Annotated in this window: 53 protein-coding genes (2 of these 53 cut by a window edge); 14 read left to right on the forward strand and 39 right to left on the reverse strand. The window is 66.6% G+C overall.

Translation table 11 applies throughout. The features are described 5' to 3' along the window. Nucleotides 1-1048, reverse strand: the 5' portion of a protein-coding gene (locus tag FB478_RS14165) for an ABC transporter substrate-binding protein (RefSeq protein WP_134165247.1). It extends 251 nt beyond the left edge of the window; only the first 1048 of its 1299 coding nucleotides appear in the window; the start codon lies at nt 1046-1048; the stop codon falls past the left edge of the window. Nucleotides 1049-1185: 137 nt separating this feature from the next. On the opposite strand from FB478_RS14165, the gene FB478_RS14170 reads away from it, so the two are divergent. Then, nucleotides 1186-1941, forward strand: coding sequence for a FadR/GntR family transcriptional regulator (locus tag FB478_RS14170; protein WP_018770863.1), 756 nt, complete (start codon nt 1186-1188; stop codon nt 1939-1941). A 36-nt stretch (nt 1942-1977) separates the two neighbouring features. On the opposite strand, the gene FB478_RS14175 is transcribed toward FB478_RS14170, so the two are convergent. The 3 genes from FB478_RS14175 to FB478_RS14185 are packed head-to-tail and all read right to left on the reverse strand — an operon-like array spanning nt 1978 to nt 6694. Next, on the reverse strand, nt 1978-2922 hold the full coding sequence (locus FB478_RS14175; protein ID WP_261377413.1) for an alpha/beta hydrolase: 945 nt from the start codon (nt 2920-2922) through the stop codon (nt 1978-1980). Nucleotides 2923-2942: 20 nt separating this feature from the next. After that, on the reverse strand, nt 2943-3965 hold the full coding sequence (locus tag FB478_RS14180) for an alpha/beta hydrolase (protein WP_056388276.1): 1023 nt from the start codon (nt 3963-3965) through the stop codon (nt 2943-2945). Further along, nucleotides 3962-6694: an alpha-L-rhamnosidase gene (locus FB478_RS14185; RefSeq protein ID WP_144600939.1), complete on the reverse strand. Its 2733-nt coding sequence runs from the start codon at nt 6692-6694 to the stop codon at nt 3962-3964. The genes FB478_RS14180 and FB478_RS14185 overlap by 4 nt, the downstream gene beginning before the upstream one ends. A 137-nt stretch (nt 6695-6831) precedes the next feature. On the opposite strand from FB478_RS14185, the gene FB478_RS14190 reads away from it, so the two are divergent. Both FB478_RS14190 and FB478_RS14195 read left to right on the forward strand, forming a co-directional pair. Further along, nucleotides 6832-7662 (forward strand): IclR family transcriptional regulator, encoded by an 831-nt coding sequence (locus tag FB478_RS14190; RefSeq protein WP_018770867.1) that lies wholly within the window; start codon nt 6832-6834, stop codon nt 7660-7662. A gap of 101 nt (nt 7663-7763) precedes the next feature. After that, the gene (locus FB478_RS14195) at nt 7764-8693 is read left to right on the forward strand and encodes an intradiol ring-cleavage dioxygenase (RefSeq protein WP_144600940.1); all 930 of its coding nucleotides are present in this window, start codon (nt 7764-7766) and stop codon (nt 8691-8693) included. Here FB478_RS14195 and FB478_RS14200 read toward each other — a convergent pair. The 7 genes from FB478_RS14200 to FB478_RS14230 form a co-directional block, all read right to left on the reverse strand. Next, a complete protein-coding gene (locus FB478_RS14200; RefSeq protein ID WP_018770868.1) occupies nt 8690-9157 on the reverse strand; it encodes a hypothetical protein in 468 nt (155 codons plus the stop codon). The genes FB478_RS14195 and FB478_RS14200 overlap by 4 nt on opposite strands. Nucleotides 9158-9217: 60 nt before the next feature. Continuing rightward, nucleotides 9218-10174 carry a glycoside hydrolase family 43 protein gene (locus FB478_RS14205; RefSeq protein ID WP_261377415.1) on the reverse strand — a complete coding sequence of 319 codons (957 nt, stop codon included), beginning with the start codon at nt 10172-10174 and terminating at the stop codon, nt 9218-9220. Further along, entirely contained in the window at nt 10174-12468 is a 2295-nt protein-coding gene (locus FB478_RS14210; protein ID WP_144600941.1) for a family 78 glycoside hydrolase catalytic domain, read from the reverse strand. Before FB478_RS14210 ends, FB478_RS14205 begins: the two co-directional genes overlap by 1 nt. A 57-nt stretch (nt 12469-12525) precedes the next feature. After that, a complete protein-coding gene (locus FB478_RS14215; protein WP_144600942.1) occupies nt 12526-13533 on the reverse strand; it encodes an ABC transporter ATP-binding protein in 1008 nt (335 codons plus the stop codon). Continuing rightward, nucleotides 13530-15644 (reverse strand): dipeptide/oligopeptide/nickel ABC transporter permease/ATP-binding protein, encoded by a 2115-nt coding sequence (locus FB478_RS14220; RefSeq protein WP_144600943.1) that lies wholly within the window; start codon nt 15642-15644, stop codon nt 13530-13532. Before FB478_RS14220 ends, FB478_RS14215 begins: the two co-directional genes overlap by 4 nt. Further along, on the reverse strand, nt 15641-16594 hold the full coding sequence (locus FB478_RS14225) for an ABC transporter permease (protein ID WP_144600944.1): 954 nt from the start codon (nt 16592-16594) through the stop codon (nt 15641-15643). The genes FB478_RS14220 and FB478_RS14225 overlap by 4 nt, the downstream gene beginning before the upstream one ends. A gap of 63 nt (nt 16595-16657) precedes the next feature. Further along, the gene (locus FB478_RS14230) at nt 16658-18214 is read right to left on the reverse strand and encodes an ABC transporter substrate-binding protein (protein WP_018770874.1); all 1557 of its coding nucleotides are present in this window, start codon (nt 18212-18214) and stop codon (nt 16658-16660) included. Nucleotides 18215-18432: 218 nt separating this feature from the next. Here FB478_RS14230 and FB478_RS14235 point away from each other — a divergent pair, with 218 nt between their 5' ends. Then, nucleotides 18433-19692, forward strand: coding sequence for a glycoside hydrolase family 1 protein (locus tag FB478_RS14235; protein ID WP_144600945.1), 1260 nt, complete (start codon nt 18433-18435; stop codon nt 19690-19692). 73 nt (nt 19693-19765) lie between these two features. On the opposite strand, the gene FB478_RS14240 is transcribed toward FB478_RS14235, so the two are convergent. From FB478_RS14240 to FB478_RS14250, 3 genes are all read right to left on the reverse strand, one after another. Beyond that, nucleotides 19766-20599, reverse strand: coding sequence for a nucleoside hydrolase (locus FB478_RS14240; RefSeq protein ID WP_261377417.1), 834 nt, complete (start codon nt 20597-20599; stop codon nt 19766-19768). Between the two features lie 78 nt (nt 20600-20677). After that, nucleotides 20678-21115 (reverse strand): universal stress protein, encoded by a 438-nt coding sequence (locus FB478_RS14245; RefSeq protein ID WP_018770877.1) that lies wholly within the window; start codon nt 21113-21115, stop codon nt 20678-20680. 36 nt (nt 21116-21151) lie between these two features. Then, entirely contained in the window at nt 21152-21436 is a 285-nt protein-coding gene (locus FB478_RS14250) for a hypothetical protein (protein ID WP_144600947.1), read from the reverse strand. A gap of 212 nt (nt 21437-21648) precedes the next feature. Here FB478_RS14250 and FB478_RS14255 point away from each other — a divergent pair, with 212 nt between their 5' ends. Next, a complete protein-coding gene (locus tag FB478_RS14255) occupies nt 21649-21954 on the forward strand; it encodes a hypothetical protein (protein ID WP_018770879.1) in 306 nt (101 codons plus the stop codon). Here the strand turns inward: FB478_RS14255 and FB478_RS14260 are convergent. After that, nucleotides 21939-22676, reverse strand: a complete 738-nt coding sequence (locus FB478_RS14260) for a GAF and ANTAR domain-containing protein (RefSeq protein ID WP_261377418.1) — start codon at nt 22674-22676, stop codon at nt 21939-21941. The two genes, FB478_RS14255 and FB478_RS14260, sit on opposite strands and share 16 nt — an antisense overlap. A 118-nt stretch (nt 22677-22794) precedes the next feature. On the opposite strand from FB478_RS14260, the gene FB478_RS14265 reads away from it, so the two are divergent. Next, nucleotides 22795-24378 (forward strand): carboxylesterase/lipase family protein, encoded by a 1584-nt coding sequence (locus FB478_RS14265; RefSeq protein WP_144600949.1) that lies wholly within the window; start codon nt 22795-22797, stop codon nt 24376-24378. Here FB478_RS14265 and FB478_RS14270 read toward each other — a convergent pair. The 3 genes from FB478_RS14270 to FB478_RS14280 form a co-directional block, all read right to left on the reverse strand. Continuing rightward, nucleotides 24356-24796 (reverse strand): SRPBCC family protein, encoded by a 441-nt coding sequence (locus tag FB478_RS14270; protein ID WP_144600950.1) that lies wholly within the window; start codon nt 24794-24796, stop codon nt 24356-24358. The genes FB478_RS14265 and FB478_RS14270 overlap by 23 nt on opposite strands. 88 nt (nt 24797-24884) lie before the next feature. Further along, on the reverse strand, nt 24885-26525 hold the full coding sequence (locus tag FB478_RS14275) for an amidohydrolase (RefSeq protein WP_043425262.1): 1641 nt from the start codon (nt 26523-26525) through the stop codon (nt 24885-24887). A gap of 1 nt (nt 26526) precedes the next feature. Then, nucleotides 26527-27981: an APC family permease gene (locus FB478_RS14280; protein WP_144600951.1), complete on the reverse strand. Its 1455-nt coding sequence runs from the start codon at nt 27979-27981 to the stop codon at nt 26527-26529. A 155-nt stretch (nt 27982-28136) separates the two neighbouring features. On the opposite strand from FB478_RS14280, the gene FB478_RS14285 reads away from it, so the two are divergent. Beyond that, nucleotides 28137-28745 carry a TetR/AcrR family transcriptional regulator gene (locus tag FB478_RS14285; protein ID WP_018770885.1) on the forward strand — a complete coding sequence of 203 codons (609 nt, stop codon included), beginning with the start codon at nt 28137-28139 and terminating at the stop codon, nt 28743-28745. A 24-nt stretch (nt 28746-28769) separates the two neighbouring features. Here FB478_RS14285 and FB478_RS14290 read toward each other — a convergent pair whose 3' ends face one another. From FB478_RS14290 to FB478_RS14305, 4 genes are read right to left on the reverse strand one after another with little or no spacing between them, the layout of a single operon-like run. Next, complete coding sequence (locus FB478_RS14290) at nt 28770-29261, reverse strand: RpiB/LacA/LacB family sugar-phosphate isomerase (protein ID WP_026266011.1); 492 nt, start codon at nt 29259-29261, stop codon at nt 28770-28772. Next, entirely contained in the window at nt 29261-31009 is a 1749-nt protein-coding gene (locus tag FB478_RS14295; RefSeq protein WP_144600952.1) for a dihydroxyacetone kinase family protein, read from the reverse strand. The genes FB478_RS14290 and FB478_RS14295 overlap by 1 nt, the downstream gene beginning before the upstream one ends. A gap of 42 nt (nt 31010-31051) precedes the next feature. Further along, nucleotides 31052-31825 (reverse strand): SDR family NAD(P)-dependent oxidoreductase, encoded by a 774-nt coding sequence (locus FB478_RS14300; protein WP_144600953.1) that lies wholly within the window; start codon nt 31823-31825, stop codon nt 31052-31054. Between the two features lie 25 nt (nt 31826-31850). Further along, on the reverse strand, nt 31851-32675 hold the full coding sequence (locus FB478_RS14305; RefSeq protein ID WP_144601025.1) for a sugar phosphate isomerase/epimerase: 825 nt from the start codon (nt 32673-32675) through the stop codon (nt 31851-31853). A 186-nt stretch (nt 32676-32861) separates the two neighbouring features. Here FB478_RS14305 and FB478_RS14310 point away from each other — a divergent pair, with 186 nt between their 5' ends. The 5 genes from FB478_RS14310 to FB478_RS14330 all read left to right on the forward strand — a co-directional run bounded on the left by FB478_RS14310 (nt 32862) and on the right by FB478_RS14330 (nt 37479). Further along, the gene (locus FB478_RS14310; protein WP_144600954.1) at nt 32862-34199 is read left to right on the forward strand and encodes an MFS transporter; all 1338 of its coding nucleotides are present in this window, start codon (nt 32862-32864) and stop codon (nt 34197-34199) included. Between the two features lie 36 nt (nt 34200-34235). Continuing rightward, nucleotides 34236-35132 carry a transketolase gene (locus FB478_RS14315; protein ID WP_144600955.1) on the forward strand — a complete coding sequence of 299 codons (897 nt, stop codon included), beginning with the start codon at nt 34236-34238 and terminating at the stop codon, nt 35130-35132. Then, a complete protein-coding gene (locus tag FB478_RS14320; protein ID WP_018770892.1) occupies nt 35129-36148 on the forward strand; it encodes a transketolase family protein in 1020 nt (339 codons plus the stop codon). Before FB478_RS14315 ends, FB478_RS14320 begins: the two co-directional genes overlap by 4 nt. A gap of 122 nt (nt 36149-36270) precedes the next feature. Next, nucleotides 36271-36930 (forward strand): GntR family transcriptional regulator, encoded by a 660-nt coding sequence (locus FB478_RS14325; protein ID WP_018770893.1) that lies wholly within the window; start codon nt 36271-36273, stop codon nt 36928-36930. A gap of 99 nt (nt 36931-37029) precedes the next feature. Next, the gene (locus FB478_RS14330) at nt 37030-37479 is read left to right on the forward strand and encodes a DapH/DapD/GlmU-related protein (RefSeq protein WP_144600956.1); all 450 of its coding nucleotides are present in this window, start codon (nt 37030-37032) and stop codon (nt 37477-37479) included. Between the two features lie 46 nt (nt 37480-37525). On the opposite strand, the gene FB478_RS14335 is transcribed toward FB478_RS14330, so the two are convergent. From FB478_RS14335 to FB478_RS14355, 5 genes are read right to left on the reverse strand one after another with little or no spacing between them, the layout of a single operon-like run. After that, nucleotides 37526-38578 carry a LacI family DNA-binding transcriptional regulator gene (locus tag FB478_RS14335; protein ID WP_144600957.1) on the reverse strand — a complete coding sequence of 351 codons (1053 nt, stop codon included), beginning with the start codon at nt 38576-38578 and terminating at the stop codon, nt 37526-37528. Beyond that, nucleotides 38578-40062, reverse strand: coding sequence for a glycoside hydrolase family 1 protein (locus FB478_RS14340; RefSeq protein ID WP_144600958.1), 1485 nt, complete (start codon nt 40060-40062; stop codon nt 38578-38580). The genes FB478_RS14335 and FB478_RS14340 overlap by 1 nt, the downstream gene beginning before the upstream one ends. Next, a complete protein-coding gene (locus tag FB478_RS14345; protein ID WP_018770897.1) occupies nt 40059-40976 on the reverse strand; it encodes a carbohydrate ABC transporter permease in 918 nt (305 codons plus the stop codon). Before FB478_RS14345 ends, FB478_RS14340 begins: the two co-directional genes overlap by 4 nt. Then, the gene (locus tag FB478_RS14350; protein WP_018770898.1) at nt 40973-41965 is read right to left on the reverse strand and encodes a carbohydrate ABC transporter permease; all 993 of its coding nucleotides are present in this window, start codon (nt 41963-41965) and stop codon (nt 40973-40975) included. The genes FB478_RS14345 and FB478_RS14350 overlap by 4 nt, the downstream gene beginning before the upstream one ends. A 2-nt stretch (nt 41966-41967) precedes the next feature. Then, the gene (locus tag FB478_RS14355) at nt 41968-43260 is read right to left on the reverse strand and encodes an ABC transporter substrate-binding protein (protein ID WP_144600959.1); all 1293 of its coding nucleotides are present in this window, start codon (nt 43258-43260) and stop codon (nt 41968-41970) included. Nucleotides 43261-43606: 346 nt separating this feature from the next. Here FB478_RS14355 and FB478_RS14360 point away from each other — a divergent pair, with 346 nt between their 5' ends. Further along, entirely contained in the window at nt 43607-45508 is a 1902-nt protein-coding gene (locus FB478_RS14360; RefSeq protein WP_144600960.1) for an adenylyl cyclase, read from the forward strand. 60 nt (nt 45509-45568) lie between these two features. Here the strand turns inward: FB478_RS14360 and FB478_RS14365 are convergent, their stop codons facing one another. From FB478_RS14365 to FB478_RS14420, 12 genes are all read right to left on the reverse strand, one after another. Next, nucleotides 45569-46606, reverse strand: a complete 1038-nt coding sequence (locus tag FB478_RS14365) for a HoxN/HupN/NixA family nickel/cobalt transporter (protein WP_056388323.1) — start codon at nt 46604-46606, stop codon at nt 45569-45571. Beyond that, nucleotides 46606-47439: an urease accessory protein UreD gene (locus FB478_RS14370; RefSeq protein WP_395858353.1), complete on the reverse strand. Its 834-nt coding sequence runs from the start codon at nt 47437-47439 to the stop codon at nt 46606-46608. Before FB478_RS14370 ends, FB478_RS14365 begins: the two co-directional genes overlap by 1 nt. A gap of 146 nt (nt 47440-47585) precedes the next feature. After that, nucleotides 47586-48203: an urease accessory protein UreG gene (gene ureG / locus FB478_RS14375; RefSeq protein WP_144600962.1), complete on the reverse strand. Its 618-nt coding sequence runs from the start codon at nt 48201-48203 to the stop codon at nt 47586-47588. Nucleotides 48204-48245: 42 nt separating this feature from the next. Then, the gene (locus FB478_RS14380; protein WP_144600963.1) at nt 48246-48926 is read right to left on the reverse strand and encodes an urease accessory protein UreF; all 681 of its coding nucleotides are present in this window, start codon (nt 48924-48926) and stop codon (nt 48246-48248) included. Next, nucleotides 48907-49386 (reverse strand): urease accessory protein UreE, encoded by a 480-nt coding sequence (ureE, locus tag FB478_RS14385; protein ID WP_018770905.1) that lies wholly within the window; start codon nt 49384-49386, stop codon nt 48907-48909. Before ureE ends, FB478_RS14380 begins: the two co-directional genes overlap by 20 nt. A 19-nt stretch (nt 49387-49405) precedes the next feature. After that, the gene (gene ureC / locus FB478_RS14390) at nt 49406-51136 is read right to left on the reverse strand and encodes an urease subunit alpha (protein ID WP_144600964.1); all 1731 of its coding nucleotides are present in this window, start codon (nt 51134-51136) and stop codon (nt 49406-49408) included. Next, nucleotides 51133-51471, reverse strand: coding sequence for an urease subunit beta (locus FB478_RS14395; RefSeq protein WP_018770907.1), 339 nt, complete (start codon nt 51469-51471; stop codon nt 51133-51135). The genes ureC and FB478_RS14395 overlap by 4 nt, the downstream gene beginning before the upstream one ends. An 11-nt stretch (nt 51472-51482) precedes the next feature. Continuing rightward, nucleotides 51483-51785, reverse strand: coding sequence for an urease subunit gamma (locus FB478_RS14400; RefSeq protein WP_026266013.1), 303 nt, complete (start codon nt 51783-51785; stop codon nt 51483-51485). Between the two features lie 115 nt (nt 51786-51900). Further along, on the reverse strand, nt 51901-52452 hold the full coding sequence (locus tag FB478_RS14405) for a cysteine hydrolase family protein (protein WP_018770909.1): 552 nt from the start codon (nt 52450-52452) through the stop codon (nt 51901-51903). 78 nt (nt 52453-52530) lie between these two features. Beyond that, a complete protein-coding gene (locus FB478_RS14410) occupies nt 52531-53535 on the reverse strand; it encodes a LacI family DNA-binding transcriptional regulator (protein WP_018770910.1) in 1005 nt (334 codons plus the stop codon). After that, the gene (locus tag FB478_RS14415; RefSeq protein WP_018770911.1) at nt 53535-54122 is read right to left on the reverse strand and encodes an HhH-GPD-type base excision DNA repair protein; all 588 of its coding nucleotides are present in this window, start codon (nt 54120-54122) and stop codon (nt 53535-53537) included. Before FB478_RS14415 ends, FB478_RS14410 begins: the two co-directional genes overlap by 1 nt. 60 nt (nt 54123-54182) lie before the next feature. Continuing rightward, nucleotides 54183-55709: an alpha-N-arabinofuranosidase gene (locus FB478_RS14420; RefSeq protein ID WP_144600965.1), complete on the reverse strand. Its 1527-nt coding sequence runs from the start codon at nt 55707-55709 to the stop codon at nt 54183-54185. A 454-nt stretch (nt 55710-56163) separates the two neighbouring features. Between FB478_RS14420 and FB478_RS14425 the strand changes: the two genes are divergently transcribed. Further along, nucleotides 56164-56554 carry the 5' end (the start) of an ANTAR domain-containing protein gene (locus tag FB478_RS14425; RefSeq protein WP_144600966.1) on the forward strand. 410 nt of this gene lie beyond the right edge of the window, so only the first 391 of its 801 coding nucleotides appear in the window; the start codon lies at nt 56164-56166; the stop codon falls past the right edge of the window.

The raw sequence follows: 56554 nt of genomic DNA on the forward strand, positions 1-56554 counted from the left end.
GGACGCCGGCCTTCTGGGCTGCCAGGGTGCGTTCCTTGCTGGTTGCCCACTGGATGAACTTCCAGGCGTTGTCCTGGTTGCTGGAGTTCTGGTTCACGCCCAGCGCCCAGGAGGGGATGTTGTACGGCTTGGAACCGGCGGGACCTGCAGGCAGCGCAGCGAATCCAACCTTGTCCGCAACCTTGGACTTGGCGGGGTCTGTGGCGTTCTTGTAGAGCGAATCTGCCTCCGTGTAGAAGGCGGCACCGCCCTGGGTGAAGATGGCCATCGCCTCGGGCCAGCTCATGTCCGTGCTGACGTTGGCGGGACCGTAGTTGCGGATCAGGCCGCCGTAGTAGGCGTAGGCCTTCTTGGCGGCGTCGGTGTTGACAGAGGCCTTGCCGCTGGAGTCCATGAAGTCGCCGCCAAAGCTGTACAGGAAGCTGGAGAACTGGGTCACCGCGGCGGACTTGCCGGTGCGGGCCACGAAGCCTGCGGTGTCAGGGGAGGACGCCTTGATGGCCTTGGCCGCCGCTTCCAGTTCCTCCATGGTCTTGGGGACCTGGAGGCCTGCGGCCTGCAGCAGGTCCTTGCGGTAGTACAGGACTTCGCGCTCGGTGATGATCGGAACACCAACCACCTTGCCGTCAACGGTGGTGGCCTTGACCGGGCCCTCCTGGTAATCCTTCCAGTCCCAGCCCGAGTCCGATGAGACGTTCTTGGTCAGGTCCGCAAGGTAAGCGTTCTTGGCAAAAGCCTTGCCTTCCTGCAGCGGGCGGTACATCATCACGTCGATCTCGTCGCTGCCTGCGTTGAGCTTGACGTTGTACTGGTCAGAGAGCTGGTCCTCGCCGAGCTGGGTCAGCTCCACCTTGAGCCCGCTGGACTTCTCGAATTCCGGAATCGCGGCCTTGATGCCCTCGGTCCACACGTGGTTGGCCAGGGTGACACGGACGGTGCCGGACTGCTTGGCCTGGTCGCTGCCGCCTCCGCCGCCGCTGCAGGCGGTCAGCCCCAGCGACATCGCTGCGGCAATTGCCGCGTACTTCACAATTGAATGCCGCTTCATTACGACTTCCTTTGCCTTCAGGCCCGCAGCTTCGCGGGCGGGTGACAGACGCCTCGTTACGTCTGTTGTGTTCAGCGAGCATAAACAAATAAGGCAGACATATACAAGACCTTGCCATGCCCCCATATGATTTATTCATGACCATCCCAAAGGCGGCGTTGTCCCCGGACCTGCATTCATCGCTGGTCGAGAACCTGGGGCTCGCCATTGCCGAGGGAACGCTGGCCCCGAATTCGATCCTGCGCTTGGATGAGCTGGAGGCGCAGCACAAGGTGTCCCGCTCCGTGATCCGGGAGGCCACCCGTGTCCTGTCGTCGATGGGCATGTTGGAATCGCGCCGCCGACTGGGAACGGTGGTTCAGCCGGAAGCCAGCTGGAACCTCTATGACCCCCAGGTGATCCGGTGGCGGCTGGCCTCGGCCAAGCGGCTGGAGCAGTTGCGGTCCCTGAATGAACTGCGCGGCGCCATTGAGCCGCAGGCCGCCCGGCTCGCGGCCGAGCGCGCTTCACTCGACCAGGCCAGCGACCTTGTTTCCATGGCAGCCCGGCTTTGGGCCGCCGGGCAGCGGGGAGACCAGGAAGATTTCCTGCGCCTGGACATCGAATTCCATGCCGCTGTCCTCAACGCCTCCGGCAACCTGATGTTTTCGCAGCTGCATAAACTCGTGGCGGAAGTGCTGGCGGGGCGGACCCAGCACGGCCTGATGCCCCATCTTCCGGACCATGAGGCACTGCAGATGCACGTGGATGTGGCCAGCGCCATCCAGCGGGGCCAGGCAGCCGCCGCGCATGCCGCCATGAGCCGGATTGTGGAGCAGTCCACCGAGGAGATGGGTGACATCTGGTCCAGCAGCCATGCTTCCGTCAACGACGGCGCGGCCAACCCCGGGTAAGCCAGGTGCCGGCAGCACCAGCGGACGCCGGAAGCGTTACGCCCGCCGGACTGCCAGCAGCTCACCCGCCAGGAAATCCAGGGCCGCCTGCCCTTCCGGCAGGCCGGCGGTGTGGTTGAGGTGGCCGTGGACCGCGCCCTGGGCGAGGAAGCAGGACACCGGAACCCCTGCGCGTTCCAGCTCAGCAGCAAACAGCTCTGTGGAGCCGCGGGCGTCGTCGTACTCGCAGGCGAGCAGGGCCGTGGGCGGCAGTCCGGCAGGGTCCGCGTAGCCGGGCATCGCATAGGACGATGCCATGCTGACGGGGCCGCCCACGTAGTTCTCGGCCGTCCGGATGCAGTCCTCCACGGTGAACCGCAGGTGCCGGGGCAGCCCGGCCATGACCCGCTGATCCAGTCCCCCGGCCGGCGGCGGGAGTTCCGCGTGCAGGAAGGGGTAGGCCAGCAGGAGCTTGGCGGGCAGCGGCTTTCCGGCGTCAATCAGGTAGAGCGCGGCGCCCACCGCCAGGTTGCCACCGGCACCGGCACCGCCCAGGCAGAGCAGGTCCGGATCCAGCCCCAGGCTTTCGGCGTTCTTCCGGGCCCAAAACCAGCCGGCCAGGGCGTCGTCGTGCGGGATGGGGAAGGACACGCCGTCGCGGGCCAGCCGGTAGTCCACGGACAGCACCGGCGTGCCCTGGTTCGCGAGCACCCGCGCCAGGTAATCCGACTCCGGGCTATCCACGCTGCCGCTGACGAATCCGCCGCCGTGCAGCCACACGAGGGCGGGGCTGTCCGCGCCGGCCGGTTCCCCGTAGATCCGGATGGCCACCGGCCCGTGCCGGCCGTCGGCCGTCACGGCGCGGATGGGGACGTCCGGCCCGGGTGAGCGCAGGGCGTCCGGGTTAAGGAACTGCGGTCCTTCCGGGCTGGCCAGGTACTCAGCGAAACCGGCGGCGGCCTCCCCCTGTGGGCCGGCCGGGGTGGCGTCGGGGGAAGCCACGTCTGGTTTTGTGCGGGGTGTCATGGTGTTCCCAACTTCCGTGAGAAGTAGTCAACGGCTGTGGCCAGGATGGTATCCAACTGGTCCTCGGCGCCGAAGAAGCAGTGGTCGCCGCCCGTGATGGTCATGACGTCATGTTCCACGCCGGCGCCGGCGAGCGCGGCGGCCAGAAGCTCGGTCTGCGAGTGCGGGACCAGTCCATCCGAATCGCCGTGGACCAGGAGGAACGGGGCGGCATCCGCCGATACGTAGCTGACGGGGCTGGCCGCGGCCAGCAGTTTCGGGTCGTCCGACCCGCCCACCAGCATCTGCTCGGGCTGCAGCGACATTCCCGGCGGGACAGCGGCAGTCAAGGAAGGGGGAAAGAGCCCGTCCGGGGTGACTATTGGCGGGATGTCCACCAGCGAAGACACGCCGTAGAAGTCGACGACGGCGCTGACGCTGCTTGGGTGCCCCTGCGCACCGAGACCGCCCTCCAGGTCTTCGCGCTTGCCGGTGAGTCCCAGGAGCGCTACCAGGTGGCCGCCTGCTGATTCGCCCCAGGCGCCAAACCTGTCCGGGTCGATGCTGAGGTCCCCGGCGAACTCCCGGAGGTAGCGGACCGCGGCTTTGAGGTCGTGGAGCTGTGCCGGGAACGGCGCCTCCAGCGAGTGCCGGTAGTCCGCCGTGGCGCAGGCGATGCCTGCCTCGTTGAGCAGCCGGAACACGGAATCGGGGGCGAAGGTGGGCGGCAGTTCGCGGCGGTCGCCCAGCTGGAACGCTCCGCCGTGCACCCAGAGGACCATCGGCGTGGTCCCAAAGGCCTTGCGGGGCAGCCAGATGTCCATCTTCAGCGGCCGGAATCCGATGGCCCGGGCGTAGGTGACTTCACGGTGCACGGAGGATACGTCCGAGACCTGCTCCGCCGTGCCCGGGGCATCGAAGACAGGGAACGGCGGAACCTTCCTGCCTCCGGGACGGGAGGTGTCGGGACGGGATATGTCAGAACGCGACATGTCGGAAGGGGACAGGTCGAGTACCCCGGTAGCGTCATCCACTGTCATAGTGTGCTCCTCATCAGCGCAGGTTGTGCAGTGCCCCGGCCGGTGGCGGCAGGGAAAGTGTGGTGTCCCGGCCCGACGACGGCGGCCGGCGCGCCGGGCAGCCGCACCTCCGCGGTGGTGCCGGAGGGAACCGTGGCTGTGAGCGTCAGCACGCCGCCGTCCATTGCTCCTTCCGCCGCAGTCCAGGCCACCTGGATCAGGCCCCGTGGCCCCATGTGTGAGGTGGAGGCGGATGCCAGGCCGGCGCCGGGGCGGGGCTCAATGATGATGCGCTCCCAGCCTGCGCTTCCGGGCGCCTGCCGCAGGCCGGCGGTGTAGCGGTGCAGGAAGGAGACCACGGCACCCTTGCTGTAGTGGTTGAGCGACTGGTGCGGCGTGCCGTTGGCATCGATGCCGTTCCACAACTCCCACACGGTGGTGGCGCCGCGGTCCACCATGGTCAGCCAGGACGGTTCCGAGTCCTGCATCAGGAGTTCATAGGCCAGGTCCAGTTGTCCGTTGTCCGCCAGGACCGGGAGCAGGTAGGGCGTGGCCAGGAAGCCGGTGCCCAGGTGGGTGCCGGCGTTCCGGATCAGGGCGGCCAGCTGCGAGGTGACCGTGGGGCGGTGTTCGGGGCTGACAAGGTCGAAGGCCAGGGCGCGGACGCAGTTGGCCTGCGTGGCTTGGATTACGCTGCCGGAAAAATCAAGGTATTCCGTCTCCCACGCGTCCCGGATCAGGTGTGAAAGTTCCGCGAGCTCGGCGGCCTCTGTATCCAGGCCCAGGACAGCAGCGATTCGTGCCATCACGTCCGTGGTGTGCCGGTAGTAGGCCGTGGCCACGATCCCGTGGTCGGCGCTGCGGGCGGCGAACAGGTCAGGTTCGGGGCCGTCCGGTTCCATCCATTCACCAAAGTGGAAGCCGGTGTCCCACAGGTACCGCTCGTGCGGCGCGGGCGCTGCGCTTGCGGCGGCGCGCGCGGCGTGCCGCTCCGTTTCGGCGGTAGCCTGCACAAAGTGAAGCCACCGCTGCATGGCCTCCCAGTTTTCGGCGAGGATCCCGGCGTCCCCGGACGCCAGGTAGACCTCCCAGGGCACCATCACCACCGCATCGCCCCAGCCGGCGGACCCGTTGGTGAAGCCCATGAACTCCGCCGAGGTGGCCGCGGGCCCGGGGGACGGCGAGATGTTGGTGATGACGCCGTTGTCCCATTGGTCTGCACGGACGTCGCGCAGCCACTTGCGGGAGAAGCCTGTGACGTCGAAAAGGTAGGCGGCAGTGGGGACAAACAGCTGCCAGTCCCCGGTCCAGCCGGCTTTCTCGCGCTGAGGGCAGTCGGTGGGGACCTCGCAGGAGTTGCCCAGGAAGCTCCATTCCACGATGTCATGCAGTGCGTTCAGGCGCGCATCGCTGCAGCTGAAGGTGCCAATACGTTCCAGGTCCGTCCGCACCAGGCAGCCGGTGATGTCTCCCGGCTGGAGGCCCGCGGCGAGGCCCTGGACCGAGACGTACCGGAAGCCGTGGGTGGTGTGCCGGGGTTCGAAGACTTCCCCGGGGGCACCCGAGGCGATGACGGTGTCCACCTGGCCTGCGTCCCGGAAGGCTCCCGGCGCCCGGAAGTCGAGGGGGCGCAGATGGTCCCGGTTGACGTCGCCGTCCGCTCCGAGCGCTTCGCCGTATTCCAGGGTGACGGTTTCGCCCGGTGCGCCGAGCCTGGTGAGCCGGACCCAGCCGTGGATGTTCTGGCCAAAGTCCACCACCTGGCTGCCGTTGGCCAGCCGCGTGATGGACGCCGGAACAAGTTCCTGCGCCACCCGGGTGGGCGGCGCAAGGGGTCCGGCCAGTGCGGTGAAACTGCCGGGACGGACGACGGCGGAACACGGCCGGGGTGCGCGGGCAACCGGGGCGCCGTTGCCCGCCTTAGGTGCGCTGCCGCCGTCGGCCTTCCTGAAATCCACGCCCTGGCCCGCCATAAGGTCGGCACGGAGGATCTCCGTGGCGGACACCAGCCACGAGCTGTCGGTGCCGATGACCTGCCTGCCGGCCCGTGACTCCAGTTCGAGCTGCGCCAGGAAGGCCGTGTGCGTTCCGTACATGTCGGCGTCGCGCGTGTATCCGAACGTGCCGCGGTACCAGCCGTCGGTGAGGACGGCGCGCACGGTGTTGCTGCCTTCACGGATCAGGGCGGTGACGTCGTGGGCCTGGACCTGGAGCGTGGTGTTGTAGCTGGTGGAGCCTGGGGTGAGTTGCTGGTCGCCCACGCGGTTGCCGTTGATGAATAGCTCATAGATGCCGTGCGCGGTGGCGTAGGCGCGGGCCTTGTTCGGGGCCGCCGGCAGGAGGAAGGTTTTGGTGAGGGCATAGCCGGGCCGGTCTCCTGGCGCCGGAACTTGGGGCTCGTCTGGCCCGATCCACTGCGCCGTCCAGTCCTCGGCATGCATCAGCCCCAGCTCCACCGGCATGGGGCTGGACCAGCCGCTCGGTGTTTCGGTGCCTTTTTCGTCCCTGTCCCAGGTGCGGACGCGCCACTCGAACCGGTCCCGCGAGCGCAGCGCCGGGCCGCCGTACGGGATGCCGCTGCAGGCGGCCGACTCGACCTTCCCCGTGTCCCAGCCGTTGCTTGCGGTGATGCGGTATGCCGCCTGGCTTGTGGTTCCGGCGGGAGGCGTCCAGCTGAGGCTGGGCTCCCGGATGGTCAGGCCCATCGCTTCCAACAGGTGCTCGGCCCGAAGCCGGGTGGGGGCGGTCATGCGGCAGGGCTCCTGGGGTGCGGGTGCTGGGAGTTCCAGCTTGGTTGGCGTGCTCCTGTCCCCCACACAGCATTTTCATTGGTCGAAATAGTATTGTGGGGCAGCTCACCAATGCATCAGCGCTAGGAACCACCGCCATGACTGTCATTCCGGACCCGGACACCCCGCCTGCCCGCGGAAAGCGGCCCAAACAGGGCGAACCCGTCATCGACCGCGCGCTGAGCCTGCTCGCCGTCTTCTCCGACCGGCGGCGGGCACTGACGCTTTCGGAACTCGCCCGGTATGCGGACATGCCCGCGCCCACCGCACTGCGGCTGATCGCCCGGTTGGTGGCATGGGGTGCGCTTGAAAGGCTCGACGACGGCCGGTATGTCGTGGGGGTCAGGCTGTGGGAAGTGGCGTCGCTGTCGCCCCGCGGGCACGGGGTGCGGGAAATTGCCCTTCCCTACCTGGAAGACCTGTTCGAAGTCACCCGGCACCACGTGCTGCTGGCGGTGCGGGACAACGAGCAGGCGGTGCTGATCGAGCGGCTGTCCGCGAAGGATGCCACGGAGGTGGCGTACCGCGTGGGTGGCCGGGCGCCCCTGCGGTCCACGGCGATCGGGCTGGTGCTGCTGGCGGGCGCGGACCAGCAGTTCCAGGAGACCATCCTGAAGCGGCCGCCGGAAAACGAGCCCGGAGTGCCGGAGTTGCCGGAGGGCCAGCTGCGCAGGACCCTTTCGGATGTGCGGCGCACCGGGATTGCGATGATCCGCCGTACCGTCCCGTCCCGGACCGTCTCCGTGGCGTCCCCCATCTTCGACGCCCAGGGCTCCGTGGTGGCGTCACTGTCCATCGTGGTCCCGGACGGGTCCACTCCCCCGAACGTACTGGCCCCCGCTGTCCGCGCGGCCGCCCGCGCCGTCTCCAGGAACCTGGGGCACCAGGCTGCCGTCAGCGCCGGCACCCGGACGCACTCGCAGGGGTAGCGGCCCTACGCGGCCGAGGCCGGGGTCGCGGGGCAACGTCACACAGGTGGCTCACAGAATCCGCCTACCGGACGCATAGTGCGGTGGCTTCTGATGGGTTCATGACCACTTCGCACAACCGCAATGAGCTCCCCGAAAACGCGCACCAGCCGCACCCGGATCACGACCGCGGCCTTGAATTCGACCTGTCGACGCTGATGAGCCGCCGCTCCCTCGGCATGTTCCTCGGTGCCGGCGGCGCCGCCGTCGCACTCGCTGCCTGCAGCCCCAACGGATCAACCACGGCTGCGCCGTCAGCCACGGACGCAACCGCCACGGCGGCTTCCACCGAATCCGCATCGGCTTCGGCTACGGCATCGTCCTCCGCCACGTCGACACCCACCATTACCCGGGCCATTGCCGAGTGCGGCGTGGAGATTCCCCAGGAAACCGCCGGACCGTACCCGGGCGACGGCTCCAACGGACCCAACGTCCTGGAAGCCTCCGGCGTGGTGCGGCAGGACATCACCTCCAGCTTCGGCACCGCGTCCGCTAAAGCGGTGGGCGTCCCGTTGACCTTCACCCTCACCCTGCTGGACAACGCCAACGGCTGCACACCGCTGGCGGGCGCGGCGGTCTACGCCTGGCATTGCGACCGCGACGGCAAGTACTCGATGTACGACTCGAGCCTGAAAAACGAAAACTACCTGCGCGGCGTCCAGGAGGCAGACGCCAACGGCCAGGTCACCTTCACGTCCATCTTCCCGGGTGCCTACGCCGGACGGTGGCCGCACATCCACTTCGAAGTGTTCGAATCCATGAACAACGCCACCGCCGCCGGCCAGGTGCTCACCGTCTCGCAGATTGCCCTGACCAAAGCGGCCTGTGACGACGTCTACGCAACTCCTGGCTACGAAAAGAGCATCACCAACATGACCCGGACCACGCTGCAGTCAGACAACGTGTTCGGCGACGACGGCGGCATCTACCAGCTGGCCACCATGACCGGATCCGCGGCGACGGGCTATGCGGCGTTTAACGTGACCATCTAGGCGTACTCGCCCTTGATCACGAAGTACGAGCCGCGGATGGTGCCCGCCAGCTTCGACTTCTGGCGGGCGAACTTGAAGCTGGACGCCAGCTCTTCCGGAACGTCCATGCCGTCCGAGAGCTTGAATCCGACCGCCCGCTTGCCCCCTTCCTCAATGCCGTACATGACGTTGATGGACAGCCCTGACTCGTAGAACACGTAGGCCATTCGCAGCCCGTCCACTTCGAAGGAGGACACCTCAAGGGGTTTGGAGGCAATCACCAGGTTGCGCTCGGCGGACAGGATGTTGTTCACATAGTCCAGCACTTCCGGCGCTTCCCCGGCAGGGACCACCGTGAAGTCGTGGTCGTATTTATTCTTGTAGTAGCGGGCCTCGTTGGCGCGGAGCCCGGCCAACGCCTCCGCTACCGGTGACGATTCCAGACCGGCGGTGGACACGTTCTTGAAATCCACGGTGTACGGCATGAGTCCTCCCTGGGAATGATCTTTTGCCACATCGTTGCAGATCAGCGCCTCCGCTGCACCTCATCGAAGGACGCGGATGCTGTTCCCGTCGATTTCCACGCCAGTGATCCTGACCCTATCGTTGGGTGTGTCGTTCGGCCCGTGAAAGACCAGATAGTCACGCCCGCCGGATGTGCGGAGGACCATTCCATGCCCGCCATTTCTGGACCACACAGGGTCCGCCTGCTGGATCCAGGGCCCCTTGATGGTTCCGCTTTTCGACTCGGCGATGCCCATTGCATACCCGGCCTCGCCGTGGCTTGACCACAGCATCAGCAAAGACCCTTCCGGCGAACGGACAACAAACGGTCCATCGGTGAACAGGGGATCTGCGGCAAGGTTCAGGTCCTTTGGGGGTTCCACCCCCTCCGGGAACCGCAGCGGCCGGGTCCAGGCCGCCGCGGATGCCTTGAACAGGAGAGCAGGCTCACCGGCTGCCGTGCGCAGGTCCGGCGCCAGGCGGACGGCACGCATCTCGCCGTCAGTGATCCCTGGTGCATCAGCGGTTCCCTCCGTCCCCCGGCTGTAGACGAGCCAGCGGGTGGAATCCTCGTCGATATACAGCGTCCCGTCGAGGCACGGTTCGGCCGCCGGCGTCACGGCTCCGTCACTCCAGGGCTGGTACGGGCCCGTGGCCAGATCCGAGGCAAGAACCGCGACACCCCGGGGGCGGTTGCCCGTTGACGTCGCAAAGGTGCCGAACATGAAGAACCGTCCGTCAAGGGCGTACACCTCCGGAGCCCAGAACTGCGCGTCCGCCCAAAAATCCGCTGGCGGCCGGAAGGCCGCAAAGGGGCCTTCCCAGTGTTCAAGGTCATTGCTGGTATAGCAGTCAAAGCCGGTGGCGGGGCCACTCCACACGTTCCTGTCGCTGGTTCCGAACAGGACAAACTCCCCCGGAACAGGTTCCAGGATGAAAGGGTCCCGCATCCGGATTTGATCGAGGCGCAGGAGCCGAACCGTCTCCTGTCTGCCCATCAGCGGCTTGCCTCGTAATCGGGCATGGGGGCAACGCGCCCTTCGAAAGAGTGGGTGCCGCCCTCAACGGTGCGCTGCGCACCGTCGGGAAGGACGACGTCGGCCGCCACCCCGTCAGGGACGGCCGCCTCGAGGCGGAACGCACCGCCGTCGAGCGTCCATTCAACCCGGACCTCACCGTGCGGAGTCTTCAGGGAGGTCCTGGCCCAGTCGATTCCTTGGCCCGGCTGCGGGGCGATGAGGACGCGCGCGTAGCCCGGTTCCAGCGGTCGGATGCCGCCGATGGCTTTGTGCATCCAGTCGGCAACGGCGCCCAGGGCGTAGTGGTTGAAGCTGGTCATTTCGCCGGGGTTGATGGTGCCGTCGGGGAGCATGGAGTCCCAGCGTTCCCAGACCGTGGTGGCTCCCATCGTCACGGGGTACAGCCAGGACGGGCAGCCCTTCTCCAGCAGCAGCCGGTAGGCCTCGTCCATGTGGCCGGTGTCCGTCAGCGCGTGCGTGATGAACGGGGTGCCCGCGAATCCGGTGGACACGCGGTAGCCGTTGTCCCGGACCAGCTCGGCCAGGCGGGTCCCGGCGAACTCCCGCAGCTCCGGGGTGGCCAGGATGTCGAAGGCGATAGCCAGCGCGTAGACCGTGGTGCAGTCGCTGCGGATGGTGCCGTCGGCAGCGACGTAGTTCTCGGCGAAGGCGGTACGCACCCGGGCGGCAAGCGCCTCGAAGTACGCTTCGTCGTCGCGCCTGCCCAACAGCCCGGCAGCCTGGGCGGTTAGGCGCGCGGTGCGGTACATGCAGGCGGTGGCCACCACGCCGGTGTCCGCCTTGGCCGCCCATGGCTGGTCCGGCGCGGCGTCGGGGTCCAGCCAGTCGCCGAACTGGAAGCCGGAGTCCCACAGGCCCGTGGGCGAGAGCAGCCCCTCCACCCGGCGGGTGTGCGAGGCCATCGACTCGTACTGGTTCCGCAGCACGCTGAGGTCCCCGTAGGCCTCCCAGAGTGCCCATGGCACCCACACGGAGGCTTCACTCCACAGGGCGGACGATTCCGGAGCCGGGAATTCGGGCGGCTGCGGGCAGTATTTCAGGGCATCGGGCACGGTGATGGGCACCAGACCGTTCGCCGCCTTCTGCTCGGCAGCCAGGTCCAGCAGCCAGTCCTGCAGGAACCCTTTGACGTCGTACAGGTAGGCAGCAGTGGGGGCGAAGACCGCGATGTCGCCGGTCCAGCCCAGCCGCTCGTCGCGCTGCGGGCAGTCGGTGGGCAGGTCCAGGAAGTTGCCGCGCAGCCCCCAGACGATGTTGCGGTGCAGTTGGTTGACGAGTTCGTTGGAGCACTCAAAGGTGCCGGTTCGCTCCAGGTCGGAGTGGACCACTACGGCCTCAAGGTCTCCCTCGGTGAGGGTGCCCGGCCAGCCGGTGATTTCGGCGTAGCGGAAGCCGTGGAAGGTCTTGGTTGGTTCAAAGACGTCTTCCCCGCCGGAGAGGATGAACGTGTCCGTGGCTTTGGCTGACCGCAGGGGCCGGACGCCCAGCTCGCCGTCTTCCAGGACCTCGGCGTGCCGCACGGTGATGGCCTGCCCGGCCTCGCCCCGCACCGTGAAGCGGAGCCAGCCCACCAGGTTCTGGCCGAAGTCCACCAGCGTCCGGCCGGTGGGTGAGGTGCGGATTTCCACGGGATGCACGACGCCGGCACGCACCACGGGCGGGCCCACCGGCTCAGCCAGCCGGCCGCCGTCGAACGCCAGCCCACGCACACCCGTCCAGTCAGCGCCGGGGACAAAGCCGGGCTCCGCCCAGCCCGTCTGAGAGCGGCGGGCGTCGATGGTCTGCCCGTCGTAGAGGTCGTTGAAGGTGGTGGCGGAGGGGCCTGCCTGCCAGGAGGTGTCAGAGGCGACCGACTGGACATGTCCGTCCTCGAACTCGATGTCCAGCTGGCCGAGGAACCCCAGCTCACTGCCGTACAGGTTGGACATCCCGTGCCAGGCCAGCCGTCCGCGGTACCAGCCGTTGCCCAGTTCCACCCCCAGCACACTGGTTGGCGCCAGCAGGGAGGTGACGTCGTAGCTGCGGTAGCGCAGCCGCCACTCGTAGGAGCTCCAGCCCGGGCTCAGGACGTCGGCACCCACCGGTGAGCCGTTGATGAACGCCTCATAGACGCCGAAGGCGGTGGCCCGCAGCGTCGCCCTCGCCACGCCGCCGTGGCCCGCCTCGAGCGTAAATTCCTTGCGGAGCAGCGGGGCGCCGTCGAAGTCCTGCTCGGGCGAAATCATGGCAGCGAGCCAGGGCGTGGAAGTCATGGAAGGAGGGTTCCGTTCTGGTGGAAGCTGGTCAAAAGCAGGTGGAAGAAGTGCCGGTCAGGCGTAGTGGCAGGCCACATCCGCCGCACCCACACGCCGCAGGGCCGGCCGTTCGGTGGCGCACAGGTCAGTGGCCAGGGGGCAGCGGAGCCGGAAGGGGCATCCGCCGGGCCCGGGGACCGCGGCCGCCCCGGTGCGGACGCCCAGCGATTCGCGGGCTTCGCGGCGTTCGGCCTGTTCCGCCGGCCGGGGCACCGGGGACGCTGCCACGAGGGCCTGGGTGAAGGGGTGCTTGGGGTTCCCGGTGACGGCCGCGGCAGGTCCGCTTTCCATGACCTGCCCGCGGTAGAGCACCACCACGCGCTGGGCCAGGAACTGGACCACGGCGATGTCATGGGCGATGAACAGGTAGCTCAGGCCGCGCTCGTCGCGGAGGTCGGCCAGGAGGTTGAGCACCTGCGCCTGGGTGGAGAGGTCAAGGGCGCTGACGGCTTCGTCGCAGACCACCAGTTGGGGATCGCAGATGAGGGCACGCGCCACTGAAATGCGCTGGCGCTGGCCGCCGGAGAACTGGCTGGGGTACCGGTCCACGGCGTCCCGCGGCAGGCCCACGCGTTCGAGCATGTCCCCGGCCTTGGCGCGTGCCTCTGCCGCTGAAACCCCTCGCAGGCGCAGCGGTTCGGCCAGGGACGTGCCGATGGTGTTCCGCGGGTTCAGCGATGAGTTGGGGTCCTGGAAGACGGCACGCAGTTCCCCGCCCAGGGCCCGGCGCTCCGCGGCGCTGGCGGAGGTGATGTCCTTGCCCTGATAGGTGATGGTGCCGCCGGAGACCTTTTGCAAGCCCAGGATTGCCTTGCCAATGGTGGACTTTCCGGATCCGGACTCCCCCACCAGTCCCACAGTCTCCCCGGGTGCGATGCTGAAGCTGACATGGTCGACGGCGGCCGGTGCGGCGGCTGCCTTCCGGCCCCGTCCATAGCGGACCACCAGGTCCTTGATCTCAAGCATGGGGGTGGCGGCGGAGGAAGCCGCGGAATCTTGGCGCTCGGTCACTGCGGTGCTCATGCCGGGTCCTTTTCAACGATCGGGTTTTGCTTGCGGGTGACCTCCAAAACGCGGGAGGCGGGCACGTCCGTGGCCAGCCAGTCCATGCCTTCGACGGCCAGCTGGTCCGCTTTGACACACCGCACCAGCCCTTCGCCGGCGCCGGAGCGCAGCAGCTGAACGGGTTCCATGCAGGCTGAGCCGGCGAACTGGCAGCGGGCCGCGAACCGGCAGCCGGTGGGCCAGTCCTTGGGCTGCGGCACCTGTCCGCTGATGGTGGCAAGGCGCTCCGGCATGTCGTCTGCGTGGTTGGCGTGTGGGTCGGCGGCCAGGAGCGCCAGGGTGTAAGGGTGGCGGGGGTGGTCCAGGACGGCCTGGGTTGTGCCGTTCTCCACCACCTGGCCGGCGTACATGACGGCCACCTGGTCGCAGATGTCCGCCACCACACCAAGGTCGTGGGTCACCATCACCACGGACATGCCTGTGTCCTTCACCAGGGTCCGGAGCAGGGACAGGATTTCGGCCTGCACCGTGACGTCCAGGGCCGTGGTGGGCTCGTCCGCCACCAGCAGCTTCGGCTGCCCGGCCAGTGCCAAGGCAATCGCCACGCGCTGGGCCATGCCGCCGCTGATCTGGTGCGGATAGGTCTTCAGGATCCGCGCCGCGTCCACGATGCCCACCTTTTCCAGCAGGGTCTGCGCCTCCTGGCGGGCCTCGGTCCTGCCCATGCCGCGGAGCCGGCGGATGGTCGCGGTGAGCTGGTATCCCACGGTGAACATCGGGTCCAGGGCGCGCATGGGTTCCTGGCTGATCAGCGCGATCTCCCGGCCTCGCACTGCTTCCATGTCCCTCTCCGCCACCGCTGCCAGGTTTCTTCCGTTCCAGAGGATCTGGCCGCCGGTGACACTTACGCCCGAGGGAAGCAGGCCCAACAAGGACAGCGCGGTCATGGTCTTGCCACAGCCGGACTCCCCCACCAAACCCAGGACGGTGCCGGGCTGGACGTCGAACGAGACATCGGTGACCAGGCGGACGCCGATGCCTGTACCTGCACTGTCGACGCCGACGGACAGGTTACGGACGCTGAGCGTCCCCTTATCGGCAGAGGCGCCGTCCGATGCGGCCAAGTCCTCCGATCCGGGCGCCTCCGCCGCGATGGCGGCGACGGCCTTGGCGCGCTGCCGGCGTGCCGCGGCGGAGGGCAGGTGCGGTGCGGCCGCGTTGGGGGCCTTGCCCAGGGCATTGCCGATGGCATTGGCGGAGAGGACGGTGAGCGCCAGCACGGCACCGGTGGGCACCATCATCCAGGGGGCGTCATAGACGTGCTGTGAGGCGCCCTGGATCATGCCGCCCCAGCTGGGCTGCGGGATGGGCGGGCCGAAGCCGATGAACGCGAGGCCGGCCTGGATGAGCATGCCGACGGCGAAGATGAGCGCGGACTGGACCACGATGGTGTTCGCCAGGCCGGGCAGGACGTGCCGGAGGCTGATCCGCAGTGGGCTGACGCCGTCCACTTTGGCCGCGTCCACGTAGAGCTGGGACTGCAGGGACTTGGCCTGGCCCAGGATCACGCGGTAGATGCCGGCGGACATCAGGATGCCCAGGATGGCCATGACCACTGGGATGTTAGTTCCCACCGCGCCGATGACGGCCAGGATGATCACGGTTCCCGGCAGGGACATCATGATCTCGGTAACCCTGCTGATCACGGCCTCCACGCGTTCGCCGGTGCCGGCAGCAAGCATGGCCAGGATGGTGCCGAGCCCGACGCCGACAATCACCGTGAGCATGGACGTCCCCAGGGTGCCGGCTGCGGCGGCGAAGATCCGGCTGAGGATGTCGCGGCCCAGTTCGTCCGTTCCCAGCCAGTGGGCGGCGGTGGGGCCGGAGAGGACTGAGGTGAAATCCTGGTCCTCTGTCTTGAAGGGCAACCACAGCGGCGCTGTCAGCGACGCGGTGACAAGCGCCGCAAGCCAGGCCAGGCCGGCCACGGCTCCCGGCGAAGTGAACAGCCGGTGCCGGGATACCTTGGTGATGGCCGCCCTGCCGGCGTTGCGCGCGGGGGCTGCTGCCAGCGTCGTACTTCCTGCCTGGTCCGCGTCCGCGGGGGCCGGGGTAACTGTTGGGATCATGAGGCACGCAACTTCGGGTCGAGGAACTTGGTGGCCAGCTCCAGCACCAGGTTGACGGCAACCACCACCACGGTGGCGATCACCACCACGCCCTGGACGGCGGGGGCATCATGGGTGCTGACGGAGGTCTGGACGGCCTGGCCCAGGCCGGGCATGGCGAACAGCTGCTCGGCGATGACGGAGCCGCCGAACAGGCCGATGAACTGCAGGGCGATCCCGGCCACGATGGGCAGGCTCGCGTAGCGCAGGGCGTGGACGTAGAGGATCTTCCAGGTGGGGGTGGCCGTGGCGCGCAGCGTGCGGATGTGTTCCTGCTGCAGCGCCTCCAGCATGGAGGCCATGGTCTGGCGGGCTATGAAGGCCGCGCCGCCCACGGCGAGGGTGATCACCGGCAGCGCCAGGGACAGGGCCCAGTCCTGCGGTGAGGCCTCGAACGGCACGTAGCCGGTGGCCGGGAAGATGGAGGACTGGACGGCGAACAGGTACACGAAGAGGACGCCCACCCAGAACGCCGGCAGGGCGACCAGGAGTCCAACGAAGCCGCCGATCACCTGGTCCAGGAGGCCGCCGCGGACCGCTGCGGTGACGCCCAGGGCGATGCCCAGGACCGCGCTGAGGACGGTGGCGCCGGCGGCAAGCGAGGCGGTGACGGGGAGGCGGCCGGCGAGGTCGGCGCTGACGGAGCGGCCATCGATGAGCGAGACGCCCAGGTCGCCCTGGACGGCGGAACCAAGCCACGTGAAGAACTGTGTGAACAGCGGATCGTTCCAGCCCATCCTCTGGTTGACCTCGTCGATGGCTTCCTGGGAGGCGCCTGCGCCGAGGGAGACGGCTCCCGGGCTGCCGGGCATTGCGTGCACCAGCAGGAATGCCAGCACCGCAACCACCAGCACGGTGGCCAGCGCCATCAGCAGGCGCTTAGTGATGAATAGTGCCATGGTGACCTCCATCGGTCAGGCCCTGCCCGGCCGGGCCCTCCTGTTTGGGGAGGGCCCGGCGGGAAGGTGCGGGTATTAGCTGGCCGGCGTGTAGGACGAGAGGAGCGGGTAGGCGTTGGTGCCGGCGAACTTCACCTGGGCCACCTTCTTGGTGTTGTAGCCCTGGTTGGTCAGCGCCTCATACAGCGGGATCATCCAGCCTGACTCCACCAGGCGGGTGTTCAGCTTGGTGGCGGCTGCCTTGACGGCGGCGTCGTCTTTGGCCGCGGCCAGCTCGCCGGTAGCGGCGCTGAGCTTGTCATCGGTGGCCTTTTGCACGTTGGTGAAGCCGTTCAGGATGGCTCCGTACATCACGCCGACGGGGTTGTCCCAGTTCAGGGGAGCGTAGCCAAGGGGTGTGGTGGCGACGGCGGCGAACGCTTCGTCGGTGGAGGCTGCCATCTTGACTTTCATGGTGATGCCGACGGCGGCGAGGTCCTTCTGGACGGCCTGCAGGTCCGTCTGGGTCTGCGCGCTTGCGATGATGGTGAACTCGAAGCCGTTGGGGTAGCCGGCCTCGGCCAGCAGGCTCTTGGCCTTGTCCGGGTTGTACGCGAATGTGGTTTCCAGGTCCTTGGTGAAGCCGGCCGAATCCTTGGGCAGGGCGTTCCATGCAGGGATGTCGCCCTTGTGCAGGGCATCCACCAGGGCCTGGCGGTTGATGGCGTACTGAATGGCCTGGCGGACCTTCTCCTGGGCGAACGCCGGTGCGGTCTTGCCGATCTTGTCGAAGGAGATCATGGTGTTCACAGTGCCGCCGATCTGGGAAACGCCAACGCCCTTGGACTTGGCGAAGTCCACCGTGGAGGACGTCAGCATGGCAACGTCGGCCTGGCCGGAGACCAGGGCGTTGGCGCGGGCCTGCGGGTCCTGGACCACGCTGAAGACCACCTTCTTGTAGGCGTACTTGGAGGCGTCCGCGCTCTTGTCGTTCTTCACCAGGACGTACTTGTTGCCCTTCACGGTGGAGGGGTCAAGGGTGTACGGTCCGGAGCCGTCAGGGGTTGCAGCGAGGCTGGACGTGTCCGTGACGCCGTTCCTGCCCACGATCATGCCGGTGGTGGAGGCCAGGTTCTTCTCGAATCCGGGCTGCGGCTTGGCGAAGGTCAGGGCCACCTGGGTGGGGCTGACCACGTCCACGGAGGTGATTTCCTGGGCGCCGCCCTTCGCGACGGCGGAGTAGGCGCTCAGCGCGGGATCGGAGCGGCGGTCCAGGTTGGCCTTGACCAGGGCGGCATCCAGTTTGGAGCCGTCGGTGAACGTGACGTCGTCCTTGAGGTTCAGCGTCAGGACGGTGTTGTCCGCGTTGTAGCTGAAGTCCTTGGCCAGGCCCGGACCTGCGGAACCATCCGGCTGAAGGGTCATCAGGCTGTCGTAGAGGCCTTCGAAGAACTGGCGCTGGGCTGCGGAGACGCGCAGCGGGTCGAACCCGAAGGAGGCTGAGTCGCTGTCGATGGCCAGGGTGAGGCTGCTGGTATCAGCCTTTGCGGCGGCTTGGCTGGACCCGCCGCCGCAGGCGGCCAGGGAACCCATCAGCAGGGCACCGGCCAGAACGGCGGAGCTCGCACGGGCGGTGGAGTTCGGAAGTTTCATGTAGTGCGCCTTTGCATTCTGATGTGATGACGGAGGAACGGTTGTGGGGGCTGGCTGCTCGCCGGCTCCCTTCAAGAATCAGCCGGGGCCACAGGCGCCAAACATGACAATGTCATTGATTGAAAAGGTATTGTGGCGGCGGTCACGCCGGGCGGAAGGATGGATGGAAGGCAACGAAGCCTCGGACGCCTGCACGCGTCCATCACGAAAGGAACCCCATGACCAACCCGTTCCCCCGCGACTTCCTTTGGGGCGTGGCCACCGCCGGCCACCAGGTGGAAGGCAACAACGTCAACAGCGATACCTGGTTCCTGGAGCACCTTCCCGGAACGATCTTCGCGGAGCCGTCCGGGGACGCCGTGGACCACTACCACCGCTACCGCGAGGACATCGCACTGATCGCCGGCCTCGGTTTTAACAGCTACCGGTTCTCCGTTGAATGGGCCCGGATCGAACCGGAGGAAGGCCAGTTCTCGGTGGCTGCGCTGGACCACTACAAGCGGGTGCTGGAAGCCTGCCACGAACATGGACTCACCCCGGTGGTCACGTTCCACCACTTCACGTCACCGCTGTGGCTCCTCCGGATCGGCGGCTGGGAGGGCAGCCGGACGCCCGAACTCTTCGCACGCTACTGCGACCGGGTCATGGCCCACCTGGGTGACCTGATCGGCGTCGCCTGCACCCTGAACGAGCCGAACCTCCCTTGGCTGCTGGAGTCATTCGGCATCGGCGGGGAAGCCCCGGAGAACCGCGGTTCGGTGCCCATCTGGGCGGCCGCCGCCCAGCGCCTGGGCGTGGATGCCAGCACTGTTGCCCCGTTCCAGTTCTGCTCCACGGAGGCGGGGTTCCAGGTCAAGGTGGCGGCGCACCGGGCCGCCACCAAGGCCATCAAAGCCCATCGCACGGACCTCCAGGTGGGGTGGACCCTCGCAAACTCCGATATCCAGGCGCTGCCCGGTGGCGAAGGGATTGCAGACCGGGTGCGCCGGGACGTCAACGAACGCTTCCTCAAAGCCTCCCGGGGTGACGACTTCGTGGGCATCCAGACTTACGGGCGCACCGTGTACGGCCCCGATGGCCATGCGCCCGCACCGGAGGGCGTGCCCACCAACCAGATGGGCGAGGAAATCTATCCCCAGGCACTGGAGGCCACCATCCGCGAGGCCCAGCGGATCGCCGGGATCCCCGTGATCGTCACGGAGAACGGCCTGGCCACCGAGGATGACACGCAGCGGGTGGCGTACCTGCGGACGGCCGTCGACGGGGTTGCTTCCTGCCTTGCGGACGGCATCGATGTCCGCGGGTACATCGCCTGGACCGCGTTCGACAACTTCGAGTGGATCTTCGGCTACGGGCCCAAGTTTGGCCTGATCGCCGTCGACCGCTCCACCCAGAAACGGACTCCCAAGGAGAGCGCGCGCTGGCTGGGGAACCTGGCCAGGGAGCACGCCGGGGCCGGGGCACCGCAACCCGCTTAAGCGTGGTTCATAATGGCCCGGACTTCCCTGTGAAGTCCGGGCCATTCCTCTGCCGCAGGCCTTTTGCCCTTGTCTACGGCCGCCGGGCGTGCAGGTGCAGCTTTGCAAAGAAGTCCGCAACAACCAACCGGCTGTCCACACCCGTATAAATCCGGCGGGACGGCCTCGCGGACGTTTCGGTGAACACCGAGGTGACGTCATCCAGCCCGGTGACCACCAGGGGTGCACTGTCTCCAAGGCACCACACCGGCCCGAATTTCACGAAGTCCGGCACCTCAAGACTGTTGAAGTGCTCCCACAGCCACTCGCCGGCCGGGCCGGCAACCCTGAAGGCATGATCGAGTTCCGAGACGGACGCCACCATCTGCCGGTACGTTTCGGCGGGGAACTGCCAGACTGCGAGCTCCTGGTTCGCCAGCACGAAGTCCGCAGCGGCGGGGTCCGTGGAGTAGTTGTACTCGTCGTCGTTCCGGGCGGCTCCGCCTACCCAGGCAAGCGTCAGCAACCGGGCGATGCCCGGCTCCAGCAGGAGCGCGTCCGCAACATTGGTGAGCGGACCGGCGCACACCAGAATCAAGGGCAGGTCATCCGCGGTCATTGCGGTTTCAATGATCGCGCTCGCCGCAGCGGAGCTCCGTGGTTGGCCGGTAAAAGGGCTGTCCGGTCCGGGATGCACCGCCGCCGGTTCGGGGCGCCCGAGCACCCGGAGCAGTTCCCCGGCCAGGCAGGCGCCCCGCTGGGATCTGCCCTCCGGCAGCCCGAACATCGGATTCGTCAGGGAACTTGTGACGGCTGCGATCCTGTTTGCCGGGGACAGGGCATGGTGGGCCAGTCCAAGCAGGCCGTCGGGGTCGCCGGCCCAGTCGTTGTCGACAATCACGCGGCACCGGGGTTCAATCCGAATCATGTCCATCCTGCAAGCCTTGCAGCGCAGGCAGCATCACACGACGACACTTTCCATTCACCGAAAGGTGGAAGGTCCGTCCTAATCTGCGGCAGGCTCGCGGATGACCAGTACCGGGCAGTGCGCATGGTGGATGGTCTGGTGGGATACAGAGCCGAGCAGCATGCCGGTAAATCCGCCATGGCCCCGGGAGCCGACGACAACCAGGTCGGCATCGCGGGAGGCGTCAATGAGTGCCGCTGCCGGGTTGCCTTCCACGACCCGTCCTGTGATCGTCACGCCCTGGTCCTTGATGCGTTCAAGCTCCGCCTCCAGGATCGCTTGGGCGTCCTTCTGGAAGATCTCGTAGTCCCAGGCGGTGCCCAGGGCATCGCTGACATAAGGGAAGCTCCAGGCGGTCAACGCCTGGACCTCACCTTTGCGCAGCCTGGACTCCTCGATGGCCCAGTCCATTGCCGACCGGGACTGGTCGGAACCGTCCACGCCCACCACGATCCTGAAGCTTCCGTTACCGGCCACGGCTTCCCTTTTCCTGTTGCGGTGGTGCCGGCGGGACTAGGCCTGGCCTGCTGATGCACCGTGTGCCGGAACGGCCACCGTGGAGTGCTCAGGTTTGGCGGCCTGGTGGGGATTCCCTGCTTCCTTGGCACAGTGCAGGCAGCAGTAGATGCCTGCTTGGCTTTCCACGGGGTGGCCCAGGATCCGGCAACCGCAGTGCTCACATGCGGGAGCCATCATGTGGATGGCGCATTCGAAGCTGTCGAACGTGCCTGTCTGGTTCCCCATATTGACGGTGAACATGCGGCCCTCGCTGCTGCCGCAGACATCACATGCGCCCATGGTCTCTGCCTCCTGTTGTGCTCGCCGGGTGTACTCGCCGGCTCCGGACACTCCAGTTGACTGCTTCCGGGAGTTGCCTGCCTAGGGGCAAAGGTCCCACGGCCCGCCTGGGTCAATTCCCCTTGTGGATTTTCCTGGATCATTTCCCATCCACGGTGCCGCCGGTTCCGAATCCCAAGCGTAGGAGTGCAACCAAAGGCAAGGACGTGACGATGGATGCCGTGGACCAGCAGGCCCTGACCGGCGCTCTGATCAAGGAGTACCGGCTGGATCTGGCACAGCTGTGGCTGGAGTTCGTTGGGCTGGGCGGGGACGCCTCTGAACAGCTCATCCGGGACTACTGCGCAGGCGAAGCCGCCCTTTCAACGAAGGAACGCGACGCACTGGCGCAGGCTGTCAACGAACATTGCGCTTCCGAAGGCCTGCCGCTCCGTGCTCCGCTCAGCGGTTCCGCCCTTTCCACCCTGCAGCCGGAACACCGTGACCCGGAACGGAAGGATCCCTACTCGTCGAAGTAGGTGAAGGTGTCCGCGGCGCCGGCGACTGACGCGACGACGGCGGCCGCAACATCCCGGAGTTTCATGTTCCGCGTGCTGGACGCGTCCCGCAGCAGCTTGAAGGCCGCAGCCTGGCTGCACCGGTTCTGCGCCATGATGGCCCCGGTTGCCAGGTCGATCACGGTACGCGTCTGCATGGCGGCGCTCATGCCGTCCCTGGTCTCTTCCAGCTTCAGCATCCGCAGGGCAAGTGTCAGCCCCTTGGAGGCCTGCCGGACAAACGCTTCCGCGGCACCGATGCCATGGCTGCCAAAGACGAGGGGCTGTGAACAGTGGAACGTAATCACGCCCTGGGAATCGCCTTCCAGCAGCGCGGGGATACTCAATACCGAGCGGAAGCCCTGCTCCTGGACAGCGTGGACGTACTCCGGCCAGCCGTCTTCGCGCCGGAGGTCGGAAACCAGCACTGTCTTTCCTGCCCGCATGGCCGTGGCGCCGGGACCATCGCCAAGCGTGGCCTCCAGCTGGCAGAGGAGTTGTGCACTGCGGTGGCTGCTGGCACATGCCGCGGGTTTTTTGGGCCGCAGCACCACGATTTCGCAGGAGCACACGTGCCCCTCCCCGCCAAGCCGGGCCGCCGCGTAGGCTGCAAGATCCTGGAGAAATGCCTCAACTTCAGGGTTCTGCAGGAAGGACTCCTGGAGATGCAGGGCAACGTCTGCAAAATCCTCGTCTTCAGGCACGCCGGCATGGAGCACGCGTCTTACCTCCCGGACATTGGTTAAAAGCCACACCTCTGTGGCCGCCCACTGCCGAACGGTGATGCCAGCCTACCTTCGCCCGTGTCGTAACCTGTCAACCATGACGCCCCTCTCCACTCCGGACGGATCCGTCCTGGGCAATTCACTTGAGACTGACGGGACCACCGTCCACCGGTTCCTTGGCATCCCCTACGCGGAGCCGCCGTCGGGAAGCAACCGATTCCGCCCGCCGGTACCGGTATCGCCATGGAGCGGGGTGCTTGATTGCACCGCACCTGGCCCCGCCGCGCCCCAGAATCCCGAGTCCCATGCCCCTCCCGGCACTACGCCGCGCACCTGGAGCGAAGAGGCTTGCCTCAACCTGAACATCTGGACGCCGGCAACGGAAGGCCCGGCCAGGCCCGTAATGGTATGGATCCATGGCGGCGCCTACCTCATGGGCGCCAACAGTGACGCAATGTACGACGGCGCCCGGCTGGCGGCTGCGGCGGGCGTGGTGCTGGTATCCATCAACTACCGCCTGGGCGCGCTGGGTTTCCTGCACCTGGCGGACCTGCTGGGGCCCGGTTACGGCGATTCGTCCAACCTCGCCCTGCTGGACCAGCTTGAGGCCCTGCGCTGGATCCGCCGCAACATCGGCGCCTTCGGCGGCGACCCGCACAACGTGACCATCTTCGGGGAGTCCGCAGGCGCCGCAGCCATCGGCACCCTGCTGGGCATGCCGGCGTCGGAAGGGCTCTTCCGCCGGGCCATCATGCAAAGCGGCACGGCCGAGCGCTGCCGCCGGCCGGAGGACTCGGCGCGGATCAGCGCCACATTCCTTGAGTTGTGTGGTTTGGATGCCTCCTCCGCCAACCAACTGCTGACCCTCCCTGTGGAGCGGCTGCTGGAAGCGCAGGCCGCCCTGGAACAGCGTGCTGCGGCGGAGTCCTTCGCGGTTCCATTGCCATTCCAGCCCACGGTGGGCACGCCGTCGCTTCCGTTGCCACCGCTGGAAAGTATCGGCAATGGGGTCAACTTCGGGGTGGACCTGCTGATCGGCACCAACCTGAACGAGGGCTCATTCGCCGTCGAGATGCGCCCGGACACGGGGTCGGACCCGGGCTACCCGGACCGTGCGGCCGCCGTGCTGTGCGGAGCGGGGGTGCCGCCGGCGCTTGCCCCCGGCTATACGGAGGCGCTCACCAGGGTGCTGGGCAGGGAACCGTCAGGCAAGGAACTCCTGGAAGCCGCCATCGCGGATTCCCTTTACCGCCAGCCCAGCAACCGGCTGCTGGACGCGAGGCAGGCGGCTGCCGCAGGCCGGTTGGCCCACGGAGCGACCGGTGAAGGAGCCGCCGGGAAGGACTTCGCCTACCTGTTCACATGGCGCAGCCCGGCCATGGGCGGGAAACTGGGGGCCTGCCACGCCCTGGACATCCCATTCGTCTTCCGGCACCTGGACGCGCCGGAGGCCGCCTTCCTCACACGGGGCAAGGCACCGGCGTCCCTCAGCGACGCCATGAGCCGGGCCTGGGCGGCCTTCGCCGGAACCGGGACACCTGGCACGGAACGCCTTCCGTGGCCGGGAGTTGGAGGGCAGCGGCGCACCATGGTGCTCGACGGCGAGTCCCGGCTTGAAGCCGACCCCCGCCATGAGATCAGGGAGTTTTTCGAAGCCGTCAGGCTGCTGCCAGCGCGTTGAGGGTGTCCCGGATGCCGTTCAGCGCCGGATCCCGCAGCGACATGAAGGCGGGCTTCAGGAGGGGCTGGATGATCTTGGCCGGTCCCTTGATGCTGAACTCGGCCGTGTACTTCACCACCGAACCGGTCCCGTTGGGGGTGACGTCGATGGAATCGAAGGAAGTCACGGTTTTGTTCTCGCCGCGCAGCTTGATGTGGTTGTCGGTCAGCTCGATGACCTCGTAGACCAGGGTCTGGCGCTTCCCCCGGAACTCGGACTCGGCATGGTACTTGTGCCCCACGGCCAACGGCCCCGGGGTGGTTTTGTCCATGACGGGCGTGTTGGGGTCCCACTTGGGGGTGTTCTCGAACTCACTCATGAAGGCAAAGGCCTTCTCCGCGGACAGGTTGGTTTCCACACTTCCGGTGACTGTGATCATCACCCCAGTCTAGGAAGGGGGATCACGTAAGCCCAGCCCCCGCGCGGCGGGGGCTGGGGCAAAACCGCTGGGGCAAAATCCGCCGCCGCTAGCCGGCGACGCCCACGGAACAGTGCTGCAGCAGGCCGTTCACCACAGTGGCCAGCACGTGACCCTGCGCCAGCTCATCAGGGGCCGTTGACAGTGGATCAACGTCGAAAACGGTGAAATCAGCGCGCTTGCCCACCGTTACCGAGCCCGATACCGTCCGCTCCCCTGCAGCTTCGGCCGCGTGCGAGGTGTAGCCTTCCAGCGCCTGGCGTGCTGTGAGCGCCTGGCCCGGCACAATCGGCTGTTCATCCGGGTGGCCCGACCGCCGCCGAAGTTGCGCGTCTGCGAGGATCGGAAGGGGCGGAAAGGGGGCGACAGGCCAATCGGAGCCAAGCGCAAGCGTTACGCCTGCGGACCGGAGGTCAGCGGACCGCCATCCACGGTCCGCCCGTTCTTTTCCCAACCGCCTTGACCAGTTGTCCGTCTGGTCCGCGCGCGAATAGTGGGTGCAGTGGCTGGGCTGCATGCTGGCGATCAGGCCGGAACCGGCGAACCTTTGGATGAGTCCGTCCGGGACCGTTTCAAGGTGCTCGATCCGGTGCGGAGCCCGGGGCAGGTCCGCCGGAAGATCCTCGAACGCTGCCAGCACTGCCGCCACGCCGGCGTCACCGATGGCATGGGTTGCGGTGGGAATGCCCTGGCTTGCGAAGAACCTGATGGCCCGGTTGTACTCCTCCGGGCTTGGCCAAAAGGGTGCGACGGACTGGCCGTGGCTGTCGGGCTCAAAAAGCCAGGCCGTGCCGTTGTCCACCGTGCCGTCCACGAACAGCTTGATTCCGGCCACTTCCCACCGGGAGCCCCGAGCAGTCCTGACCTGCTCCACCAGCCGCCGCCAGTCGGCCTCCCCGCTTCCCGGCATGCACCATGGCGAAACCCGCACGCGCACCGGCAGGCCCCTGCCGCATCCGGCCAAATCGTTCTCAAGGGCGGCAAGGAGCTCCAGGGTTCCCTCCCCGCAGTCCATGACATGGATGCCTGTCAGGCCTGCCCGGGAGAACGAATCAAAGAGCTCACCCAGCCGGCGCTTCCGTTCCTGGAAAGTCTCCTGGGGCATATGTTTCAGGACCAGGTCCAAAGCCGCGGCTTCGAGCAGGAGACCGGTGGGGTTCCCCCTGCCGTCGCAGACCACTTCCGCTGCCTGGTCGAAGTGCCGTGGCCCGGTGATGCCGGCGGTCTCCAGCGCCGCCGTGCTCGCCAGGGCGGAATGGGCATCGAACAGCCGGATCACGGCCGGGCGGCCGGCCACGACGTCGTCGATCAGCTCCCGGTGCGGCGGCGCTGACCCGAAGGCATTTGGGTCGAGTCCCCAGCCGCGGACCCATTCGCCCGCCGGCGTTGCCGCCGCCTCTGCCCGCAGCAAGGCGCGCACGGCGGCAAGGTCCGTGATGCCGGAGAGGTCGCAGCCGCGTGTCATGTCCAGGCCCATGACGGGGTGGACGTGGCAGTCGACCAACCCCGGGGTAAGGACGGCGTCACCGAAATCGATGACCTCGGCCGGACCCCAGGACTGCGCGTCGCGCCGCGTTCCAACCGCCTGGATGTGCCCGTCCCGGACCGCTACAGCCTGGGGCGCAGGTCCGTTGGGTGTCCCGTCCATGGTGTGGACTGTGCCGGCAAGGATAATCAGGTCAGGATTCATGTCATTCATGTGCTTCGAAGCTTCCAATGCGGTCAAAGGTGGCAGGACGACGGCGGCGCAGCCACCGGGCGGCCAGCAGGCCCCCGGCGAACACCACAGGCGTAACCAGGATCAGGATGGTGTTGGTCAGGGCGTCGGCCGCGGTAAGGAGTTCGATGTTCAGTGCGATGAGGATGACGACGCCGAAGAGCAGGACCGCTGATACGAGGCTGAGCGGGGCGAGGAGTTTGTTGCGGGCAGCAGCAGGGTTCCGGCGGAGGTACAGGAATGCTGCCACGGACACCAGCCCCTGGAGGCCCACGATGCCGAAGATGCCCGGGGTGTTCACCCAGATCAGGAGCTGCTGGTACGGGTCCGCGTTCAGGATGGCGCAGACAGTGATGACCACCGCTGCTAACAGGGTCTGCAGCTGCCCGGCACGGTGCGGTGACCTGAACCGGTGGTGCGTGCGGCCGAGGAACGCCGGCAGGACCCCGTCCCTGGCCAGCATGTAGACATAGCGGTTGATGGCGTTGTGGAACGCCAGTTGTGATGCGTAGACGCTGGTGACGATCAGGACGTACATGGCAGTTTCAGCCCAGGGTCCCACATACTGCCCTATGGTCTGGAAGAACATCCCGCCGGACAGTTCGCCAGCGGCTTCCACCACCTGGTCGTCGCCAAAGGCCTGGATGACGGCCCAGACGATGAAGGCATAGAACACGGACATGAAGCCCACCGCGATGTACATGGCGCGGGGAACTGACTGATCCGGGTTGCGGGCTTCGGAGCGGTACAACACCGTGGATTCAAAGCCCATGAAGGCGGCGAAGCAGATGCCCAGGATTGCCAGGACGCCAGGTCCAAAGGCCTGCCCGGGGCTGAAGGAGCCCAGGCTGATACCGTGTGCGCCACCGCTGCTGAGGATGCCCACCCCCATCACGCCGAGAATGCCTGTTTCCGCGACCAGGAGGACGCCGAGGACTTTGGCGCCCACGTCGATCCCCCGGTATCCCAGGAACCAGACGGCCGCGACGGCGATGAGGGCAATGGCGGGCCACGGAACCTCAAGCCCAAAGAGGACCTGCAGCATGTCATGCGTCTGGACGGCGAAGAGCCCGTAGACGCCGATCTGGAGGCAGTTGTAGGAGATGATCGCAAGGATGGCGGACGCCAGCCCCACGGTCTTTCCCAAAGAAATCGAGATGTAAGTGTAGAAGCCGCCGGAGGCTTTGACGTGGCGCGTCATCGCCATGAAACCGATGGCGAAGAGGGTCAGGACGATGCCCGCCAGGAGGTAACCGGCAGGGGCGCCGATGCCCGCTACTCCGATCGCCACCGGGGCCACGCCCGCCATCACTGTCAGGGGTGCCGCAGCCGAGATCACCAGGAAGGCTATGCCTCCGGTGCCCAGGGCATTGCGCTTGAGTGCGCCATCCACGGACGGCGCAATTGGTTTTGTTTTGGTCTCGGGCACAGCTCTGTCCTTTCCTTGAAGCCCACTTAAACGAAAGGCTTTCGTTTAGTATGGGACCAAGTGGTCCAGAGCACAATAGTTTTGCCGGCACGGGCGGATATGTGTCAGCCCGCTAGGCTGGAGCCGATGTCCAAGAGCTGCAGTGAGGAGAACCGATGGGCCGCCCGCCCCTCCCATTGATTTCCGTGGAGGCCCTCACGACGGCCGCACTTGAACTGGTGGACCAGAGCGGGGATTTCAGCTTTCCCAAACTCGCCAGGAAGATCGGCGTGAGTCAGTCCTCGATCTACAACCACGTCTCGGGACGGGACCAGATCCTGGAACTGCTCAGGCACCGCATCATCACCGAGGAGCCGTATCCGCCGGTGGACCATGAGGACTGGGAAGGTGCCCTGCGGATCCTGATCCGCGCCTACCGGGACGCCTTTGCCCGCCATCCGCGGCTGGCACCCCTGATGGTGCTCCAGTCCATTACCGACCCCGAGGTCATCGGGCTTTACGAGGACCTCGCGCTTGCCTTGGAGGCTGCCGGTTTCCGTGGCCGGGACGTGGTGTCGGCGATTTCCACGATTGACAGCTTTGCGTTGGGCGCGGCCCTGGATCTGGCCGCGCCGGACGTCGTCTGGGATCCGCCGGCGGAGGGCTATCCCACGCTCAAGCGCGCCGTCAGCCATGCCGGCCCTCCGGCGGAGCGCGGCAACCATGCGTTCGACTTCGGGCTCGACGTCATCATCGGAGGGCTCCGCGCGAAGCTGGACGGGTAAGCCCGCCCAGCTTCAGCGCCAGCGCTAGCAGCCCTCAAAGTCGGTGAGGACCTTGACCTTCCCGGCGGAGGCCGACGTCGGATCGAACGTGTAGCCGATCCATTCCTTCGCAAGCCGCCGTGCGAGCTCGATGCCCACCACGCGCTGGCCCATGGTGAGCACCTGGCAGTCGTTGGACAGGATGGAGCGTTCCACGGAGAAGGAGTCGTGGGCAGCGGTGGCGCGGATGCCGTCCACTTTGTTCGCAGCGATCGCCACGCCGATTCCGGTGCCGCAGAAGAGGATGGCCCGGTCAGCGGCACCGTCCCGGATCATCTCGCCGGCTGTGATGCCCACGTAGGGGTAGGGCCTGGTGAAGTCGTCCGGGGCGTCGCTTCGGTTGACGCCGATGTCGAGGACCTCGCTGACCCGGGGGTCGGTGCGCAGGTCCGCCAGGATCTTGTCCTTGTAATCGACGCCGGCCTCGTCCGCGCCGACAATGAGCCGCAGCCCCATGGTGTTTCCTTTCGTTGCCATTACTTCGCTGACGCCTGCACAGTGGCAGCGGTTGCGCGGGTGAAGTGCGGCCCCACCACGGCGAAGACCATCGCCAGGGAGGTTGCACCGGGGTCCGGCGTGCCCAGGCTCTTCTCGGCCAGCGGGCGGGCACGGCCCTTGAGCGGAAGGAGGTCCGCGGTGGCTTCCGCCGCAGCAGCGGACTCCTGCGCGGCCTCCTGCCATGCACGGCCCGTTTCCACGCCCTCGGCCACTGCGCGGCTAAAGGCGGAAGCGAAGGGCAGCAGGGCATCCACCATGGTCTTGTCGCCTGTTTCGGCCTTGCCCAACTGGATGATCCGGTCAGCGAATGCGGTCACGGCTGCCGCAAGGGCACCGGGTTCGGGCGCCGAGGAGTTGCCCAGCGTCTCGCCAAATGCACGCAGCGCCGCTCCCCACAGGACGCCGGAGGTGCCTCCGGCCTTGTCCGCCCAGGCATCACCGGCAGCGGCAAGCACATCCCCGGCGCCGGCCCCGCCGGCCAGGGCATCCGACGCTGCGGCGGCTGCCGCATCCACGCCGCGCACCATTCCACGTCCGTGGTCGCCGTCGCCGGCAATAGCATCCATGCGGCCCAGCCGCTCTTCGGCGTCGTGCAGCGACGAACGGGCGGCGTCAATGGCCGCTACGCAGGCGGCGGCGTACTCGCGGGAGGCGTCCGTGGCGACGAACGAAGCGGCGGCCGCGCCGCCGTCGGACGTTTCCTCGACGCCACGGGTCCCGGACTCCAGGGCCGCGTTGCCACGGCGGTAGGCGGGCGTCTCCGCAGGGGCAACCCACAGCCGCTCAAGTTCCTCATCCAGCCAGGTGACCGTGAGCGAGACGCCGGCCATGTCCAGGCTGGTCACCAACTCGCCCACCTCGGGCATCACCAGCGTGTAGCCGGCCGCGCGGAGCAGCGGCGCCACGGCTCCCCAGAGGACAAAGAGCTCCTCATGCTTCGTGGAGCCGAGGCCGTTGAGGATGACGGCGATGCGCTTGCCGGCGTGAGGTGGCGTTTCAGAGAGCACCCGGGACACCAGTTCCTGCCCGAGGTCCTTCGCCGAAGGCAGGTCCGTGTCGTGCAGGCCGGGCTCGCCGTGGATGCCCAGGCCCAGGCCCGTCTGCCCTTCGGGCAGCGTGAACAGCGGTGAGTCGGCGCCCGGGAAGGTGCAGCCGGCAAACGCGCTGCCGATGGTCCGCGTCAGGTCGTTGGCCTTGCGGCCCAGCCGCACCACCTCCGCGAGGTCCGCGCCGTTGTCCGCCGCCGCCCCCATTACCTTGAACACGGTGAAGTCACCGGCGATGCCACGGCGCTTAGCGGATTCCGACGGCGGGGCGCTGGCGATGTCGTCCGTCACCAGGACGTTCTCCACCGCGATGCCCTCGGCGGCCAGGCGTTCGCTGGCCATGCCGAAGTTCATCACGTCGCCGGCGTAGTTGCCGTAGGTGAAGACGACGCCGGCGCCGGACTCGGCGGCCTTGGCCACCGAGTAGGCCTGCTGCGCGGAGGGCGAGGTGAAGATGTTTCCCACCACCGCGCCGTCAGCGAAGCCGGCGCCTACCAGCCCGGCGAAGGCGGGGTAGTGCCCCGAGCCGCCACCGGCCAGGACGGCGACCTTGGGCTGCGCCGGCCGGTACCGGCGGACAGCGCCACCGGGAACCTGCCGGACCAGGTCGGAGTGGACGTCGCAGAAGCCTGCCAGGGCCTCCTCGGCGAACTCTGAGGGGTCATTGAAGATTTTGGTCATGGGGGTTCTCCGGCATCCGGGGTGGTCTGGGAGCTGTTGCTGCTAGTGGATGTGGCTGCCGCCGTTGATGTCGATGGTGGTGCCGGTGAGGTAGGCGGAGTCCTCGGAGGACAGGAAGGTGATGACGGAGGCCACTTCTTCCGTGGTGGCGTTCCGGCCCAGCGGGATGCCCGCGTTGATGGCGGCTTCCTGCTCCTCGGTGCTGCCCACGCGGATGTTGGTGTCCACGGCACCCGGGGTAATGGCATTGACGGTGACGCCGGTGGCGCCCAGTTCGCGGGCCAGGGCCTTGGTGAATCCCAGGATGGCTGCCTTGGCGGCGGAGTAGGGAACCTTGCCAAAGACGCCGCCGCCGCGCTGGGCGGAGACGGAGGACATGTTCACGATCCGGCCCCAGCCGTTCTCGATCATTTCCGGCAGGAACGCCTTGGTTACCAGGTAGGTGCCGGTGGCGTTGACGTCCATGACCTTGTGCCACAGCTCAAGGGTGGTCTCCAGGAACGGAACCGGGGAGGTGATGCCGGCAATGTTGGCCAAGGCACCGACGGGCGGGAGGTTGCCGGCGGCCACCTCTGCGGCGACGGCGGCCTGGGCTGCGCTGACGGAGGCTTCGTCGGCGACGTCGATCTCGTGGCCGAAGGCGGGAACGTTGAATTCATTGCCGATTTCGGCTGCGACCTTGGCGGACTTCTCGCCGTCAAGGTCCAGGATGACGATGCCCCAGCCCTCACGGGCGTAGCGGCGGGCGGTGGTGATGCCGATGCCCCGGTCCGAAGTTGCTCCGGTGAGGACGGCGGTGCGCTGGATGGCGGTCATGGTGGTGCTCCTTGGGTTGTTCAGTTCAGATGAGGTCGGTGATGAAGCTTGCAGCCTTGGCGGCGGCGGCCGGGCGTTCGTCATGGGTGACGTCCCGGGTCTCCAGTTCCAGGGAGAAGTGGCCCGTGTAGCCGTCCGCGGCCAGCCGCTTCAGGCCGCCGGCGAAGTCGGCCTCGCCGTTGCCGATGCTGAGGTTGATGTTCCCCGGCACGGCGTCGCGCAGGTGGACATGGCTGATGCGGCCAGGGTGCCGGTCAAGATACGCCTGGACGTCCTCGCCGGCAGCAGTGATGTGGCTGAAGTCCATGACGATTCCGACGCCGGATCCGGCCAGCCGGTCGGCCAGCAGTCCCGCACGTTCCAGATTCCAGCAGAACCGCAGGAAGTGCAGGGATTCGGTCCAGAGTTCGACGCCGAACTCTGCAGCGCGCCGGCCAGCAGCAGCGAGCCGCGCCGCAATGAGGTCCAGGTCTCCCTCGACGCTCCGGACCGGGTTGTGGTCCAGGGCGCCGCAGGGCAGCACCAGGGCTTTGGCCCCGATGTTGGCCGTGAGGGTGAGCAGGGCGTCCAGGTGGCGCCGCCTGGCGTCCTGCCCGTCGGCGTCGAGGACTGCGTTCAGGTCCCCGATGTCGCCGTTCACTGAACGGACCCGCACACCGGAGGCGACGACTTCCTGCGACACCGCCGCCACGGCGGCCCCGTCAAGTTCGTACGGCACGTGGTCGCAGACCCCGGGCAGGGCGCCCAGATCGATCTCCTCGAAACCAAGACCCTTCATGGTGCCCAGGGCAGTGTCCAGGTCCTGGTGCCGGAAGCTGATGGATGAGCACCCAAGTCTGGAATGGAACATCATTGATCCTTTGAATCGTGCCGAGCGGTAGTGATAAACACCACAGTAGTGGCGTTAACTGTCAACAGTCAACTCTGAAAGTCGACTGTTGACAGTGCAGATGATGTGCGTCACACTGGGTCGTACCAATTTGTTAACAGTCGACAGCGGCGGACTTCTTCAGCCGCTTTTCGAAAGGGAACCACCATGAGCAAAGATGCTCTGACCATGCGCGGCCCGGTGCACGGCACCAAGGACGCCCGCCGAGTTGCCATCGGATCCGGCGTTGGGGCCGTCATCGAGACGTATGACTTCATCGGCTTCGGCACCGCTGCCGCACTGTACTTCGGCACCGCGTTCTTCCCCGGCAGCGATCCCGTCACCGGCACGCTTGCCTCCTTCGCCACCTTGGGCGTCGGCTTTGCGGCCCGTCCGCTGGGCGGCATCATCGGCGGCCACCTTGGTGACAAGGTGGGCCGCAAGCCCGTCCTGGTTGCCTCGCTGATCCTGATGGGCCTGGCCACGTTCGCCATCGGCCTGCTCCCCACCTACGCAGCGGTGGGGCTGCTTGCCCCCGCACTGCTCGTCTTCGTCCGCATCGTCCAGGGCCTGGCCTTCGGTGCGGAGTGGGGCGGCGCCATCCTGATGAGCTACGAGCACGCCCCCTGGAAATCAAAGGGCAAGTACACCGGGATCGTCCAGGCCGGCTTCCCCGTGGGCCTGCTGCTGGCCAACCTGACCTTCCTCTTCAGCGTCCAGCTCGGCAACGAACTCGCCTGGCGCATCCCGTTCCTCGCCAGCATCCTGCTGGTGATCGTGGGCCTCATCATCCGTTCCAAGGTTCCCGAGTCCCCGGTCTTCGATGAAGTCAAGGAAAGCGGCACCATCGTCAAGGCCCCGATCGTCGAGGTCATCAAGACTGACTGGCGCAACATCGTCAAGGGCATCGGCCTGCGCATCGCCGAGACCGCCGGCTACGCCGTCTCCATCACCTACATGATTTCCTACATCAACAGCCAGCACCTGGCGGACAAGAGCCAGACCCTGATCGCCCTCTGCATCGCGTCGGCCATCGGCATCTTCGCCACCCAGGCCTGGGCAGCACTGACGGACCGCATCGGGCGCCGCCCCCTGTACGTCTGGTCCACCGCCTTTGCCGCACTGTTCGCCATCCCGATGTTCCTGCTGGTCAACACCGGCCTGTTCATTGCCATCATCATCACCATCGTGATCTCGTACGCTGTATGCCAGAACTCGCTCGCCGGTGCCCAGGGCTCGTGGTTCCCCGAGCTCTTCCAGGCCCGCACCCGCGCCTCCGGCGCCAGCCTGGCCTACCAGATCTCCGCCATGGTCTCCGGCTTCACACCGTTCATCACCACCCTGCTGTTCGTCAGCTTCGGCTGGATGGGCCCGGCACTGCTCTTCGGCGCCTACGCCCTGATCGGCCTCTGGGCCGCCATCGCCACCCGGGAAACCTGGGGCAAGCGCGAACGGGAGCTCGCCGACGAAGCCACCAAAAGCACCCCCAACACCGTCAACGCCTGAATGACCCGCACGCACCAAACGATCACGGAGCCAGTAATGCCTACAGATACAGTCCAGGACAACGCACTGCAGACCGCAGTGACCCCGGAACGTGTGGACAGGATCAGCGCCGCCGCCTACCGGATCCGGCACCACGCCCTGAACATGGGCGAGGTGCAGGGCCAGGGGTACGTGGGCCAGGCACTGGGCGCCGCGGACATGCTCGCCGCCGCCTACGGGGACCAGCTGAAATTCCGCGCGGATGACCCGCACTGGGAGGGCCGGGACCGGTTCCTGCTCTCCACCGGGCACTACGCCATCGGCCACTACGCCGCCCTGGCGGAGGCCGGCATCGTCCCGGTCGAGGAGCTGGAAACCTACGGCTCGGACGACTCGCGGCTGCCCATGTCCGGGATGTCCACCTACACCCCCGGCATGGAAATTTCCGGCGGCTCCCTGGGGCACGGCCTGACCATCGCCGTCGGCATGGCTTTGGGCCTGCGCTACCAGGGCTCAAGCGCCCGGGTGTTCAACTTCCTCTCCGATGGCGAGCTGGACGAGGGCTCCACCTGGGAAGCGGCCATGGGCGCGCACCACCATCAGCTGGGCAACCTCACCGCCATGGTGGACATCAACGCCCTGCAGGCCGACGGCAAGACCGACACCGTGCTCCGGACTGAGCCGGTCACCGAAAAGTGGGAATCGTTCGGCTGGTACACGCAGCGGGTGGACGGGAACGACGTCGGCGCGCTGCTGGCAGCGTTCGACAACGCAGCCGCCCAGGCCGCCGCCGTCGGACGTCCCTCCGTGATCCTGTGCGACACCAAGGTGGGCCGCGGCGTCCCCCTGCTCGAGGACCGCGAAAAGGCGCACTTCATGCGCATCGAAGAAAACGAATGGCAGACCTGCCGCGAGCAGCTCACCGCCGGATATGAAGGAAAGGCTTCAGCATGAGCACCACCACCGAGGCTCCCGATACCGCAGCCGCGGCCAAGCCGAAGCTGAAGACCTCGGCGATGATCGCATCCTTCGCGGACCCAGGACAGAAGACGTCCTCCGCGCCGTTCGGTCACGCCCTGGTCAAGGCCGCGCAGGAGAACGACAGGATCGTGGGCCTGACCGCGGACCTGGGCAAGTACACGGACATGCACATCTTCGCCAAGGCCTTCCCGGAGCGGTTCTTCCAGATGGGCATGGCCGAGCAGCTGCTCTTCGGCGCCGCCGCCGGCCTGGCCGAAACCGGCCTCGTCCCGTTCGCGTCCACCTACTCGGTGTTCGCCGCCCGCCGCGCCTACGACTTCCTCTGCCTGGACGCGGCCGAACCGAACCTGAACGTCAACATCGTGGGCGGCCTGCCCGGCCTGACCACCGGTTACGGCCCAAGCCACCAGGCCACGGAGGACATGGCGATCTTCCGCGGCATGCCCAACCTGACCATCGTGGACCCCTGCGACTCGATCGACATCGAACAGGCAGTGCCGCAGCTCGCCGCCTCCGAAGGACCCACCTACCTGCGCCTGCTGCGCGGCAACGTGCCCACCGTCCTGGACGAGTACGACTACACGTTCGAACTCGGCAAGGCCAAGGTGCTGCGCGGCGGCAACGACGTCGTCTTCATCTCCTCCGGCCTGATGACCATGCGTGCGTTGCAGGCAGCCAAGGCGCTGGCGGCACACAACGTGGACGTCGCCGTCGTGCACACCCCCACCATCAAGCCGTTCGACGCCGAAACCGTCCTCAAGGAGATCAACACCGACCGGCTCGCCGTCACCCTGGAAAACCACTCCGTGGTGGGCGGACTGTTCGAAACCGTCGCCTCCGCCGTCGTCACCGCGGGCCTGGGCAAGCGGGTGGTGCCCGTGGCGCTCCCCGACCAGTTCCTGGACGCCGGCGCCCTGCCCACCCTGCACGAGCGCTACGGGCTGGCCACAGACCGCATCGTCGCCAAGGTCCTGGCCGAACTCGGCTAAAGGCCAGGCACCAGATGGAAAATGCACGGCACCGGTCCTAAGCCGGTGCCGTGCATTCTGCCGTACTATCGAAACTACTACCGACTGTAAACAGTCGACTTATGACATTGAGGACAGAAGCCATGGCCGGACTGACCGCCCCCTTGCTGGGACTGGAAAAGAAGAGCCTGCGCGAGCAGGCGCTCTCGGCGCTGAGGACCGCCATCACCAGCGGAGAACTGGAACCCGGCCGCCACCTGGTGGAAACCGAGCTGTCCGAGATGCTGCAGATCAGCCGCGGCACCCTTCGCGAAGCCCTCCGCCAACTGGAGCAGGAGGGCCTGCTGTCCGCCGGCCCCCGCGGCAGGCTGTCCGTCCGGCACCTGGACGAAAAGGAAATCCGGGACATTTACTCCGTCCGCGCCGCCCTGGAGTCCCTGGCTGCCCGGACCCTGTGCGAACTGCCGGACCGGCAGCAGGTCACCGAATCACTGCACAAGGCCATTGACGCCATGGAGGCCGCGGCCAGCGGCAGCCTTGAGGCGCGGATCGAATCCGATCTCGAATTCCACCGCACGCTGTGCCGGCTCACCGGCAACGAAACACTGCTCCACTCCTGGGAATCCCTGGAGGGCTCCATCCGGATGTCCATCATGTTCGCCGGCCTGGAAAAAGGCGTCAGCAACATGAGCGTGGACCGGCACAAGGACATCGTCGCCGCCATCGACACCGGGGATGCCACCCTGGCCCGCAAGACCATCCTGGAACACATGGACACCGCGGCAGCCAACCTGGTGGCGTAGCTTTCGGCCGTCTTTCACATTCCCGTTCGGGAATCCCACGGCACTCCCAGCCGTTAACCTACTGCGCGGTAAATAACCGCGGCGTTAACGAGGGATGGTATGACCGCAAAGTTTGTGTCAGTTGAGGACGACGCCGGCAAGGTCACCCGGTATGCCCGCCACGACAACGGCGGCGGCCTCATTGCACCTGGAGCCATCGTGGCCGACAGCGCCAGGATCGGCTCCATGAGCTATGTGGAACACGGGGCCAGGGTGGGTGCAGGCTGCCGGATTGGACACGGCAGCTGGATCGACCGGGACGCGACGATCGGTGACCGGACGGTGATCGGCGATGGCGTGCGCATTGGCCGGGGCACGGTGATCGGCAACCGGGTCCACATTGGCAGCCACTCAAGGATTGGTTCCAGCGTCCTGATCGAACACGGCGCCCACCTGGACAGCGACAGCACGGTGCCTGACGGCAGCGAGGTCCTCGCCGGGGCCCACTCACGCCTGGCACCGGCCCGGCACCGGCAGCACCGGAAAGTCAAAGGCGGGATAGCCGCCTAACCCGGGGCTGTAGGCTCGCGGGTTACTGGGTGACTGGGTTAATGGGTCACGGGCCGGTGCTCCCGCGCACCACCAGTTCCGCCGGATAGATGACCGGTTCCGATGCCTCTCCGGGATTTCCGATGGCGCTGACCAGAAGCTTTCCTGCCGCAGCAGCCATCTCCACCATGGGATGGGCCACCGTTGTCAGTCCCAGGCCGTTCGCCGCCTGGATGGAATGGTTATCGAAGCCGACAACCGCCACGTCGCCGGGCACACCGCGGCCCGCACTTCGAAGAGTGTCCACGACGCCAAGCGCCATGAGGTCGGACGCAGCGAATATCCCGTCCACCTCAGGCGCCGTGGACAGCAGGTGCTCCGTAGCCTCCGCACCTCCCGCCGTCGTGAAGTCCCCGTGGATGACGGGCCCGGGCTGGAGGCCGGCTTCCCGCAATCCCTGCAGCCAACCTTCCAGGCGGTCGACGGCGGCTGTCATGTCCGTAGGGCCGGCAACAGTTCCGAGCCTGGTGCGGCCGATGCCGGCCAGGTGCCGGGCTGCCAACCGGCCGCCCTCGAAGTTGTCCAGGTCCACGTAGGGAATCCCGGATGCCAAGTCCCACGGCCTGCCGATGAAGACGGTTGGCAGCCCGGTGGCTCCCAGGGTCTCCACCCAGTCGTCCGCCCGGTGATGGGACACCACGATCGCGCCGTCAACGTGACCGCCGCGCAGGTAGCGGATGGTCCGTGCAGAATCGTCCCCTGCCCGGGACATCAGCAGGACCAGCTGCAGGTCCGTATCGCGCAGTGCCTCGTTGACTCCCGTGATCACCGCAGCAAAATAAGGGTCCATCATGACCCTGGCATCAGGTTCAGGGATCACCAGGGCCACCGAACCCGCACGCCGGGTAACCAGGCTCCGCGCAGCACGGTTGGGCGTGTAGCCCAAAGCGACGATCGCGGCGTCGACGGCCGCTTTGGCTTCGGGACTCACCTTCAATCCGCCGTTGATGGCACGGGAGGCAGTAGAGCGGGACACGCCGGCGGCCGACGCCAGGTCCTCCAGCGTTGGACTTGGCCGCCCCGCCCCTGCCGGGGCCGGGCGGCTGGAGTTTGCGTTCATTACACCGACAATACGACACCTTGACCTGATGCCGGCACGAGGTTGCTGGCCGCCGTCATGGCGTTGCCGGATGCCACCGCCGCGTACCACAAACCGCTCGCTTTCGGGACACGATTCTGGGTTGGATAGTCCACCCGGACCAGGCCGAAGCGCTGATGGTATCCAAAGGACCATTCAAAGTTGTCCAGCAGGGACCATGCGAGATAGCCGCGGACATCCACGCCGTCTTCGATGGCCCCGTGGACGGCCTGGAGATGGGCTGCGAAGAACCCCAGCCGGTCCTGGTCGTCCACGAACCCCGCTTCATTGGGAACATCATTGTAGGCGGCCCCGTTTTCGGTGATGTAGATGGGGATCCCGGCGGGGCCGGTGTAGTCTCCATGCAGCCGGTTGAGCAGGCGCCGCAGCCCCTCCGGCTGGACCTCCCAGCCCATGCCCGTTCTTGGCAGGCCCCTTGGAACCGACCGCGCCCCGTCGGCCACCACGAAAGGGGAGGACACCGGGCGCGCTGCCTGCCCGGGAACCGACGTCGTCTCCTGACCCGCCTGTTCCCCGGGGTCCGCCGGGTCCTTCGTGAGGGATTCACCGTGGTAGTAGTTGACGCCCAGCAGGTCCAGCGGCGTGGAAATAAGATCCAGATCACCGTCATGCACCAGGTCAGCCATTCCCAGGTGTGCGACGTCTGCCAGGAGATCGTCCGGATACTCGCCGCGGAACAACGGGTCAAGGAAAATCCTGTTGAACTGCCCGTCGATCCGCCTGGCAGCGTCCCGGTCGCCGGCGCTGCCGGGGTCCCTGGGATCGGCGACCGTCAGGTTCAGGGTAATGCCCAGGGACGTTGAAGCGTCTCGGCGCCGGAGTTCCCGGACCGCCAGGCCGTGACCCAGCAAAAGGTGGTGTGCCGCAGCAAGGGCTGAACGGGGCTCCTGACGCCCCGGGGCATGGATGCCGGCAGCGTAGCCAAGGAAAGCCGAACACCACGGCTCGTTAAGGGTCGTCCAGATGCGGACCCGGTCCCCCAGCACGCTGTGCATCAGGGCCGCGTACTCGGCGAAACGGTATGCGGTGTCCCGGTTGGCCCAGCCGCCTTTCTCTTCAAGTGCCTGTGGCAGGTCCCAGTGGTAGAGGGTCAGCCATGGCGTGATCCCGGCGGCCAGCAGTTCATCCACCAGGCGGGAGTAGAAGGCGATCCCTTCCGGGTTGGGTGTGACGCCGTCGGGCACGCAGCGCGCCCAGGACGTGGAGAACCGGTACGCCTTCATGTGCAGCTTGCCCATGAGCGCCACGTCCTGCTTGTAGAGCCGGTAGTGGTCGCAGGCCACGTCACCGTTGTGGCCGTCCGCGACGGCACCGGGCAGCCGGGCGAACACATCCCAGATGGAGTCCTCTCGGCCGCCGGTGTGTGCTGCGCCTTCGATCTGATAGGCAGCTGTTGCCGCGCCCCAGAGGAAACCCTCCGGAAATTCAAGTCGGGTGGGACTCATCCTTTGACTGCTCCTTGCATAATTCCAGATACGAGTTGCCGGCCTGCAGCGATAAAGAGGAGCAGTAGCGGGATGGTGGCCAGGACTGCGCCGGCCAGGACCACGGAGTAGTCCACGAAGTGGGCCGCCTGGAGCAGCTGCAGGGCCACCGGAAGGGTGGGGTTCGAAGGGTCAAGGACAATGAACGGCCAGAAGAAGTTCGTCCAGGTGGCCACGAAAGTGAACAACGCGAGCATGGCGGCAGCAGGCCTTGCCGCCGGGAATCCGACGTGCCAGAAGGCCTGGATCATGGAAGCACCGTCCATTCTCACAGCTTCAATCAGTTCATCCGGGAGGGCGTCGCGCAGGTACTGGGTCATCCAGAAGACGCCGAATGCGGTAACAACGCCGGGGATGATGACGGCCCAGAGGGATCCGGTCCATCCCAGTTTGGACATCAGGATAAACAGCGGGACTACGCCGAGCTGGGTGGGAACGGCCATGGTTGCGATGACAAACACCAGCAGCGCCTTGCTGCCGCGGAAGCGGAGCTTGGCGAAGGCGAATCCGGCAAGGGTGGAGAACACGACGACGGATGCCGCCGTCACGCAGGAGACCATAAGGCTGTTGCCCATTGCCTTCCAGAACGGAATGCTGGCAAAGACTTTGGCGGCGTTGGCCAGGAAGTTCCCGCCAGGCAGCAGCGGGATGCCGCGGCTCAGTGCGGTGTTGTCGTGGCTGCCCACCAGGAAGGACCAATAGAGCGGAAAGAGGGACGCCAGGAGGACAGCGCCCAGGAAGCCGTAAGTGAGGAAGCCGGGCCGGCGGTCACTTCCGTGGCCCGACCTTTGTTTCCGGGTACCTGGCCCGCGCCGCGCTGCTGCCTTGGCCGCCCCTTTCCCGGCGGACTGTTCGATCATGGGAATGGAGCTCACTTGCGGCCTCCGTTGCTTGCGATGCGTTTGGTGATGAGGAAGTTGAGCAGGGCGATCAGCACGATGATCAGGAAGAGCAGCCAGGCCACGGCAGATGCCCTGCCGAAGTTGCGCTGGCCCCAGCCGAGTTCCCAGATGTACATGGTCAGCGTCTGCCACTGCCTGTCCGCTCCGCCCAGGCCGGACTGGTCGAAAACCCGCGGTTCGTCGAAAATCTGAAGGCCACCGATGGTGGATGTGATCACCACGAAGATCACCGTTGGCCGCAGCATGGGAACGGTCACGGAAAAGAACTGCCGCAGCCTGCCCGCGCCGTCGATTGTTGCCGCCTCGAACACATCCCGGGGAATGGCCTGCATTGCTGCGAGGAAGATCAGCGCGTTGTAGCCGGTCCAGCGGAAGTTCACCATGGTGGCAATAGCCAGGTGGCTCGCAACGGACTCTGAATGCCACCGGACCGGGTCCAGCCCTGCCGCCGTCAACATCCCGTTAACCAGCCCAAACTGGTCCGCAAAGAGATTGTTGAAGATCAGGCCTACTGCCACCGGCGCCACGACGAAGGGGACCAGGACCCCCATCCGCCAGAACGTCCTCGCCCTCAGGTTCGCGTCCAGCACCGCCGCTATCACCAGGGCGATAACAACCTGGGGAACGGAGGACAGGATGAAGATGCTGAAGGTGTTGCCCACGGCGTTCCAGAAGTAGGGCTGGGCCACGATGAAGGCGTAGTTATCCAGGCCCGTGAACTTCCCCTGGCCGCCGATGAGGTTCCAGTTGTGCAGGGAAACCCATGCCGTGTACACCAGCGGGAATAGACCGGTGACGGCGAACAGGATAAAGAACGGCGAGATGTAGAGGTAGGGGGACAGCTTTACGTCCCACCTGGAGACCTGCTGCGAGAAGGCCAGGCGCCGGACACTCTTCGCGCCCGCCGGACGCGGGGACTGTCCCCCGGCGCTTTGGGGCTTGACCCGGTCGGTGACAGTCATGCCTAGAGGGCTTTCACCGCGGCGGCGAACTTCTCCCAGGAGGAGGCGGCGTCGTCGGATTTGTCCACATCCACCCGGGTGAGGGCCTGCTGCATGGCGTCGTTGATGGCAAAGAACTTGGTTCCCTTGAAAGGCGTCACGTCAACGGCCTTGGCGCGTTCGGCGAAGATCCGGCCGGTGGGTGCACCGTTGAAGAACCCGTTCGTCTGGTCCAACAGTTCACTGCTTTCCAGGGCCTTCTTCTGGCTGGGGAAGGTGCCCTTGGCAGTGAATGCCTTGATCTGCTGTTCGGGTGCGGTCAGCCAGCCTGCCAGCTTCTTCGCCTCGGCCTGGTGCGCGCCCTGGGTGGGGACCGTCAGGTAGGACCCGCCCCAGTTTCCGCCGCCGCCGGGGAAGACGTTGGCCACGTCCCAGCCGGCGACCCCCGCCGCGTTGCCCTCGATGACACCGAGCATCCAGCCCGGGCAAAGGGTGGTGGCGAAGGCGCCGGTCTGGAAACCGGAAGCCCAGTCATCGCTCCACTGCTTGAGATGAGCTGACAGCCCGTCCTCGGTGGAGGCTTTGAGGACCTGGTTGTAGGCGTCCCTGACCTTCTGGTTCTCCGTGGCGATGACGGTGCCGTCTTCCTCCTCGTAGACCTTGTCAAGCTGGTTGCTCATGCCCTGGTAGATAGCTCCGGCGGAGTCGAACCAGGCGGACTCCGGCCTGGCGGCCTTGAATGCCTTCCCGGCTTGGAAGTAGCTGTCCCACGTGGTGCCCAGCAGTTTGGCAACTTCCTCACGCTGGGTGGGCAGGCCGGCCTTTTTGAACTGCTCAGCGTTGTAGCAGACGGCCTCAGGGCCGGAGTCGGTCCCGTAGCCAAGAAGCTTGCCGTCGGCGGTTGTGGCGGCCTCGGCCTTCCAGTCCAGCCAGCGACCTTCAACAGCGGGGTCGCTCAGGTCCGCGAAGCGGTCCGGATACTGCAGGAGTTCCGGGAGCCAATCCACCTCTACGGCCTCGATATCGGACAAGCCTGAGCCGGCGGCCAGGCGCGTCGTGAGGTTGTCCCGTGCTTCATTCGTGGTTGCCGCCTTCTTGTGCACAATGGTCACGTTCGGATTCAGGGCTTTGTATTCCTCAAAGAGCGCCTCGTAGCCGAATTCGTTGAACGTGCCGACCGTGAGCGTTACGGGCTCGGATCCCGTTGCACCGTTGACTCCTGCCTTCTCGGGCGATGAGGAACCGCACGCGGTCAACGACAGGGCAAGGCACGCGGCGGCAGCCGAAAGCACGGAGAACTTGCTGGGGTTTTTCACAGGGGAAGACTCCTTCGTCAGAAATGCCCCATTGGTCCGATGGACGGTGGGGCTGGGGAGCGGTGGGGACGGGTCGGAGGCCGATCCGTGGTGGGAGCGCTCTCACCAAATGGTGTCCCATCTCACAGATGGTTGTCAAGGCGAGGTAGGAGCGCTCCCATATACCCTTGTCGACACCCCGTTGCGGTGTTAGGCTTCCCCGACGAGAGCGCTCCCACGGCCGCGTCTTTTCGCCGCCCACATCCGTCTCGACGAATCCCACCGACGAACAGGACCAGCAATGCCGCTAGCCCACCTACCCCAACCGCCGCGCGCCGAAAGGCCCAACGGCCCGCAACCGCGGCGCATGAAAAGCCCCCTCAGACACGTCACCGGCACGGCGGTCCTCCTGGCCGGCCTGATAGGCAGCGGAGGAGGAATGGCCGTCGCGTCGCCCGCCGCACCACAGGCATGGGCCCCGACCCAGGCAGCCGCGCCCCAGGCCCCCCTGCCGGCCGCGATCCCGGCTCCTCCACAGGCGACGCAACACCCCTTCGGACCCAATGTGTACGTCTTCGACCCCAGCATGCCGGTGGCCCGGATCCAGGCAACGGTGGACTCCATCGCGGCGCAGCAGGTGGACGACGAAATGGGGACCAAACGCTATTCCCTGTTGTTCAAACCCGGCACCTATGGAACCCCGGAGCAGCCGCTGATTGTCCAGGTGGGCTACTCCACGGAGGTTGCGGGGCTGGGTGCTGCACCCACCGACGTCACCATCAACGGGCACGTGGACGTCTACAACCGCTGCCTGTCCGCGGACAACTGCATCGCGCTGAACAACTTCTGGCGTTCGCTGTCCAACCTCACCATCAACGTCACCGGACTTGAAGGCTGCCGCAGCTCGGCGAACTTCTGGGCGGCTTCGCAGGCCTCACCCATGCGGCGGATCAACATCACCGGCGGCAACCTTTCCCTCATGGACTACTGCACGGCAGGGCCGCAGTACGCCAGTGGCGGCTTCATCGCGGATTCAAAGACGGGCGCCGTCATCAACGGCTCACAGCAGCAGTACCTGGTCCGCAACAGCAGCATCGGCAGCTGGTCCAACGGAGTGTGGAACCAGGTGTTCTCGGGCGTAAACGGGGCGCCTCCGCAGTCCTTCCCGAACCCGCCGTACACCACCCTGGCCGCCACGCCGATCAGCCGCGAGAAGCCGTACTTGACGTTGGATCAGGCCGGCCAGTACAACGTGTTCCTGCCCGCCGTCCGCCAGGACTCTGCCGGGACCACGTGGGAAAACGGTCCCACAGAGGGCCGCAGCATCCCCTTGGCCGACTTCTATGTCGCGAAGCCCGGCGATTCAGTGCAGGCCATCAACTCCCAGCTGGCCAGGGGAAAGCACCTCCTCCTGACCCCGGGGGTGTACGACGTTGACCAAAGCATCGAGGTCAAGCGGGCAGGAACCGTCGTTCTCGGGCTGGGCATGGCGACACTCACCGCCGTCAACGGAGCGGTCCCCTTGACGGTGGCGGATGTCCCTGGTGTCGACGTCGCCGCCGTCACCATAGATGCCGGAGAGGTGGAGTCACCTGCCCTGATGCGCGTCGGTAAGGCCCGCCAAGGCGCAGGGAGCGGGCCGGCCAACTCCGCCGCCCACAGTGATCCGGCCAACCCCACCACGCTCCATGACGTGTTCTTCCGCATCGGCGGCCCGCATGTTGGCAAGGCTTCGGTCAGCCTGGAAGTCAACAGCGACAACGTCCTCCTGGACCACATCTGGGCCTGGCGCGCCGACCATGGGAACGGCGTCGGCTGGACCACCAACACCGGCGCGAACGGCGTGATCGTCAACGGCAACAACGTCACCGCCACGGGCCTGTTCGTGGAGCACTACCAGCAGTACAACGTCATCTGGAACGGCGAAGGCGGCAAGACCGTCTTCTTCCAGAATGAGCTCCCCTACGACGCGCCCAACCAGGCAGCGTGGCAGCACGACGGCGTCCTGGGCTGGGCAGGATACAAGGTGGCAGATTCCGTCAAAACCCACGAGCTGTGGGGCGGCGGCAGCTACGTGTACAACAACGTGGATCCAAGCATCCACGCCACCCGTGGCTTTGAGGTTCCGGTAACGCCGGGTGTGAGGCTGCACAGCCTTTTGACGGTGAACCTCGGTGCGGGAACGCTGGACCACGTGGTCAATGACACCGGCGCACCGGTGTCAACCGACGCCGTCGGAGTTCCCAGCTACGTAGCCGACTTCGGCTAAAGAACCCCCTCAGGACCACCGCAGGGCGCGGTGCGGCAGTCAAGGCCGCACCGCGCCCTGCTACGTGTTTCGAAGTGCCTTCCCTCGCAGCCCGGCCCCGCCCCACACGGCCAGGAGCAGCGCCACCAGCAGCAGGCCGGCGTCGCCCAGGTCGACGGACGCCAGCCACGCGGTCAGCGGATCCTCAAGGGCAAAGGCCGCGTGGAAGAACCCGGCCAAGGTAATCACCGAGATGAACAGCGCCGAGACCGCGGAAATGCCCGTGACCAGCGCGTTGAAGCCGAGCTTCCGCCGGGGATCATCCAACGCGGAGCGGTACATCCGCATCATGGCCATGCCGTTCAGCGAGTCGCACAGGGTCATCGCGGCAGCGAAGGCAAGCGGCAGCGCAAGCAAGGCGAAGGGCGGCACCCCGGCCAGCGAGGCCGCCGTCGCCATCATCAGCAGCCCGATGGTGGTGGCAGTATCAAAGCCCAGGCCGAACAGGAAGCCGATCACATAGATGCTCCTCGGCCGGCGCACCCGGGACAGCGGACGGGCGAGCAGCCGCGCCACCAGCCCCTGCGGCGCCAGGTCCCGGTGGCCAATGGTGGCGCCATCACGGGCGCGCCGGTAGGCAGAAAGTGAGCGGGTGAACGCGGAGCCGTTGAACAGTCCGATGGCCAGCAGGAACAGGCCGGACACACCACTGCCAATCAGGCCCAGGACCAGGTTTCCGGCCGTACCGTCCTGCATCAGTCCGCCCACCACGGACGCGCCGGCGATCACCAGCACGCCTGCCAGGCTCACCACTGAGCTGTGGCCCAGGCTGAAGGCGAAGCCCACGCTCACCGGATCCTGCCGCTGCGCCACGAACCTGCGTGTGGAGTTGTCGATGGCGGCAAGGTGGTCCCAGTCGTAGCTGTGCTTCACGCCTGCGAGGTAAGCGGTGAGCACCAGCCCCGAGGACAGCGGCCGGCTTCCTGCGCCGAAGGTCCCGGCTAGCAAAAGGACGACGGCGGCGGCATGGAGCGCGGCTACCGCACCGAAAGTGAACAGCACCCGGGTCCGGAGCGGCAGCAGGTCCCGGTCACGGTAGAGGATGCCGATGCTGGTCATCAGTGCTTCCTCAGGTTTAGCGGGGCCTGGCCGTACCAGAGTCCGCGGAGCAGGTCCGTGCAGGAACGGAGCAGCAGGTTCAGTTCGTCGGTGCTGTGGGAGAGGCTCCGCAGCACCAGTCCGGTTGTGCCTGCCACGGTGCGGGTCAGGGAGATGCCGGTCAGCGATTCCCGGCCGGCGGTGAGGCCGTGGAGTTGGTCGGCGAGCGCCTGGTCCACCCGTGCGTCCACCACCACCAGCGACGCCAGGTGGCTGTATCCCTCCATGAAGCCGAGTCCGGTGACGTCGTGGAGTGGCGGCCGGATCAGCAGGTTGTCCAGTGCCAGCAGCTGCGGGTCACCATCAGCGGCCTCAATATGGATGTCGTTGCGCAGCCGGACTTCCTGGTACCGGAAGGCGGCTCCGTCGGGCGACCAGCCGGGGGTTACTACCTCGGCCATGACCAGGCTCGACGACGGCCGCAGGGTCACGGAGGTCCGCTGCCGGTAACTGGCCTGGCGGTAGGCGATGAGCTGGTCGGGCATGAGTTCCAGCCGCGCCCCCTCCCCCAGCCGCACAGTCATCCGCTGCTCTGCAAAGGACCCGGGAGTCCGGTAAACCTTCGTGGCGGACTGGGTGGTCAGGAGAAGGTCGGCCCCAGCCTGGACCTCAACATCAACAAGGAAGAGGTCAGCGCCAAGATACGCCGCGCCAGGATTCACGACGACATAACAAACCTGCCCGGAGTCATCGAGATAGTGAGGGCGGAGTACCCGAAGGGCCCCCTCATGGAACTGATGTGAGGCAAGGGACCGGCGGCCCCGCAAAGTGACGCCCAGCTCAAGCCGCCCCATAGGTGACTGTCCGTGGCTGGATCCGGCGGCTTCGCCGGATTTGGGGCCGTGCCCGCTTCGCGGTGCCCGCCACGCCGCGGCCCCAAAATCCGGCCTCGCCGCCTCAGCGTGTACGTCACCTTTGGGCAAGTCCACGACTGCCATGTCTAGTGCGCCAGGTCGAGCATCAGGACGTCGTGCCGGATCCAGTCGATGACCTTGTCCAGGCCCTCGTCAGTTTTCAGGTTGGTGAAGCAGAACGGTTTCGCGCCGCGGAACTCGAGGGAATCCCGCTCCATGACGGCCAGGTCAGCCCCGACGTGCGGCGCGAGGTCGGTTTTGTTGATGATGAAGAGGTCGGACTTGATCATGCCCTGGCCGGCTTTGCGCGGGATTTTTTCGCCCTGGGCCACGTCGATGATGTAGATGGAGAAGTCCACGAGTTCGGGGCTGAAGGTAGCGGAGAGGTTGTCGCCGCCGGATTCGACGAAGATGACCTGAAGGTCGGGGTGGCGGGCTTTGAGTTCCTCGATGGCGGCGGTGTTCATGGAGGTGTCTTCGCGGATGGCGGTGTGGGGGCAGCCGCCGGTTTCGACGCCGATGATCCGGTCCACGGGGAGGATGCCGTTGGCGGCGAGGATCTTGGCGTCCTCGATGGTGTAGATGTCGTTGGTGATGGCGGCCATGGAGATCCCGCCGCTCATGTGCCGGGTGAGCCGCTCCACGAGCTGGGTCTTGCCGGCTCCCACGGGGCCGCCGATGCCGATCTTGATGGGTTCAGACATATGTCCTCCTTTGACTCAAAAGCACAGTATTTACAAGCACGGTCAGCTCATGAACATCCGGGCACGTTGGCGTTCGTGCCGCATTTGCGAGATTTCCAGCCCCGGACTGACGGCGCCGAAGTCGTCCAGCGTCAGGCGGGCGATGCTGTCGATGGCGGCAGCAACGTCGTCGTGCGCTTTCCGCAGCACCCGCTGCCCGGCGTTCTGCCCCAGGGGGATGGCGCGGACGGCATTCTGCGTCAGGGAGGTGGCGGCGGCAAAGAGGTAGGCGGCGAGCGCCTCCTGGAGCGGCACGCCCAGGGAGCGGGCGACGACGGCGAACGCCAGCGGCTGGTGCCCGGCGGCCCGGCCCGTGGTCACCAGGTCCCGGTACAGTTCCAGCGCAGGCGACGGAAGCACCTCCGCCCCGATCTCCAGCAACCGAAGCCCCATTTTGATGCCCGCCTCCCGCACCTGCCGGGGCAACAGGGACGCAGAGAGCAAAGTATCCAGCTCCCCCACATCAACACCCCCGTAGAGAAAGCGGATGGCGAGCCCGTCAGAGTATGTCAGCTGCTGCCCGATGAACGCGCCGAGCCAGATACCGAAGGACTCTTCATCAGATACGAGCTCCCGCTCGATGTATGTCTCGAACCCAAGGGAGTGCGCAAACGCCCCGGTAGGCAAAGCGGAATCGACAAGCTGCTGAAGCGCCAGCTGATAGTTAGTGGCTGTGCTCAGCATGGCGGAAAGGTACAGGCATGACGCGTTCCTGGCGGGTGTAGGGGACGGCATTGTGGCGGAGGTAGTCCTCGACGGTGTGGTCGTAGGCGCACACCATGACGTCCGCCCCGTATTCGGAAGCGGCGTCGAAGAACTGGGCCTGGAGGTGGCGGTTGCCGAGGGAGTGCGCGGTGACGCCCATTTCGGAGATGGTGCGGGGTGCGATGACCAGGACGTCGGTGGGCAGCACGGACACCACGATCATGTTGGCCTCTTCCACGTGGAGGATGTCGCCGTCGCGGAGGTCCCCGGAGCCGGAGGGGAGGCGGATGCCGATTTCCTTTCCGTGGTCGGTGGTGGCGCGCTGGATGCGTTTGACCAGCTGGGAGCTGGGAAGCACCACCTTTTCCCGGTGCAGCCCGGCGTAGGTTTCGGGGTCCGGAAGGTCGTGCAGGTTGCCGAGGACTTTGTCGATGATCACGTGGGGGCTCCGGTGGGGTCTAGAACAGGAAATAACGCTGGGCCATGGGCAGGACGTCCGCGGGTTCGCAGGTGACGTCCTCGCCGTCGACGGTTACCTGGTACGTTTCCGGGTCCACCTGGATGTCGGGGGTGGCGTCGTTGTACTTGAGGTCGGCCTTGGTGAGGGTCCGGATGCCGGAGACGGCCCGGATGACCTTTTCCAGCCCCAGTTCCTGGGGTACCCCGGCGTCGATCGCGGCCTGGGACAGGAAGGTGATGGAGGACTGCTGCATGGCTTTGCCGAACGTGGCGAACATAGGCCGCATGGTGCGGGGCTGGGGAGTGGGGATGGAGGCGTTCGCGTCCCCCATCAGTGCGTAGGCGATCTGCCCGCCTTTGAGCACCAGCTCGGGTTTGACGCCGAAGAACGCGGGATCCCAGAGGACCAGGTCCGCAAACTTGCCAACCTCCAGCGACCCCACGGAGTCGGCGATGCCCTGGGCGATGGCGGGGTTGATGGTGTATTTCGCCACGTAGCGCTTGAGCCGGAAGTTGTCGCTGCCCGCGCTGCCATGGATTCCGGCGGCGGGATCTTCCAACACCCCGCGCTGCTTCTTCATCTTGTCCGCCACCTGCCACGTGCGGGTGATCACCTCGCCCACCCGGCCCATTGCCTGGGAGTCGGAGGAGGTGATGGAGAAGATGCCCAGGTCCTGCAGGACGTCCTCGGCGGCGATTGTTTCAGCCCGGATCCGGGAATCGGCAAAGGCCACGTCCTCGGGGATGTCCGGGTTGAGGTGGTGGCACACCATGAGCATGTCCAGGTGCTCTTCGATGGTGTTCCGCGTATAGGGCAGCGTGGGGTTGGTGGAGGCCGGCAGGACATTGGGCATGCCGGCAATCTTGATGATGTCCGGGGCGTGGCCGCCGCCGGCACCCTCCGTGTGGAAGGTGTGGATAACGCGGCCGTCGATGGCGCGGATGGTGTCCTCCACGAATCCGCACTCATTCAACGTGTCGGTGTGGATGGCCACCTGGACGTCGTACTCGTCCGCCACCTTCAGGGAGGTATCGATGGAGGAGGTGGTGGACCCCCAGTCCTCGTGGACTTTCAGCCCGATGGCACCGGCGCGGATCTGCTCGGCCAAAGGTTCGACGGCGGACGCGTGGCCTTTCCCGAACAGCCCGATGTTGATGGGCAGCCCCTCAGCCGCCTGCAGCATCCGCTGGATGTGCCACTTTCCGGGTGTGACGGTGGTGGCCTTGGTGCCTTCGGCAGGGCCGGTGCCGCCGCCGATCATGGTGGTCACCCCGCTGGCCAGGGCCGTGGGCACCTGGTCCGGGGAGATGAAGTGGATGTGGGTGTCGATTCCGCCGGCAGTGAGGATCTTCCGTTCGCCGGCGATGATTTCGGTGCTGGCCCCGATGACGATGTCCACGCCGTCGGTGATCTGCGGGTTCCCGGCTTTGCCGATGCGGAAGATATGCCCGTCCTTGAGTGCCACGTCCGCTTTGTAGATGCCGGTGTAGTCCAGGACCACCGCGTTGGTGATGACGGTGTCGGGAATGTCCTCGTCGCGGGTGGCCTGGCCGTTCTGGCCCATGCCGTCGCGGATTACCTTGCCGCCACCGAACACTACTTCCTCACCGTAGACGGTGAGGTCCTGTTCGATCTCGAGGAACAGGTCGGTGTCCGCCAGGCGGATCCTGTCACCGGCGGTGGGCCCGTACAGGTCCGCATACTGCCGGCGCGGGATCTCGAAGCTCACTGGACGTCCCCTTCCTGGCGGGTGCCGCCGTCGAGCTTTCCGTTGACCGCGTTGCTGAGCCCGAACACCTCGCGGCGCCCGGCCAGTTCGATCAGCCGCACGCTCCGGGAGTCCCCCGGCTCAAACCGTGCAGCCGTTCCCGCGGGAATGTCCAGCCGCCGGCCGTAGGCGGCGTCCCGGTCGAAGGACAAGGCAGCGTTGGCCTCGGCGAAGTGGAAGTGGGAACCCACCTGGACGGGCCGGTCGCCGGTGTTGGTCACGGCCACCTCGATCGCGTCCCTGCCCGCGTTCGCGGTCACGGGCTCCGGCCGGAGAACGTACTCGCCTGGGATCATTGCGGCTCTCCTTAGCGGATGGGGTTGTGGACGGTGACGAGCTTGGTGCCGTCGGGGAAGGTGGCCTCGATCTGCACGTCGTGGATCATTTCCGGCACGCCCTCCATGACGTCCTCGCGGCTGAGGAGGGTGGTGCCGTAGCTCATGAGATCGGCAACGGTCCTGCCGTCCCTGGCGCCCTCGATCAGTTCATAGCTGATGATGGCCACGGCCTCCGGGTAATTAAGTTTCAGGCCGCGGGACTGCCGGCGCCGGGCCAGGTCCGCGGCCACCACGATCATGAGCTTTTCCTGCTCACGCGGCATCAGATGCATGGATTTCCCTTCGACGGCCAACGGCGTGGGCTCCAGCGTAGACCCGGCACGTTTCCGCCAGGTTTCAGCAGCATCAGGCCGGTCTATCCGGAGCCTGCTTGCTGACCGGTGGGGCCTACTTGCTGAGCCCGGAAAGGATCTCCCCGCTGGACTGGACGGGCTGGCGGTAGGTAGCGGAAAGGATGCGAAGCATGTCGGCGGCGTCCTGGTCGGCTTCGGAGGCCATGGCGTCCCTGGCATACGTCACGCGGATGTTGTGCGCGAATGCATCGGCGGCGGTCTGGGCAATGCAGTTGTGGGTTGAGACGCCCGCGAGCACCACCTGGTCGGCTCCCCAGTTCCGCAGCCGGGCCAGCAGGTTGGTGCCCACGAAGGCGCTGTCGCGGGTCTTGTTCAGCTGGGGCAGGTCTTCGGTGATGAGCCCCGGCACGGACTGGGCCTGTTCACTGCCGCGGAAGATGAACCCCTGGTCGTCGTCGAGCATGCTGAGGGTCCAGGTGGATTTGTCCCGCTCGTGTTCGGTGCCCACCAGCAGCGCCTTGTGGCCGGCGGCCTTGAACCCTTCCAGCAGCCGGTTGCACTCGCTGACCACCCGTTCCCGCTGGGCTGCCAGTTCGGGGGTTTCAAAGAAAGCGTTCTGCATGTCGATGACCAGGAGGGCAATCATGGCGGCACCTTTCCGTCTCTTGAACCGGTGGCATAGGCGTACCCGCTTGCGGAGCAGGCGAAACCTGCCCGCCCGGAACTACGGCGCGGACTCGCGGATCTTTAGCTCGAACCCGGCCTCCACGTGCACGCCCGCCCCGGATGTCTCGCGCCCGGCGATCCGGTCCAGCAGCAGGCCGATGGACCGTTCCGCGATCTCGTCCATGCCCGGCGAGACGGTGGTCAGGGACGGGGACGCGAACCGGGCTTCGTCGATGTCGTCAAAGCCTGCCACGGCCACGTCCTGGGGCACCTTAACCCCGCGGATCAGGAGTTCGTGCAATGCGCCGAGTGCCAGCACGTCGTTCAGCCCGAAGACGGCGTCGAACTCCACGCCGGATGCCAGGAGGCCGGCCACGGCGGCGGCGCCGGTGTCGCGGCGCCACTCCGCAGGCACCACCAGGGCAGGGTCGAACGCGATGCCGGCTGCCTCCAGCGCCTTCCGGTATCCGTTCAGGCGCAGGCCCCCGCTGCCGGAGGTCTCCCCGGCGTTCGCCCCGATCACGGCAATGCGGCGGCGGCCGCCGGCCAGCAGGTGCGCCGTGAGCGCCGCCGCGGCTTCCCCGTTCTTCATCGTGACCAGGTCGAAGCGGGGATCCATGATGTGCTCGCCGAGCATCACCAGCGGCTTGCTGCCGGCACGCGCGGAAATGGCCTCCGCGTCAACCATCAGCGGCGTGAACAGCAGGCCGTCGGTGAGCTGCCGGAACGTCCCCTGCAGGGCGCCCAGTTCAGCGGCCGCTTCCGCGTCGGACTGCTCCACCAGCACCCGGTAACCCCGGCGGGAAGCGGCCTTCATCAGCCTGGACGCCAGCTCGGCGTAGTACGGGGCGGAGAGGTCGGACAGGACCAGCCCCAGCATGGAAGTCTTGCCGGACCGGAGGCTGCGCGCCGTGAGGTTGGCTTCGTAGCCCAGCTCCGCAATGGCATCCTGCACCCGCTGCTTGGTGGCCGGACGGATGAATTCGTAGTCGTTCAGGACGTTGGAAACGGTCTTGAGGGAAACGCCCGCCGCCCGTGCGACGTCGTTCATGGTGACTGCCATTAACGTTCTTTTCCTGCTTTCGCCGCTGCTTTGGCGGCCTGCTTGCTGGCGCGCACTTTTGCCAGGGATTCCGGGTCCACGATGTCTGCCACTGACAGGTAGCTGCCGTCCTCACCATAGTGTCCCGCGGCTTCACGCCATCCCGGCGCATTCAGGCCGCGCTGCTTGCCCAGGAGGGCCAGGAAGATTTTCGCCTTCTGCTCGCCGAATCCGGGCAGGGCCTTGAGGCGGCGCAGCACCTCGGCCCCGTCCGGTGACCCTTTGGTCCAGATGGCCGCGGCGTCCCCGTCCCACTCGCTCTGGACGGCCTCGGCCAACGCCTGCACCCGGGCGGCCATGGAACCGGGGAAGCGGTGTACGGCGGGCCGTTCCTTGAACATCTCCACAAACGCCTGGGGGTCCTGCGCGGCGATGGCCTCCGGCTTAAGCGACCCGATCCGGCTGCGGATCTTCTCGGGCCCGGCAAAGGCCGATTCCATCGTGACCTGCTGGTCCAGCAGCATGCCGGTCAGCAGGGCGAAGTCGTCCTCGCTCAACAACTTGTCCGCGGCGGGATCGCCCGTGATGTGCAGTTCCATGCCGTCCATCCTCCCACCTGCGGCCCGCCGTCGTCATAAGGGCGCCCCTGCCCTCCCGCCCCCGGGGGGTCAGCTGTCCACGGACAGCCGGATCATGGACCAGGACACGGCGGGGAGTTCGGCGGTGAGCCTCCCGCCGTCCACCTTCACGGTGCCGTTTTCCGATGGCAGGACGGAGGTGGAATCGTCGGCGCTGGCCTGCCAGTACGGGTCCTTGTTGGCGTAGGTCACCGCCTCCAGCAACCGGACATCGCCCAGCCCGGCCACGGCTGCGTCAAGCGTCAGTGCCTGGCCGGCGGACCGGTTGACGGCGAACACCACGGCTTCGCCCTTGTCCGCGTCATACGTGGCGACGGCGGACAGGGCGGCGACGTCAGTTGTCGTGCCGCCGCTGACCAGTGGGGATTCGACGGCGAGTTGCAGGACGGTGCCGGAGGCGTGCCGTGAGGTCAGGGCAAAGGGGTGGAAGGTGGTCTGCTTCCAGGCGCGGCCGCCCGGCTCGGTCATGATGGGGGCGATGACGTTCACCAGCTGCGCCAGGCTGGCGGAGTGGACGCGGTCCGTGTTGCGGAGCAGCGTGACCAGCAGGTCCCCCACGACGACGGCGTCCGCCACCGTGTAGGTGTCCTCCAGCAGGACGGGGGCCACGGGCCAGTCCTTGCCGGTGGGCACCTTGGACTCGTCGCGGCTCATGTGCCAGACGTTCCACTCGTCGAAGGAGATGTTCACCTGCTTGGAGGATTTCTTGACCGACTTCACATGGTCGATGTGGCTGACGAGGTCGCGGATGAAGGCCTCCATCTTGTGTCCCGCGGCGAGGTGTTCCTGCAGGTCGCCGAAGTCCTCGAAGTACTGGTGCGCCGAGATCAGGTCCACCAGCTCGTAGGTCTCCGTCAAAACCACGCGTTCCCACTCACCGAAAGTCGGCATGGTGGGCCCTGAACTGCCGCAGGCCACCAACTCCACGTCCGGCTGCATCATGCGCATGGCACGGGCAGTGTCGGCGGCCAGGCGGCCGTATTCCAGCGCGTTCTTGTGGCCGATCTGCCAGGGGCCATCCATTTCGTTGCCCAGGCACCACATCCTGATGCCATAGCCGTCCCGGGCACCGTTCGCCTGGCGCTGGCCGGCCAGCGCCGTGCCGGCGTCGATGTTGCAATACTCCAGGAGGTCCAGCGCCTCCTGGAGCCCGCGGGTGCCCAGGTTCACCGCCATCATGGGTTCAACGCCGGCCTTGGCGGACCACGTGGCGAACTCGTCCACGCCCACCGTGTTGGGATCGGTGGAGTGCCAGGCCAGGTCCAGGCGCACTGGCCGCTGGTCAACCGGGCCCACCCCGTCCTCCCAGCGGTAGCCGGACACAAAGTTGCCGCCGGGGTAGCGGACGGTGGATACCCCCAGTTCGCGGGTGAGCGCGAGGACGTCCCTCCGGAACCCGTCGTCGTCGGCATCCGGGTGGTCCGGTTCAAAGATGCCGGTGTAGACGCACCGGCCAAGGTGCTCAACAAAGGCACCGAACGTACGACGGCGGACCGGCCCCACGGTGAACGACGGGTCGACGGTGATTTTTGCTGCGGCGGGTTCTGGCTGGGTCACGAAGGCATCCTCGGCTTGGTTTCTACAACGTTATAGAAACTATTGTTGGGGGGCCCGCCTCGGGAGTCAAGTGCTCCGTTGACCGGGCGGCAGCGCGGCCTCACCCCTGGGTCGCCAAGCGACCCGCTTCCCACCTGCGGCAACACGCCTGAGGGGTTTCCGCAGGGCGCGCCCAAGTACTCCCTAATCGGAAAAACAGGTACTGGTTACGCATCCACTGGGGGCTGGACGGCCATTAGGTTTTTCACAGAGACAAGACCTGTTCTGCTTTCCGGTACTTGGCTCACTAGGGGGTGTGAGACTGGCAATGCATGCACGACAGGTAAACCCAGGCTTCCCGGTTCATAGGACCCGGGTACTAAGCGGGGCCGGCGACGAGGAGTCCTTTGAGACCAAGGGCTCTCCCCCAGCCGTCGCCGGCCCTCTTTCCGCAGCGAACGCCCGCAGGACGCGCGTGCCCCATCCGGAGCCGCGCGGCCGTGAACGCGGTGCACCCCGAAACCCCGCCCTCGTGCTGGACCTGGTCAATGACGCCCAGACCCTCTCCGATTCCCTTAGGCTGCTGGTGGCCGCCTCGGCTGACCATGTGGCCGCCACCGCCGGGATTGACGTGGGCTGCGGCCTGGTGCTGCACCAGCCCAAGCGGACTCCTGCCATAACGGGCACCACCGGTGAAGTAGTGCGGATGCTGGACTGGGAACGGGAAATGGACGAGGGGCCGGTAACTGACGTCATGTCAGGCGGGCACCCCGTCGCGGTGCTCCAGCGGAACGGGGATTTCCGGTGGCAGCACTATTCGTCGCAGTTGCAGTTATCAGGGTTCGGCAGTGCCCTTGCCGTACGGC

The organism is Arthrobacter sp. AG367 (genome assembly GCF_007828995.1).
In the GTDB taxonomy this organism is placed as follows: Bacteria; Actinomycetota; Actinomycetes; order Actinomycetales; family Micrococcaceae; genus Arthrobacter.

Excerpts from the sequence above, each read along its gene's own strand:
- FB478_RS14170 (WP_018770863.1), top strand. The coding sequence starts at position 1,186 with ATGACCATCCCAAAGGCGGCGTTGTCCCCGGACCTGCATTCATCGCTG.
- FB478_RS14180 (WP_056388276.1), bottom strand. The coding sequence starts at position 3,965 with ATGACAGTGGATGACGCTACCGGGGTACTCGACCTGTCCCCTTCCGAC.
- FB478_RS14185 (WP_144600939.1), bottom strand. The coding sequence starts at position 6,694 with ATGACCGCCCCCACCCGGCTTCGGGCCGAGCACCTGTTGGAAGCGATG.
- FB478_RS14190 (WP_018770867.1), top strand. The coding sequence starts at position 6,832 with ATGACTGTCATTCCGGACCCGGACACCCCGCCTGCCCGCGGAAAGCGG.
- FB478_RS14195 (WP_144600940.1), top strand. The coding sequence starts at position 7,764 with ATGACCACTTCGCACAACCGCAATGAGCTCCCCGAAAACGCGCACCAG.
- FB478_RS14200 (WP_018770868.1), bottom strand. The coding sequence starts at position 9,157 with ATGCCGTACACCGTGGATTTCAAGAACGTGTCCACCGCCGGTCTGGAA.
- FB478_RS14205 (WP_261377415.1), bottom strand. The coding sequence starts at position 10,174 with ATGGGCAGACAGGAGACGGTTCGGCTCCTGCGCCTCGATCAAATCCGG.
- FB478_RS14210 (WP_144600941.1), bottom strand. The coding sequence starts at position 12,468 with ATGACTTCCACGCCCTGGCTCGCTGCCATGATTTCGCCCGAGCAGGAC.
- FB478_RS14215 (WP_144600942.1), bottom strand. The coding sequence starts at position 13,533 with ATGAGCACCGCAGTGACCGAGCGCCAAGATTCCGCGGCTTCCTCCGCC.
- FB478_RS14220 (WP_144600943.1), bottom strand. The coding sequence starts at position 15,644 with ATGATCCCAACAGTTACCCCGGCCCCCGCGGACGCGGACCAGGCAGGA.
- FB478_RS14225 (WP_144600944.1), bottom strand. The coding sequence starts at position 16,594 with ATGGAGGTCACCATGGCACTATTCATCACTAAGCGCCTGCTGATGGCG.
- FB478_RS14230 (WP_018770874.1), bottom strand. The coding sequence starts at position 18,214 with ATGAAACTTCCGAACTCCACCGCCCGTGCGAGCTCCGCCGTTCTGGCC.
- FB478_RS14235 (WP_144600945.1), top strand. The coding sequence starts at position 18,433 with ATGACCAACCCGTTCCCCCGCGACTTCCTTTGGGGCGTGGCCACCGCC.
- FB478_RS14240 (WP_261377417.1), bottom strand. The coding sequence starts at position 20,599 with ATGATTCGGATTGAACCCCGGTGCCGCGTGATTGTCGACAACGACTGG.
- FB478_RS14250 (WP_144600947.1), bottom strand. The coding sequence starts at position 21,436 with ATGGGCGCATGTGATGTCTGCGGCAGCAGCGAGGGCCGCATGTTCACC.
- FB478_RS14255 (WP_018770879.1), top strand. The coding sequence starts at position 21,649 with ATGGATGCCGTGGACCAGCAGGCCCTGACCGGCGCTCTGATCAAGGAG.
- FB478_RS14265 (WP_144600949.1), top strand. The coding sequence starts at position 22,795 with ATGACGCCCCTCTCCACTCCGGACGGATCCGTCCTGGGCAATTCACTT.
- FB478_RS14270 (WP_144600950.1), bottom strand. The coding sequence starts at position 24,796 with ATGATCACAGTCACCGGAAGTGTGGAAACCAACCTGTCCGCGGAGAAG.
- FB478_RS14275 (WP_043425262.1), bottom strand. The coding sequence starts at position 26,525 with ATGAATCCTGACCTGATTATCCTTGCCGGCACAGTCCACACCATGGAC.
- FB478_RS14285 (WP_018770885.1), top strand. The coding sequence starts at position 28,137 with ATGGGCCGCCCGCCCCTCCCATTGATTTCCGTGGAGGCCCTCACGACG.
- FB478_RS14290 (WP_026266011.1), bottom strand. The coding sequence starts at position 29,261 with ATGGCAACGAAAGGAAACACCATGGGGCTGCGGCTCATTGTCGGCGCG.
- FB478_RS14295 (WP_144600952.1), bottom strand. The coding sequence starts at position 31,009 with ATGACCAAAATCTTCAATGACCCCTCAGAGTTCGCCGAGGAGGCCCTG.
- FB478_RS14300 (WP_144600953.1), bottom strand. The coding sequence starts at position 31,825 with ATGACCGCCATCCAGCGCACCGCCGTCCTCACCGGAGCAACTTCGGAC.
- FB478_RS14305 (WP_144601025.1), bottom strand. The coding sequence starts at position 32,675 with ATGTTCCATTCCAGACTTGGGTGCTCATCCATCAGCTTCCGGCACCAG.
- FB478_RS14310 (WP_144600954.1), top strand. The coding sequence starts at position 32,862 with ATGAGCAAAGATGCTCTGACCATGCGCGGCCCGGTGCACGGCACCAAG.
- FB478_RS14315 (WP_144600955.1), top strand. The coding sequence starts at position 34,236 with ATGCCTACAGATACAGTCCAGGACAACGCACTGCAGACCGCAGTGACC.
- FB478_RS14320 (WP_018770892.1), top strand. The coding sequence starts at position 35,129 with ATGAGCACCACCACCGAGGCTCCCGATACCGCAGCCGCGGCCAAGCCG.
- FB478_RS14325 (WP_018770893.1), top strand. The coding sequence starts at position 36,271 with ATGGCCGGACTGACCGCCCCCTTGCTGGGACTGGAAAAGAAGAGCCTG.
- FB478_RS14330 (WP_144600956.1), top strand. The coding sequence starts at position 37,030 with ATGACCGCAAAGTTTGTGTCAGTTGAGGACGACGCCGGCAAGGTCACC.
- FB478_RS14335 (WP_144600957.1), bottom strand. The coding sequence starts at position 38,578 with ATGAACGCAAACTCCAGCCGCCCGGCCCCGGCAGGGGCGGGGCGGCCA.
- FB478_RS14340 (WP_144600958.1), bottom strand. The coding sequence starts at position 40,062 with ATGAGTCCCACCCGACTTGAATTTCCGGAGGGTTTCCTCTGGGGCGCG.
- FB478_RS14350 (WP_018770898.1), bottom strand. The coding sequence starts at position 41,965 with ATGACTGTCACCGACCGGGTCAAGCCCCAAAGCGCCGGGGGACAGTCC.
- FB478_RS14360 (WP_144600960.1), top strand. The coding sequence starts at position 43,607 with ATGAAAAGCCCCCTCAGACACGTCACCGGCACGGCGGTCCTCCTGGCC.
- FB478_RS14365 (WP_056388323.1), bottom strand. The coding sequence starts at position 46,606 with ATGACCAGCATCGGCATCCTCTACCGTGACCGGGACCTGCTGCCGCTC.
- FB478_RS14370 (WP_395858353.1), bottom strand. The coding sequence starts at position 47,439 with ATGGGGCGGCTTGAGCTGGGCGTCACTTTGCGGGGCCGCCGGTCCCTT.
- ureG (WP_144600962.1), bottom strand. The coding sequence starts at position 48,203 with ATGTCTGAACCCATCAAGATCGGCATCGGCGGCCCCGTGGGAGCCGGC.
- FB478_RS14380 (WP_144600963.1), bottom strand. The coding sequence starts at position 48,926 with ATGCTGAGCACAGCCACTAACTATCAGCTGGCGCTTCAGCAGCTTGTC.
- FB478_RS14395 (WP_018770907.1), bottom strand. The coding sequence starts at position 51,471 with ATGATCCCAGGCGAGTACGTTCTCCGGCCGGAGCCCGTGACCGCGAAC.
- FB478_RS14400 (WP_026266013.1), bottom strand. The coding sequence starts at position 51,785 with ATGCATCTGATGCCGCGTGAGCAGGAAAAGCTCATGATCGTGGTGGCC.
- FB478_RS14405 (WP_018770909.1), bottom strand. The coding sequence starts at position 52,452 with ATGATTGCCCTCCTGGTCATCGACATGCAGAACGCTTTCTTTGAAACC.
- FB478_RS14410 (WP_018770910.1), bottom strand. The coding sequence starts at position 53,535 with ATGGCAGTCACCATGAACGACGTCGCACGGGCGGCGGGCGTTTCCCTC.
- FB478_RS14415 (WP_018770911.1), bottom strand. The coding sequence starts at position 54,122 with ATGGACGGCATGGAACTGCACATCACGGGCGATCCCGCCGCGGACAAG.